This window comes from Chryseobacterium endophyticum (assembly GCF_056333165.1).
Map to the genome: position 1 here is coordinate 115,344 of NZ_JBWGXE010000001.1, position 57,671 is coordinate 173,014.

The 57,671-nt window shown below is 40.3% G+C and carries 55 protein-coding genes (2 of these 55 cut by a window edge); 25 read left to right on the top strand and 30 right to left on the bottom strand.

What is annotated here, in order from left to right:
- From AC0N32_RS00515 to AC0N32_RS00535, 5 genes are all read right to left on the bottom strand, one after another.
- Positions 1-356, bottom strand: the 5' end (the start) of a protein-coding gene (locus AC0N32_RS00515) for a hypothetical protein (RefSeq protein WP_476391929.1). The gene continues 487 nt to the left of window position 1, outside the view; 356 of the gene's 843 nt are visible here — the first part of the coding sequence; the start codon lies at positions 354-356; its stop codon lies beyond the left edge, outside the window.
- 8 nt (positions 357-364) lie between these two features.
- A complete protein-coding gene (locus AC0N32_RS00520) occupies positions 365-1,045 on the bottom strand; it encodes an RluA family pseudouridine synthase (protein WP_476392656.1) in 681 nt (226 codons plus the stop codon).
- Positions 1,046-1,372, bottom strand: a complete 327-nt coding sequence (locus AC0N32_RS00525) for a hypothetical protein (protein WP_476391930.1) — start codon at positions 1,370-1,372, stop codon at positions 1,046-1,048. It lies immediately after the preceding gene.
- A gap of 1 nt (position 1,373) precedes the next feature.
- The gene (panB, locus tag AC0N32_RS00530; protein ID WP_476391931.1) at positions 1,374-2,189 is read right to left on the bottom strand and encodes a 3-methyl-2-oxobutanoate hydroxymethyltransferase; all 816 of its coding nucleotides are present in this window, start codon (positions 2,187-2,189) and stop codon (positions 1,374-1,376) included.
- 62 nt (positions 2,190-2,251) lie between these two features.
- Positions 2,252-2,965 (bottom strand): Crp/Fnr family transcriptional regulator, encoded by a 714-nt coding sequence (locus AC0N32_RS00535; RefSeq protein WP_476391932.1) that lies wholly within the window; start codon positions 2,963-2,965, stop codon positions 2,252-2,254.
- 89 nt (positions 2,966-3,054) lie between these two features.
- Here AC0N32_RS00535 and AC0N32_RS00540 point away from each other — a divergent pair, with 89 nt between their 5' ends.
- The 8 genes from AC0N32_RS00540 (at position 3,055) to AC0N32_RS00575 (ending at position 11,976) form a co-directional block, all read left to right on the top strand.
- Positions 3,055-5,430 (top strand): heavy metal translocating P-type ATPase, encoded by a 2,376-nt coding sequence (locus tag AC0N32_RS00540; RefSeq protein WP_476391933.1) that lies wholly within the window; start codon positions 3,055-3,057, stop codon positions 5,428-5,430.
- A 109-nt stretch (positions 5,431-5,539) separates the two neighbouring features.
- Positions 5,540-5,764: a cbb3-type cytochrome oxidase assembly protein CcoS gene (gene ccoS, locus AC0N32_RS00545; RefSeq protein ID WP_476391934.1), complete on the top strand. Its 225-nt coding sequence runs from the start codon at positions 5,540-5,542 to the stop codon at positions 5,762-5,764.
- A gap of 5 nt (positions 5,765-5,769) precedes the next feature.
- A complete protein-coding gene (gene ccoN, locus AC0N32_RS00550) occupies positions 5,770-8,028 on the top strand; it encodes a cytochrome-c oxidase, cbb3-type subunit I (RefSeq protein ID WP_476391935.1) in 2,259 nt (752 codons plus the stop codon).
- Positions 8,029-8,046: 18 nt separating this feature from the next.
- Positions 8,047-8,247, top strand: coding sequence for a CcoQ/FixQ family Cbb3-type cytochrome c oxidase assembly chaperone (locus AC0N32_RS00555; protein ID WP_476391936.1), 201 nt, complete (start codon positions 8,047-8,049; stop codon positions 8,245-8,247).
- Positions 8,248-8,257: 10 nt separating this feature from the next.
- Positions 8,258-9,139: a cbb3-type cytochrome c oxidase N-terminal domain-containing protein gene (locus tag AC0N32_RS00560; RefSeq protein ID WP_476391937.1), complete on the top strand. Its 882-nt coding sequence runs from the start codon at positions 8,258-8,260 to the stop codon at positions 9,137-9,139.
- A gap of 100 nt (positions 9,140-9,239) precedes the next feature.
- Positions 9,240-10,694 (top strand): cytochrome c oxidase accessory protein CcoG, encoded by a 1,455-nt coding sequence (ccoG, locus tag AC0N32_RS00565; RefSeq protein ID WP_476391938.1) that lies wholly within the window; start codon positions 9,240-9,242, stop codon positions 10,692-10,694.
- Positions 10,695-10,765: 71 nt separating this feature from the next.
- Complete coding sequence (locus tag AC0N32_RS00570) at positions 10,766-11,218, top strand: FixH family protein (RefSeq protein ID WP_476391939.1); 453 nt, start codon at positions 10,766-10,768, stop codon at positions 11,216-11,218.
- Positions 11,209-11,976 (top strand): sulfite exporter TauE/SafE family protein, encoded by a 768-nt coding sequence (locus AC0N32_RS00575; RefSeq protein WP_476391940.1) that lies wholly within the window; start codon positions 11,209-11,211, stop codon positions 11,974-11,976. The genes AC0N32_RS00570 and AC0N32_RS00575 overlap by 10 nt, the downstream gene beginning before the upstream one ends.
- A 304-nt stretch (positions 11,977-12,280) precedes the next feature.
- Here the strand turns inward: AC0N32_RS00575 and serS are convergent, their stop codons facing one another.
- The 9 genes from serS to AC0N32_RS00620 form a co-directional block, all read right to left on the bottom strand.
- Complete coding sequence (serS, locus tag AC0N32_RS00580; RefSeq protein ID WP_476391941.1) at positions 12,281-13,549, bottom strand: serine--tRNA ligase; 1,269 nt, start codon at positions 13,547-13,549, stop codon at positions 12,281-12,283.
- Between the two features lie 67 nt (positions 13,550-13,616).
- Positions 13,617-14,120 carry a hypothetical protein gene (locus AC0N32_RS00585; protein ID WP_476391942.1) on the bottom strand — a complete coding sequence of 168 codons (504 nt, stop codon included), beginning with the start codon at positions 14,118-14,120 and terminating at the stop codon, positions 13,617-13,619.
- A 101-nt stretch (positions 14,121-14,221) separates the two neighbouring features.
- Entirely contained in the window at positions 14,222-15,475 is a 1,254-nt protein-coding gene (locus tag AC0N32_RS00590; RefSeq protein WP_476391943.1) for an MATE family efflux transporter, read from the bottom strand.
- A 2-nt stretch (positions 15,476-15,477) separates the two neighbouring features.
- Positions 15,478-16,614: a glycosyltransferase family 4 protein gene (locus tag AC0N32_RS00595; protein ID WP_476391944.1), complete on the bottom strand. Its 1,137-nt coding sequence runs from the start codon at positions 16,612-16,614 to the stop codon at positions 15,478-15,480.
- 101 nt (positions 16,615-16,715) lie between these two features.
- A complete protein-coding gene (locus tag AC0N32_RS00600; protein ID WP_476391945.1) occupies positions 16,716-17,204 on the bottom strand; it encodes a hypothetical protein in 489 nt (162 codons plus the stop codon).
- Positions 17,205-17,420: 216 nt separating this feature from the next.
- On the bottom strand, positions 17,421-18,206 hold the full coding sequence (locus tag AC0N32_RS00605; RefSeq protein WP_476391946.1) for a (Fe-S)-binding protein: 786 nt from the start codon (positions 18,204-18,206) through the stop codon (positions 17,421-17,423).
- 85 nt (positions 18,207-18,291) lie between these two features.
- Entirely contained in the window at positions 18,292-19,629 is a 1,338-nt protein-coding gene (locus AC0N32_RS00610) for a 4Fe-4S dicluster domain-containing protein (RefSeq protein WP_476391947.1), read from the bottom strand.
- A 10-nt stretch (positions 19,630-19,639) separates the two neighbouring features.
- The gene (locus tag AC0N32_RS00615; protein WP_476391948.1) at positions 19,640-20,590 is read right to left on the bottom strand and encodes an MlaD family protein; all 951 of its coding nucleotides are present in this window, start codon (positions 20,588-20,590) and stop codon (positions 19,640-19,642) included.
- A 125-nt stretch (positions 20,591-20,715) separates the two neighbouring features.
- Positions 20,716-22,863 (bottom strand): peptidylprolyl isomerase, encoded by a 2,148-nt coding sequence (locus AC0N32_RS00620; RefSeq protein WP_476391949.1) that lies wholly within the window; start codon positions 22,861-22,863, stop codon positions 20,716-20,718.
- Between the two features lie 260 nt (positions 22,864-23,123).
- Here AC0N32_RS00620 and lon point away from each other — a divergent pair, with 260 nt between their 5' ends.
- Positions 23,124-25,529 carry an endopeptidase La gene (gene lon / locus AC0N32_RS00625; RefSeq protein WP_476391950.1) on the top strand — a complete coding sequence of 802 codons (2,406 nt, stop codon included), beginning with the start codon at positions 23,124-23,126 and terminating at the stop codon, positions 25,527-25,529.
- A gap of 172 nt (positions 25,530-25,701) precedes the next feature.
- On the top strand, positions 25,702-26,814 hold the full coding sequence (locus AC0N32_RS00630) for an AI-2E family transporter (protein WP_476391951.1): 1,113 nt from the start codon (positions 25,702-25,704) through the stop codon (positions 26,812-26,814).
- A 67-nt stretch (positions 26,815-26,881) separates the two neighbouring features.
- Here the strand turns inward: AC0N32_RS00630 and AC0N32_RS00635 are convergent, their stop codons facing one another.
- Positions 26,882-27,037 (bottom strand): bacteriocin-like protein, encoded by a 156-nt coding sequence (locus tag AC0N32_RS00635; RefSeq protein ID WP_476391952.1) that lies wholly within the window; start codon positions 27,035-27,037, stop codon positions 26,882-26,884.
- Positions 27,038-27,187: 150 nt separating this feature from the next.
- On the opposite strand from AC0N32_RS00635, the gene AC0N32_RS00640 reads away from it, so the two are divergent.
- Both AC0N32_RS00640 and AC0N32_RS00645 read left to right on the top strand, forming a co-directional pair.
- Entirely contained in the window at positions 27,188-27,565 is a 378-nt protein-coding gene (locus AC0N32_RS00640; protein ID WP_476391953.1) for a DoxX family protein, read from the top strand.
- Positions 27,566-27,711: 146 nt separating this feature from the next.
- On the top strand, positions 27,712-27,846 hold the full coding sequence (locus tag AC0N32_RS00645) for a hypothetical protein (RefSeq protein ID WP_476391954.1): 135 nt from the start codon (positions 27,712-27,714) through the stop codon (positions 27,844-27,846).
- A gap of 93 nt (positions 27,847-27,939) precedes the next feature.
- On the opposite strand, the gene AC0N32_RS00650 is transcribed toward AC0N32_RS00645, so the two are convergent.
- Entirely contained in the window at positions 27,940-29,298 is a 1,359-nt protein-coding gene (locus AC0N32_RS00650; RefSeq protein WP_476391955.1) for an acyl-CoA dehydrogenase family protein, read from the bottom strand.
- A gap of 209 nt (positions 29,299-29,507) precedes the next feature.
- Here AC0N32_RS00650 and AC0N32_RS00655 point away from each other — a divergent pair, with 209 nt between their 5' ends.
- Positions 29,508-30,422, top strand: coding sequence for a DUF4349 domain-containing protein (locus AC0N32_RS00655; protein ID WP_476391956.1), 915 nt, complete (start codon positions 29,508-29,510; stop codon positions 30,420-30,422).
- A gap of 70 nt (positions 30,423-30,492) precedes the next feature.
- Here the strand turns inward: AC0N32_RS00655 and AC0N32_RS00660 are convergent, their stop codons facing one another.
- A complete protein-coding gene (locus tag AC0N32_RS00660) occupies positions 30,493-31,917 on the bottom strand; it encodes a glycoside hydrolase family 125 protein (protein ID WP_476392657.1) in 1,425 nt (474 codons plus the stop codon).
- A 182-nt stretch (positions 31,918-32,099) separates the two neighbouring features.
- Between AC0N32_RS00660 and pgi the strand changes: the two genes are divergently transcribed.
- From pgi to AC0N32_RS00705, 9 genes are all read left to right on the top strand, one after another.
- Positions 32,100-33,740 carry a glucose-6-phosphate isomerase gene (pgi, locus tag AC0N32_RS00665; protein WP_476391957.1) on the top strand — a complete coding sequence of 547 codons (1,641 nt, stop codon included), beginning with the start codon at positions 32,100-32,102 and terminating at the stop codon, positions 33,738-33,740.
- Between the two features lie 40 nt (positions 33,741-33,780).
- Positions 33,781-33,999, top strand: coding sequence for a hypothetical protein (locus AC0N32_RS00670; protein WP_476391958.1), 219 nt, complete (start codon positions 33,781-33,783; stop codon positions 33,997-33,999).
- Positions 33,989-34,225: a type II toxin-antitoxin system RelE/ParE family toxin gene (locus tag AC0N32_RS00675; RefSeq protein WP_476391959.1), complete on the top strand. Its 237-nt coding sequence runs from the start codon at positions 33,989-33,991 to the stop codon at positions 34,223-34,225. Before AC0N32_RS00670 ends, AC0N32_RS00675 begins: the two co-directional genes overlap by 11 nt.
- A gap of 81 nt (positions 34,226-34,306) precedes the next feature.
- Complete coding sequence (locus AC0N32_RS00680; protein ID WP_089856500.1) at positions 34,307-35,191, top strand: bifunctional 5,10-methylenetetrahydrofolate dehydrogenase/5,10-methenyltetrahydrofolate cyclohydrolase; 885 nt, start codon at positions 34,307-34,309, stop codon at positions 35,189-35,191.
- Positions 35,192-35,197: 6 nt separating this feature from the next.
- On the top strand, positions 35,198-35,827 hold the full coding sequence (locus tag AC0N32_RS00685; RefSeq protein WP_476391960.1) for a 7-carboxy-7-deazaguanine synthase QueE: 630 nt from the start codon (positions 35,198-35,200) through the stop codon (positions 35,825-35,827).
- A gap of 40 nt (positions 35,828-35,867) precedes the next feature.
- Positions 35,868-37,238 carry an exopolysaccharide biosynthesis polyprenyl glycosylphosphotransferase gene (locus AC0N32_RS00690; RefSeq protein ID WP_476391961.1) on the top strand — a complete coding sequence of 457 codons (1,371 nt, stop codon included), beginning with the start codon at positions 35,868-35,870 and terminating at the stop codon, positions 37,236-37,238.
- Positions 37,239-37,343: 105 nt separating this feature from the next.
- Positions 37,344-38,096 carry an MlaE family ABC transporter permease gene (locus AC0N32_RS00695; RefSeq protein WP_476391962.1) on the top strand — a complete coding sequence of 251 codons (753 nt, stop codon included), beginning with the start codon at positions 37,344-37,346 and terminating at the stop codon, positions 38,094-38,096.
- Positions 38,097-38,912, top strand: coding sequence for an ABC transporter ATP-binding protein (locus AC0N32_RS00700; RefSeq protein WP_476391963.1), 816 nt, complete (start codon positions 38,097-38,099; stop codon positions 38,910-38,912).
- Positions 38,896-39,507, top strand: coding sequence for an outer membrane beta-barrel protein (locus AC0N32_RS00705; RefSeq protein ID WP_476391964.1), 612 nt, complete (start codon positions 38,896-38,898; stop codon positions 39,505-39,507). Before AC0N32_RS00700 ends, AC0N32_RS00705 begins: the two co-directional genes overlap by 17 nt.
- Positions 39,508-39,545: 38 nt before the next feature.
- Here AC0N32_RS00705 and AC0N32_RS00710 read toward each other — a convergent pair whose 3' ends face one another.
- Both AC0N32_RS00710 and AC0N32_RS00715 read right to left on the bottom strand, forming a co-directional pair.
- Complete coding sequence (locus tag AC0N32_RS00710) at positions 39,546-39,860, bottom strand: hypothetical protein (RefSeq protein WP_476391965.1); 315 nt, start codon at positions 39,858-39,860, stop codon at positions 39,546-39,548.
- Between the two features lie 91 nt (positions 39,861-39,951).
- Positions 39,952-40,758, bottom strand: coding sequence for a M48 family metallopeptidase (locus tag AC0N32_RS00715; protein WP_476391966.1), 807 nt, complete (start codon positions 40,756-40,758; stop codon positions 39,952-39,954).
- A gap of 105 nt (positions 40,759-40,863) precedes the next feature.
- Between AC0N32_RS00715 and AC0N32_RS00720 the strand changes: the two genes are divergently transcribed.
- Entirely contained in the window at positions 40,864-41,415 is a 552-nt protein-coding gene (locus AC0N32_RS00720; RefSeq protein WP_476391967.1) for a DUF4251 domain-containing protein, read from the top strand.
- Positions 41,416-41,418: 3 nt separating this feature from the next.
- Here AC0N32_RS00720 and meaB read toward each other — a convergent pair whose 3' ends face one another.
- Positions 41,419-42,402, bottom strand: coding sequence for a methylmalonyl Co-A mutase-associated GTPase MeaB (gene meaB, locus AC0N32_RS00725; protein ID WP_476391968.1), 984 nt, complete (start codon positions 42,400-42,402; stop codon positions 41,419-41,421).
- Between the two features lie 432 nt (positions 42,403-42,834).
- On the opposite strand from meaB, the gene AC0N32_RS00730 reads away from it, so the two are divergent.
- Together AC0N32_RS00730 and AC0N32_RS00735 are read left to right on the top strand one after the other, a co-directional pair.
- A complete protein-coding gene (locus tag AC0N32_RS00730; RefSeq protein WP_476391969.1) occupies positions 42,835-43,125 on the top strand; it encodes a c-type cytochrome in 291 nt (96 codons plus the stop codon).
- A 20-nt stretch (positions 43,126-43,145) separates the two neighbouring features.
- Positions 43,146-43,436: a cytochrome C gene (locus AC0N32_RS00735; RefSeq protein WP_476391970.1), complete on the top strand. Its 291-nt coding sequence runs from the start codon at positions 43,146-43,148 to the stop codon at positions 43,434-43,436.
- A 307-nt stretch (positions 43,437-43,743) separates the two neighbouring features.
- Here the strand turns inward: AC0N32_RS00735 and AC0N32_RS00740 are convergent, their stop codons facing one another.
- The 10 genes from AC0N32_RS00740 to AC0N32_RS00785 form a co-directional block, all read right to left on the bottom strand.
- Positions 43,744-44,253, bottom strand: coding sequence for a tetratricopeptide repeat protein (locus AC0N32_RS00740; protein ID WP_476391971.1), 510 nt, complete (start codon positions 44,251-44,253; stop codon positions 43,744-43,746).
- A complete protein-coding gene (gene prfH / locus AC0N32_RS00745) occupies positions 44,240-44,938 on the bottom strand; it encodes a peptide chain release factor H (RefSeq protein WP_476391972.1) in 699 nt (232 codons plus the stop codon). Before prfH ends, AC0N32_RS00740 begins: the two co-directional genes overlap by 14 nt.
- A gap of 83 nt (positions 44,939-45,021) precedes the next feature.
- On the bottom strand, positions 45,022-46,413 hold the full coding sequence (locus tag AC0N32_RS00750; RefSeq protein ID WP_476391973.1) for an RtcB family protein: 1,392 nt from the start codon (positions 46,411-46,413) through the stop codon (positions 45,022-45,024).
- Positions 46,414-46,954: 541 nt separating this feature from the next.
- Complete coding sequence (locus AC0N32_RS00755) at positions 46,955-47,455, bottom strand: hypothetical protein (protein WP_476391974.1); 501 nt, start codon at positions 47,453-47,455, stop codon at positions 46,955-46,957.
- Positions 47,456-47,515: 60 nt separating this feature from the next.
- Positions 47,516-49,633 (bottom strand): methylmalonyl-CoA mutase, encoded by a 2,118-nt coding sequence (gene scpA / locus AC0N32_RS00760; RefSeq protein ID WP_476391975.1) that lies wholly within the window; start codon positions 49,631-49,633, stop codon positions 47,516-47,518.
- Positions 49,634-49,862: 229 nt separating this feature from the next.
- A complete protein-coding gene (locus tag AC0N32_RS00765; protein ID WP_476391976.1) occupies positions 49,863-52,880 on the bottom strand; it encodes a reprolysin-like metallopeptidase in 3,018 nt (1,005 codons plus the stop codon).
- A gap of 105 nt (positions 52,881-52,985) precedes the next feature.
- On the bottom strand, positions 52,986-55,094 hold the full coding sequence (locus AC0N32_RS00770; RefSeq protein ID WP_476391977.1) for a prolyl oligopeptidase family serine peptidase: 2,109 nt from the start codon (positions 55,092-55,094) through the stop codon (positions 52,986-52,988).
- 91 nt (positions 55,095-55,185) lie between these two features.
- A complete protein-coding gene (locus tag AC0N32_RS00775; protein WP_476391978.1) occupies positions 55,186-55,356 on the bottom strand; it encodes a T9SS type A sorting domain-containing protein in 171 nt (56 codons plus the stop codon).
- 54 nt (positions 55,357-55,410) lie between these two features.
- On the bottom strand, positions 55,411-56,496 hold the full coding sequence (gene prfA / locus AC0N32_RS00780; protein ID WP_089858019.1) for a peptide chain release factor 1: 1,086 nt from the start codon (positions 56,494-56,496) through the stop codon (positions 55,411-55,413).
- Positions 56,497-56,618: 122 nt separating this feature from the next.
- Positions 56,619-57,671, bottom strand: partial view of an alpha-amylase family glycosyl hydrolase gene (locus AC0N32_RS00785; protein ID WP_476391979.1) — the 3' portion only. 1,788 nt of this gene lie beyond the right edge of the window; only the last 1,053 of its 2,841 coding nucleotides appear in the window; its start codon lies off the right edge, out of view; it ends in the stop codon at positions 56,619-56,621.

Consider the following 57,671-nt stretch of genomic DNA (forward strand, 5'->3'; position numbering starts at 1 on the left):
TTATTTACCTGAGGATTAAAAGTTGAATTTGAGCTGTAGGTATTCATTTCCGCCGAATTTCCACTATACGTAACTGTGGTATATATCCAGTTTGAGAAAAAATTTGGAATTCCTGCCGCACTGCTCATCTGTACTATTCCCCCTATTTTTTTGGTTACCTGTCCTTGTGAGTTGTATACAAAATAACAGTTTGGGTCATTTTCTTCCGATGTCTGTAATAATATTGGAAATTGTGATGATATCTTATCAGGATTTACCACTATAGTTTCTGAAACTTCATCAAGCACCTCATTTTCAGAGGTAGAACATGAAGTTATGATTAATAAAAAAGCTAAAAAATAAAAGTTTAATTTCATTCGTAGTTCTAATTTTCACAAGCCTTCCAGATCGCATCATTCTGCGGAACCGTTGCTATAATTTCGATATTTTCTTTGGTCACCGGATGAATAAATTCCAGCTTTCTGGCGTGGAGATTAATTCCGCCGTCCGGATTGGAGCGGGGTGAGCCATACTTCAGATCCCCTTTAATCGGAACTCCGGCTTTCGAAAGCTGCGCCCTGATCTGGTGATGTCTTCCTGTTTCAAGATCGATTTCCAACAACAGATAGTTGTCTAGCGTTTTAATGACATGATAGGTAAGAATGGCTTCTTTGGCACCCTCGGTCACTTTTGGGAAAACAATAGCCTTGTTATTTTTCTCGTTTTTCTTTAAATAATGAACGAGCCTTTGGGTTTCAGGAATCATTTCTTTTGCCACTACGGCCCAGTAGGTTTTTGTGATCTCCCGGTTTTTAACCATCTGCGTCAAACGGGTCAGCGCTTTGGATGTTTTGGCATAAATCACCAGACCTGAAGTCGGCCTGTCGATACGGTGAACGAGGCCCAGAAATACATTTCCGGGTTTATTGTCCCGTTTTTTGATGAAATTTTTAATGGAATCCAGTAAAGATTCGTCGCCGGTTTTATCACCCTGAACGAGCTGTCCGACTTTCTTATTGATCACCAATAGATGGTTGTCTTCATACACGATCTGCTCTTCCATGATCTACTGACGGTACGTGGGCCTGTTTACAAATGAAAGAATAATTCCTCCTAAAAGCCCTATCGTTTTAAGAGATTCCAGTTTGGAACCGATCGGGATCAGAAGTCCGCCAAGCACGCATATTACCGCTGCGGCATACATTGCGTAGGAAAAATTTTTATTGGACAGTAACGGTGCCTGTAAAAAAAAGCTTGCGCCGATGAGAATGTAGAAAATTCTTCTTGACAGTAAAGTATTGATTTCAGGAGAAAACAGATTAAACCATCCTGCCACGAGGCAAACCAATGCCGCGATCGATAAAATTCCCTGAATAGATTGTTGATTCCCCATATTAGTAGCTTTCATTTTCGTTGGGAAAATCCTGGCTTTTTACATCTTTTACGTATTGTGCCACGGCTTCGGTGATTTCCGTATAGAGATCAAGGTATCTTCTTAAAAATTTAGGACTGAAACCTTTGTTCATTCCTACCATATCGTGATACACCAGAACCTGCCCGTCGCAATGCGCCCCTGCCCCGATTCCGATCGTCGGGATGGAAATGGCTTCCGTTACTTTTTTGGCAAGATCTGCCGGAATTTTCTCTAAAACCACGGCAAAACAGCCCAGTTCTTCCAAAAGTTGCGCATCCGCGATCAGCTTTTCTGCTTCGGCTTCTTCTTTTGCCCGTACTTTATAGGTCCCGAATTTATAAATCGACTGCGGTGTCAATCCCAAATGTCCCATCACAGGAATTCCGGCATTGATGATCTTTTTAATAGATTTTGAAATTTCTTTGCCACCCTCAATTTTCACGGCATGAGCCCCACCTTCCTTCATCATTCTTACCGCAGATTCCAGAGCTTTTTCAGGATTACTCTGGTACGTTCCGAAAGGGAGATCGGCTACGACCAAAGCTCTGTCGGTTCCTCTGACCACACTTTGAGAATGGTAAATCATCTGATCTAAAGTAATCGGCAATGTGGTTTCAAAACCCGCCATTACGTTTGCTGCAGAATCACCGATGAGAACCGCATCAATTCCTCCTGCATCCACCATTTTCGCAGTGGTAAAATCGTATGCCGTAAGCATGGTTATTTTTTCCTTGTCAAATTTCATTTTGCGCAAGGTTTCAGTGGTAACTTTTTTAATTTCAGAATGAACAGACATAATGTATCTATTTTTGTAAAGTTAAAAAGTCGGCGCTGGGCCGACTTGAAGTTTGTATGATTTTATAAAACTACGTGACCGAGTTTCATTAATTTGTCGTGGTTGAGAATTTTGATATTTCTTCCGTCTACTTCGATGAGATTGTCTCCCTTGAATTCTGAAATAAGACGGATGGCACTTTCTGTAGCCGTGCCGATGATGTTGGCGATCTCTTCTCTGGTCAAAGAAATTTTAATAAATCCTTCCGGATCGACGCCTAATTTCTGTTCCAGAAGCAATAAAATCTCTGCAAGCCTTTCTCTTACGGTCTTTTGTGCAAGGAAAGTAATGGTGTTGGAAGATTCTCCCAATTCGTAAGCAATTTTCTGAAGCATGATGAAAGAAAGCTTAGGATCTACTTCCAAAAGATACATGAAAACATCCGCCGGCAGAAAAGTGGCTTCAATGTCGGTCATGGCTTCAGCTTTAGCCTGAAAATTTTCTCCGCAAAGTAAAGAACGGTAACCGATGATATCGCCTTCTTTAATAAATCTTAAAATCTGGTCTTTCCCGAATGCCCCGGATTTCGAGAGTTTGGCAGCTCCTTTTTCCAAAACAAACACTCCTTTCGGCGCTTCTCCGTCTTCGAAAATCGTATCATGCTTCTGAAAAGTCAGTTTCTTTTTAGCATTGATATATTTCTCAAAATCAGCACTGGAAAGCCTATCCCTGAATGATTTATCATTAAAAACTCTGGCGAACCTGTCTTCGATTGCAATCTGTTGTTCCTGCGACATTTTATATGACATTTATCACAAAAATAGAACTTTTTAACTCGATAAACAAAAAAATTTGTTATAATTTTGTAGTTCAATAATTTATGGAGGTGAGCGAGAACTGTTTTCATTGTGGTCAAGGTATAGAAAAAGAAAGAATTTTATTTGATGAGAAGACTTTCTGTTGCAACGGTTGCAAATCGGTCTACGAAATACTGAATACCAATAATCTAAGTAACTTTTACGAACTAAACAAACGCGCCGGAATCCGTCCTGATGAAAGCTCATCGCAATTCGACTATCTGGACACTCCGGAAATCTTTGAGAAAGTAACGGATTTTTCTGAAGGAAACACCAGCCTGGTCACTTTCAAAATCCCTGTCATCCACTGTTCTTCATGTATCTGGTTACTGGAAAGCCTTCACACTTTAAACCATCACATCAACTACTCTCAGGTCAATTTTACGAGGAAAACGTTGCAGATTTCGTTTAATCATCATGATTTAAAGCTGAGCGAACTCGCCAATTTCCTGATGAACCTAGGTTACAAACCGGTGATCAGCCTGGAAACCGCAGATAAAAATGTGGAACACCTGGACAAATCGCTGCTTGTAAAATTTGCTATTGCCGCATTTGCCTTCGGAAACGGAATGTTTCTCGCCTTCCCGGAATATATCGGCGGGGAGGATTACTGGATGGAACACTACAAAGGCCTTTTCCGTGCTCTGATGTGCCTGCTTGCCATCCCTGTGGTTGTTTATTCTGCTTCGGATTATTATAAATCAGCCTGGTATGGCCTTAAAAACAAAATCGTTAACATCGATGTACCGATCGTTCTGGGAATTATTGTTCTTTTCGGACGCAGCCTGTACGAGGTTGCCACCGATTACGGACCCGGATATTTCGATACGCTTTGCGGCTTATTGTTCTTCATGCTTCTCGGTAAGATTTTCCAGAAAAGAACCTACAATGCGCTTTCCTATGACAGAGATTACAAATCTTTTTATCCGATTGCGGTTACAAAGGTTGATTTTGAAGGCAAACAGGACAATATTCTTCTTTCGGAAGTTAAAATCGGCGACCGTATCATGGTCAGAAACCAGGAAATCATTCCGGTTGATGCCATCCTGATCAACGGTGAGGGGAATATAGACAACAGCTTCATTACCGGAGAGAGTGCCACCATCAGCAAACAGCCCGGTGACAAGATCTTTGCCGGCGGAAAACAGATCGGATCTTCTCTTGAACTGGAAGTTATCAAAAACGTTGACCAGAGTTACCTTACCCAGCTTTGGAATAAAGAAGCATTTAAAAAACATGAAACCGGGCTCGATACCTTAACCAATAATGTGAGTAAATATTTCACATTCATTATTTTAGGTATTGCTTTGGTCTCCGGGATTTATTGGTATTTTATTGATCTTGATAAAATGTTCCAGGTCATTTCCGCTATCCTGATTATTGCCTGCCCATGTGCGCTTGCGTTGTCAGCTCCGTTTACTTTCGGCCACATTATGAGGATTTTAGGAAGAAATAAGTTCTATGTTAAAGATACTTTAACCATAGAAAAAATCGCCAAGCTGGATACGATTGTTTTTGACAAAACCGGAACTATCACGCACAGAAAAAAATCCAATATCAAATACGATGGATCAGAGATCAAAGAGTTTGATTTACTTAATATTAAAACTTTATTAAAGAACTCGAACCACCCGCTTTCAAAATCCCTTTATGATTTTCTTGAAGTCAATGACGATTATTATCTTGTTGAAAATTTCCGGGAAATTTCAGGAAAAGGATACGAGGCGAGCATCAGAGGAAATACATACAAGATCGGTTCTGCAAGGTATAACAATCAGGAATCAAAGAATCTTGAGACCGCGGTGTACATCAGCAAAAATGATGAATTTTTAGGTAAATTCATTTTCAAAAACGAATACCGCGAGAATCTTAAAAATCTGTTTAAAAAACTCGCAGGATACCATGTTTTTATATTGAGCGGCGACAATTCTTCTGAGGAAAACCAGTTGAAAGAATTAATTCCGGCTTACAAAGGAATGGCTTTCAATCAAAATCCCGAAGACAAACTGAACTACATCAAAAACCTTCAGGATCAAAACTTTAAAGTGGCCATGCTGGGAGACGGATTAAATGATGCAGGAGCTTTGAAGCAAAGTAACGTGGGAATTGCAATAGCCGACGACACCAACAGCTTCACGCCCTCTTCAGATGTGATCATGAATGGCGAAAAAGTAGTACAGCTCGACAAATACCTGAATCTCTGCAAAGGCTCGATGACGATTGTGAAAATAACATTCATAATCAGTTTTCTTTATAATGTTGTCGGATTGAGCTATGCGGTGACGGGACATATGCATCCTCTTTTTGCAGCTTTGATCATGCCGGCAAGTTCCATTACAGTGGTTTCATTCACTACACTTTCGACCTGGATTCTGGGTAGGAAATATTTCAGAAGAGGCTCGTAAACGCCCTTATTTAGACTGATTTTAAATTAGCCGAAACCCATATTTCGTGACGAATGTCATTATTTTTCACTAAATTTGAACCCCGAAAATAGGTTAATTTTGTTGTCTAATGGATATTCTATATTTAATGATCCTTTGCAGTGTTTCTTTAGCTGCAGTTTTTCTGGTCGTGTTTATAGTGTACGCCAGAAAAGGGCAGTTTGAGGACGACGAATCCCCGGCTGTCAGAATTCTTTTCGACTCTGATGAAATCAAGGAAAAAGAAGACACTGGCAACAAAGAAAACGATGATGAAAAGGGAGAAGTAAAAAAAATTGAAGAAAAAAGTGAATAGTTGATATGGAAACACAAAAGTTTAGTTATGACAACAGTATTGTCCGGGCATTCCTTTATGCGACCGTAGTTTTCGGGATCATAGGGTTTTTGTTTGGGCTTACAGCTGCATTAATGCTTTTCTACCCTGAGCTTCCGGAATTTTTATTTGGAACGGATGACACCACCATTAGCAGTATGGGAGGTAGTATACAAGGCTTAATAAACACACATGGCGCATTTGGGTTCGGAAGAATCAGAATGCTGCACACCTCTACTGTTATTTTTGCATTCGTAATGAATGTTGTATATGTGGGAGTATATTACTCTCTACAGCGACTTCTGAAAACAAGAATGTACAGTGACACCCTGTCCTGGATCCATTTCTGGACCTGGCAGATTATGATCGTAGTGACTTACATTACGTTCTTCATGGGAATTAACACTTCTAAAGAATACGCGGAGCACGAATGGCCGATCGATATTTTAATTACCATTTCGTGGGTAATCTTCGGTGCCAATATGTTCTTAACAATCGCTAAGAGAAGGGTAAGACACTTATATGTAGCCATCTGGTTCTACATCGGAACCTGGATTGCAGTGGCCATGCTTCATATTTTCAATAATCTTGAGGTGCCTTTATCTTTCACAGGCTGGAAATCTTATTCAGCCTATGCAGGGGTAAAAGATGCCATCGTACAGTGGTGGTACGGTCACAATGCAGTTGCATTCGTACTGACAACGCCGGTGCTTGGTTTGATGTATTACTTCTTACCGAAAGCGGCTGACAGACCGGTATTCTCTTATAAATTATCTATTATTCACTTCTGGTCACTGATCTTCGTTTATATCTGGGCTGGTCCTCACCACCTTCAGTATACGGCGCTTCCGGCTTGGGCTCAGGCGGTGGGAACAGGGTTCTCCATCATGCTGATCGCTCCATCCTGGGGAGGAATGCTGAACGGATTACTGACTTTAAGAGGTGCCTGGGATAAAGTAAGAGAAAATCCTATTCTTAAATTCTTCGTTGTAGCCGTAACTTGTTACGGGATGGCAACATTCGAAGGACCGTTATTGGCAACTAAAAACATCAACAAAATCGGTCACTTTACAGACTGGGTAATCGGACACGTACACTTAGGTGCTCTTGGATGGAATGGTTTCATGGCATTCGGGGTAATCTACTATCTGATCCCAATTCTTTGGAGAACGAAATTATATTCCGTGAAATTGGCCAACTGGCATTTCTGGCTGGGAACATTGGGGATCATTTTCTATGCGGTACCGATGTATATCTCAGGATTTACCCAGGGATTAATGTGGAAACAGTTTAACCCGGATGGAACATTGGTTTGGAAAAACTGGCTGGACACCGTGACAGCGATCATTCCTTACTTCAAAATGAGATTCGTAGGAGGATTATTTTATCTTTCAGGAGCTCTTTTAATGGTGGTAAACCTTATTGCTACCGTGAGAAAAGGATCATTCCAGAAAGATGTACCTGCAGAAGCTCCTGCACTGGCAAACATCAACAAAAAACGTAAAGAAGGAGAAGGAACTCACCTTTGGCTGGAAAGAACTCCGGTATTGATGGGTATTTTATCTTTACTAACCATCTCCATCGGTAGTATGGTGGAAATCATTCCTACGTTATCACTTAAGAAAAGTGTACCTACCATTTCGGCAGTGAAGCCTTATTCTCCGCTTGAATTAGAAGGTAGAGATATTTATATCAGAGAAGGATGTAATGCATGTCACTCACAGATGGTAAGACCATTCAGAGATGAGATTGTAAGATTCAACGGTAAAAACGGACAGTATTCCAAAGCCGGAGAATTCGTATATGACAGACCGTTCCTTTGGGGATCAAAAAGAACCGGACCGGATTTGCACAGGGAAGGTGGTAAAAACCCAAGTTCATGGCATTATAAGCACATGTACAACCCGAGATCGACTTCCGCAGGTTCCATCATGCCTCGTTACCCTTGGCTAATCGCTACCAACCTGGACCGATCTAAAATGGTAGATAAAATGAAGCTGATGAAGAGTGCATTTGAAGTACCTTATACCAAAGCTGAAATCGATTCTGCCAATTCATGGGCAGACAACCAGGCTTCTAAAATTGTAAGAGATATCTTCTCGGAAGCAGCCGACCTTAAAGATGCCTATGCAAAAAAACCTAAAGGGGAACTGGAGAAGAAAGAAGTGGTAGCACTGATCTCTTATCTTCAGAGACTAGGAACGGATATCAAGACAACTGAAATTAAAACAGCAAGTAATAACTAACATTAAAAAGTTCCCATCATGATACCTCAGAACTTTAAAGACATATTATCCAATACCGACAATGCTGGTTTTTACCAGACCTTGGCTCTGATTTTCTTTTTGCTGTTCTTCGTAGCACTGGTAATTTACGTTTTTAGCAGGCCTAAAAAGTTTTACAAAGAAGAAGAGGAAGCTCCTCTGAGTGATGATCAGGATGATGATTTTAATTTAAAAAATTAATCTATTTATTATGAAACAAAGAACACCGGTTTTTATAAACATCTTAATCATAATCGGACTTTTAATAGTTTTTTATTATCTGTTTGTACAAAGTTATGAGTTCCTTGGGTCTCCGTATTTCTGGGGTACCGTAGTAATTGCTGGTATTTTGGCCTATATCCACAGTGCAATCGGGGATCTTATTGAAAACAATAAATTCAAGAAGCTGTCTGCTGAAGAGAAAGCAGCTTATCTGGCTGAGAAAAAAGTACCTTATTTTACAAGGCTATACCACGCAGCATTTAAAAAACAATCTGCTGCCGAGGAGAAAGATATCCTCATCGACCACGGTTTCGACGGAATTATGGAATTAGACAATCAATTACCGAAATGGTGGCTGGGTCTGTTCTATTTTGGGACCGCTTTTTGTATTGTTTACGTTGCAGCATTCTCGTTCACAGATTTTGCTCATCCAATAAATGAATATGAAAAAGAATACAAGGAGCAGATTGCAGCAATTGATATCTACAATAAAACTCAGCCTCCTGTAACGATTGAAACAGCGAAATATTCTGCGGATAATATTGCAGAAGGTAAAGAGCTTTTTAAAACAAACTGTGCATCTTGTCATAAAGAAGACGGTAGCGGTGGTATCGGTCCGAACCTTACGGACAACTTCTGGATCAACCAGCCGGAGAAAACATTATTCAAAAATGTATTCCATATGGACTGGAACGGATCGCCTACCAACCCGGCGATGAGACCATTCGGTAAAAACGGGGAAGTTTCCGGTGCTGAAATTGAAAAAATTGCAGCGTATGTATACCACATCAACCAGGAATTGCCTCCGGTGACACCAGCTCAGGGTGGTGCCGCCCCTCAGGGAACCGAAGCGCATTGGGAAAAAGAATAATTTTTAACAAAAAAAATTAGAAACATATGAAAAACATAATTCGTTATTACATTAAAAAATAGTAGCGAATTATGTTTTTCTTTTTTTAAATATATTACAAATGTCAGACATAGAAGAAATAGAAGCACGCGGCGGACAGGGACAGGTTCTGGACCCTGAAACTTACAGAGATTCTATAGGCACCATGGATCAGTCCGGTAAAAGGAAATGGGTGTATCCCAGAAAGCCTAAAGGTAAGTATACCAACTACAGGTATCTGGTAAGCATTGTTTTATTGCTAATTTATTTTTCAGTACCATTTATCAAGATCAATGGTAACCCTCTTATATTGTTTAATGTTATAGACCGGGAGTTCTTCATTTTCGGACAGCCTTTCTATCCACAGGACTTTTTCATCCTTACCCTTGGAGCAATTGCTTCCCTTATTTTCATTATTGTATTTACGATTGCTTTCGGCAGAATTTTCTGCGGGTGGATATGCCCTCAGACAATTTTCCTAGAAATGATTTTCCGTAAAATAGAATATGCTATCGAGGGAGACAGGAACAAGCAGATGAAACTTGACCGTCAGGAATGGAATACCGAGAAAATCTGGAAAAGAGGACTGAAATGGACGATCTACATTATTATTTCTCTTATCATCACACACTTTATGTTCATGTATATTGTGGGTTATGAAGAGGTCTTCAGAATTGTTTCGGAAGGGCCATTCGCCAACCCTACCAACTTCATTGTAATGATCCTGCTTACGGCAGCATTTTACTTTGTATTTGCATGGTTCAGGGAACAGGTTTGTACTTTGGTATGTCCTTACGGAAGATTGCAGGGCGTCTTGATCGATAAAGATACCGTGAATGTTTTCTACGATTTCAAAAGAGGGGAAAACAGAGCCAAATGGAGAAAAGGAGAAAACCGAAAAGCTGCCGGAAAAGGAGACTGTATCGACTGCCATCAGTGTGTGGTCGTATGCCCTACCGGAATCGATATCAGGGACGGTCAGCAGCTGGAATGTGTAAACTGTACCGCCTGTATTGATGCCTGCGATGAAGTAATGGAAAAAGTGGGTCTTCCGAAAGGTCTCATCCGATATGCGACGGAAAACGAAATTGAGAAGGAGACCAAATTTAAATTTACAGGAAGGATGAAAGGCTTTGCGGTAATTCTTGTACTTCTTACCGCATTTTTAGGTTATCTTCTTTATAACCGTGGTGAGATGGAAGCCAAATTCATTAAACCCGCAGGAAGTACCTTCTTTGTAAGAGACGGAAAAATTACCAATACCTATAATTACACGTTCCTGAATAAAACAAACGAGAAGAAAACTGTAACGATCAAGGTGATCGAACCAAAACACGGAGAAGTTATTTACAGTGCATCCAGCAAGATCACGGTAGATCGCGACAAGATCACCAAAGGAACGGTAAACATCAGTTTCCCCGAAAGCGAGATGAATCTCTCTAAGCAGAACATCACCATCGGAGTGTATGATATGAGCGGGAAGTTGGTAGATTCTTACCAGACTTATTTTGAAGGACCTTTTAAACTACAATTTTAATTTAATAAATCAGCCTCAATATCAGCAGAACATCTGATGATATTGAGGTTTTAAAATACAATTCCGAAGAAATGAAAAAATTCAGTTGGGGACACGGTGTTGTCATTGCATTAGCAGCGTTCATGATCTTTATTCTTTCCATGCTTTTCCTGTTTCCGAACGGACAGAAAAACTCTGAAATGGTAACCGATAATTATTATGAAGAAGAACTTAAATACCAGGACGTCATCGATGCAAAGAAGAGAGCCGATGAATTACAGGAAAAGCCGGTCTATAACCAGGATAAAGCCGGCATAAGGATTACCTTCCCGAAAGACTACGACAATTCGAACACGACGGTAAAATTTGTTTTAAACAGAACCGATGACCAGAATTTAGATGTGCACAGATCTGTACAGCTTGATGCCAACAAATCTTTTTTAATCCCTGCTCAGGTACTGAAGCTGGGAAATTATACCCTGAGATTGAGCTGGACCAAGGATAAAACAGACTATCGAATGGATTATGATGTAATATGGAAATAGCACTCATCCTGTCTGCCATAGGGTTGGGATTTGCTTCCGGCTTCCACTGTGTCGGAATGTGCGGCCCGATTGCCCTGTCGATGGGATTAACGAAAAAACAGGCAACCAATTTTTATCTTCAGAATCTTACCTACCAGTTCGGAAGAATCTTTACGTATTCTCTTTTAGGAGCTATCCTGGGGATCATCGGTGAAGGTTTCGAAATGGCAGGAATTCAGAAATACCTCACTATTTCGGTGGGAATTCTTCTCATCATTATGGCGGTATTTTCATTTGGAGGAAAAGATTTCGCTTCGAAAATACCATTCTTTTCAAAGTTTTTATTTAAAGTAAAATCAAATCTGGGAAGACTCCTGCAAAAAGCAGATTACCGTTCAAGATTCACGACCGGTGTTCTGAATGGTTTCCTGCCCTGCGGAATGGTGTATATGGCTTTAACGGCAAGTCTTGCCAGCGGCGGGATATGGCAGGGAGCTTCCTATATGGCTTTATTTGGTCTGGGAACCCTTCCGTTCATGTTTGCGGTAGTTTTGGCCGGAAACCTCATGAATCAGGCTTTCAGGATAAAAGTATTGAAAGTAATCCCTGTGGTGATGATCATCCTGGGAGGATTGTTCATTGTAAGAGGCCTTGAGCTGGGAATACCGTACATTTCTCCAAGAGCAGAATCCATGACCATATCCAAAGACCATCAGGGTGACTGTCATTTGCCGGGAGATCACAGTACGCACAGCCACAGCAATACAAACTGTCATTAAATTTTAAGCTAAATTTTTAAATTATACCAAGCCCTTCGGACGATGATTCGAAAGGTTTGCTGTTTGTTATTTTAAGCATGATATGATGCATTTTGATTAAAGCTAAATTCAATTTTTCCGGAAACCTTCCTGCAGGCTGCAGCAAACTTTCCGGGAAGCAAGAAACCTTCCTGCACCCTTGCAACAACTTTTCCGGTAACCGGGAAAGGCTGTTGCAACCTTGCGACAAACTTTCCCGGAAAAAATTAAAGCAAAGAAAAACCACCGGAGATTTCCGGTGGTCTGTTATATAACATTAAAATTCTTAATTAATCACATCAAATCTCGCATATTCGGCGATCTTCTTCGGAAGCTTAATTCCTTCTTCGGTCTGGTTGTTTTCAAGCAAAGCAGCCATAATTCTTGGCAATGCCATCGCAGAACCGTTCAGGGTATGTACCAGCTGGGATTTTCCGTCTGTTTTATAACGGCATTTCAACCGGTTAGCCTGGAATGTTTCAAAGTTGGATACGGAACTTACTTCGAGCCATTTTTCCTGTGCGGCACTCCATACTTCAAAGTCGTAAGTCATGGCAGATGCAAAACCGGTATCTCCTCCACAAAGCCTCAATACACGGTAAGGAAGTTCAAGATCACTCAAAATTTCTTTGATGTGTTCTACCATTTCTTCTAAAACCGCATAGGAGTTTTCCGGTTTTTCAATTCTTACGATTTCTACTTTTTCAAACTGGTGAAGACGGTTTAACCCTCTTACGTGAGCTCCGTAGCTTCCCGCTTCTCTTCTGTAGCACTGTGAGAAAGCTGTATTTTTAATCGGTAAATCTCTTTCTTCAAGTAAGACATCACGATAGAGATTGGTAACAGGGACTTCTGCGGTCGGGATCAGGTAAAGATTATCTTCATTAATAAAATACATCTGACCTTCTTTGTCCGGAAGCTGCCCGGTTCCATATCCTGAAGCTTCGTTTACCACGTGAGGAGGGTTCACTTCCATATAGCCTTTCTCCACGTTTTTATCTAAAAAATACTGTACCAGGGCTCTCTGCAGACGGGCTCCTTTTCCGAGATATACAGGAAAACCGGCTCCGGCAATCTTTACGCCAAGCTCAAAATCGATAAGGTTATATTTTTTTGCTAATTCCCAGTGAGGAATTGCCCCTTCGCCGAGGCCTTCCACGTCATGAGACTGATAAATGATTTCGTTGTCATCCGCAGAAGCACCATTTTTTACTTTCTCATGCGGAATATTCGGAAGCTGGTAAAGAATGTTGATCAGCTCTTTTTCTTTGACATCTAACTGGGATTTCAATTCCGACGTCGACTCTTTAAGCTGTGCTGTTTTAGATTTTGCAGATTCGGCTTCTTCTTTTTTCCCTTCTTTCATCAACAGGCCGATCTCTTTGGAAATTTTGTTGCTTTCGGAAAGCTGGGAATCCAGTTCAAACTGAATTCTTTTTCTTTCGTCGTCGGTAGCAATCGCCTCGTCTACCAACTCAAGATTCCTGAATTGTCTTTTCTTAAGACCTTCTAAAACGCGCTCTTTATTGTCGCGCAAAAAATTGACTTGTAACATTTTATTTAGATGTTAGTTATTAGAATGTTGAACATCAGAATGTCAACAGTTTTGCAAATGTATAAAATTATTTTACGATTGTAACTACGTTCGGCGACCCCTCCTGCTTTGTGAATCTTAGCGTATCATTATAATACACCCTGGAGACTTCGAACAGTGACGGTGTCATCCTGTATTCTATCCTGAGCTTTTCTTCAATCGTATCTAAAATTGTATTGTTAAGTCTCTTGATCAGAGAAACCGTAATGTTGGAACGGTAGATTTTATTATTGGGATCGATTGAGTCTACCCCTACTCTTTTTGCTCCGGCAATATATTCGATGAAAAGGGTGGAATCTGCGGTTGCCTTTAAGGTACTGTTTACAGGCGCAAGATCTGCCACTCCATTGTCATCATTAAAGGAATAGGTGAAATAGGTAGAATCTTTCTTATTGTGAAAAAGATCTCTTCCCGATTTGTTTTTCATATAAATATTTAGAATCTGGTCGATTCTCTGCAACTCGTCGTCACCGGTTCTGCAACTCAGAAACGCTCCAAAAACAACCAGAAGTCCGAAAAAAATATTCTTCATGTTCAGCAAAGATAAAAATTTTTCTTCTGATATATTTGGGGCTGGGATTATTTAACGCTGAATATTCCTGTGATGAAGAAGTTTGACAAAGTCTTCCGGCGTTACTTTCGTAAAAATTTCTTCCATAAAAGATTAATTTCCGTCTTGGAAAGAATAAAATCCTGTATACGGAATTCGGTAATCTGGTAAAATCGCCAGAAGAGTACCGCCGACGACAGGCAGTAGGAAACCGAGCTTACCATACAGGCTCCGACGATTCCCCATCTCGGAATAACATAAAAAGAACAAGCAATAGTGAATATAAGACCTATAAATGACTTTACATTTAAAATCCTCAGTTTATTGATGCCGGCAAAATAATAGCCGATGATATTGCTTACCGCAATAGCCAGGATACCGGGAGAAAGGAATAAAATAATCTCTTTGGTCTGGCTGAAATCTCTTCCGAAGATGAAAGCATACAATTTAGCCGGAACGAAAAGCATGATCAGGATAAAAAGTAAAGTAATGAGAAAGCTGATGCGCAGTGATATTTTGGTTTTTTCAATGGCATCATTGGAATTGGTGCTGTTTACCACATCTGCATAAAGCACTACGGAAAGGCTTCGGCTAACCGTCCACACAGCCTCTGAGAAAGCAACCCCCACGGAAAATATACCGACGCTCATGATTCCTTTAAAATATTCCAGAAAATAATATGACAATCTATAATTCAGAAACTGAAGAAAGGAACTCAACTGTATATTCCAGCCGTAAGTGAACAATTGTGACCCGATTCCTTTAGTTATGGACATTCTTCTAAAATTCGTATACTTTGTGATCTGAACGGTACTTGTTACGAATAACAGCAAAAAACATCCTATCTGCGCTATAAAATAGGCGCTAACAGATGTCATTTTGATCACATAAACAATAATTACGATAAATACAATATGAACCACCTGTTGAAGGACCGTGTATAGATTGAACATTTTGATGTTTTGCTGCCCTACAAACAGATTCACGTTCGCCGTTAATAACGAAGACATCACTGAAAGCCCCACAATATAATAGAAATAATTTACTGAATGATTGAAACTGAAAGCTACAGGAATAAGAATTCCTGTAAGAACCGCCCAGATATAAGCAATGGGTAATATCTGCTCTGTTCTGAATTTTGTGGCAAAATAGCTCATGCTGCTTCCCACAAAAATATTGGCAAAAAAACTGACGATGGTAAGGTCTGCAATGATGATCGATATTTCTCCTTTGCCAACGCTTCCCCACATATTGGTGGAATAGACTACCAGTCCGAAATTTAAGATCAGAATGAAAAATCTGGAAACAAAAGTCTTTAAAATGGTATTTTGCTTCATATTTATTTCAGTGATTTTCTGACAAAGTCCAGGAAGGTGTTGCTGATAAGACTCCAGCTGTATTTTGTTTCGTACTCTTTTCTCGCCGTCCGGGCATGTTTTGAATATAGCTCAGGATCGTCAATATACTTCAAAATAAGATCTGAAATTTGCTCAGAATCCCGGGGATTTACCAAAAACCCAAATTTTGAGACCTCCACATGTTGCCGGGTTGCTTTAAGGTTTGTATAAATGACCGGCTTTCCTGATGCGGCATAATAAAATACTTTAATCGGCAGACAGTGATCGTTCTCATAATTCAGGGTTCTGAGATCAAAGCAGATATCTGCATCTGCATACGACTGTGTAAAGGTTTCAAAGGAAGCAGGCTTCTCGATTCTTATATTTTCAAACTGATATTGATTGACCTGCTCTAAAAAATACTTCCCGTCTTTTTCTTTTCTAGAGCCTCCTATTAAAAGTAGTGAAACTTTCAGATCAGATCTTTTCTTCCTTAAACAGTCGGCCGCAGCAAAAAAATTGCCGATTCCTTTTTCCTCCGAAAACTGACCGGTATAACAAAGCGTAATTTCTCCGGGTTTTAAACTTTTTATATTCCGGTGAATGTACATATCATCCGGATAGTAGGGCAAAACAACAGACTTCTTTAAAGGAAAAAAATAAGCCAGCGGGAATTTTTTTGTGTTTTCTCCGAAGATATACTGTGTACTGATAAATCCTGCATATAACTGAATCAGGAAGAATTTTACTGCATGAATCATATTCATGGGAAAAGAAAACGGCTCCACCATTCTCATGGAAGGGTACCATTCCGTGATATCGTAAATGATATTGATCTTTTTCTTCCTCCTTATTTTTTTTGCGGAAATAACCGCCAGAGGTTCCGAACATATCACAACATCCGGTCCGAAAGCTTCACAGAGATCTTCAAGAATTCTCCGTTTTTCTGCGATACTCCTTTGCAATACATCGTAAGATTCTATCTCAATTCCCTCAACTTTTCCCTGAAATTCTGACGAAAGACTGCATATTTTCACCTGATAGCCGGCTTCTTTCAGCACTTTTGCCTGATGATAGAAGATCCTGTCATCATCATGCCGGTGTGCGGTCGTTAAAAAAAGAATTTTCGGTACTTTCATCCAATATTCAGCTCAATCGGTTTATGAATTTTCAGCAAATATAACCAAAGCAAAAAAAGTGGAAAACTCCACTTTTTATTTTTATGATTGCATTCTGAATTTTATTTAATGGAAGCGGCCCAGCTTCTCTCGAACGGTAAAAGGAAATTTCCCAAAAATTCCAGATAGGTATTCTTCGAAAAATCGAAAACCTGAACATCCCTGGAAATTTCACCGTTTCTTACTTTTGATTTAAAATCAATAAGCTTCAGGGTTTTCACTTCGCCATTTTCAATATAACTCGCTTTCATTCTATCGAAAAGCCCAAGCTGGTATTCTTCGTCTATCTCTCTCATTATTTTACCCAGCGCATCGATACTGCATCCGGAAGCCATTTCTTTTTCTTCATCTACACAAATGATGATAAACTGATTTTTCTCAATTTTAAAAGATGATGAAAGCGGTTTTCCATGTGCTGCCCATGTCGCCAGGAAATCGAAAAGCTTTTCGGTAATGGCTTTTGCCTCTTTTGTTTCAAAAGGTCTTGAGGCAGGATATATGATCACACGGTAATCGTTGGTTTCTACTATATTTGATTCTTCAATCTTCATTGTAATACAATTTAAAGTTCAAAATTACGCAATTTTTCCTGAGTTTGAAAGCATTGTACTTTTTGCTCATCACATACAAAGCTTTATGAAAAGTATTGCGATATAGAGAAAGAAAAAACTCAAATCTACTGTAAAAATTCCCGGCTTCCAGTTATTAAAAAGATGCCGATCATGGAAATTCCACAAGCTGGTTTTGAAAAAATTTAACTCAAAAAATTATAAATCTTCAGCTTCAGCAAGAAGTTCTACAATGTCTTTTACGGCGACTTCATGATTCTTATTGAAATGCTTTACCCCATCTGTCATCATGGTGTTGCAGAACGGACAGCCCGTTGCAATCACTTTAGGTTCGAAAGATAAGGCTTCTTCGGTTCGCTCGATATTGATGTCTTTATTCCCTTTTTCAGGCTCTTTGAACATCTGGGCACCACCGGCGCCACAACATAATCCGTTGGTTTTACAACGTTTCATTTCTACAAGCTCGGCATCGAGTTTTTCAAGCAACATTCTTGGTGCTTCATACTCGCCATTGGCACGTCCGAGATAGCACGGATCGTGGAATGTAATTTTTTTTCCTCTGAATGCTCCTCCCTCTATTTTGAGCCTGCCATCTTCCATGAGATTTCTGAGGAATTGGGTATGATGGATAACTTCATAATTTCCTCCCAGTTCAGGATATTCATTTTTAAGGGTATTAAAGCAGTGAGGGCAAGCAGTAACTATTTTTTTGACTTCATAGGCATTCAGCACTTCAATATTGGTCAAAGCCATCATCTGAAACACGAATTCGTTTCCCGCACGTTTTGCAGGATCTCCCGTACAGCTTTCTTCCTGACCGAGCACCGCGAATTCTACACCGATTTTATTTAAAATTTTACAAAATGCTTTCGTGATTTTTCTAGCGCGGTCGTCGAAACTTCCGGCACAGCCCACCCAAAACAGAACTTCGGGTGATTTTCCTTCGGCAGCATATTCTGCCATTGTTTTTATGTTGAAATCCATTTTTTTCAATTTGAAAATGTAACAATTTGGAAATTTGAAAGTGTATTAATCAATTTTCAAATTTTCAAATCATATAATTGATTAATTAATCTTTGGCCCAATTCAGACGGTCCGCCTGGTTATACTGCCAAGGGGCAGCATTATTTTCAACGTTGGTCATCATCAGGTTCAGTTCTTGTGGTGCTGCAGACTGTTCCATCACCAGGAATCTCCTCATTTCGAAAATAATGGATAACGGATCCAGTAATACAGGACAAGCTTCCGTACAGGCGTTACAGGTGGTACATGCCCAAAGCTCCTCTTTTGTGATATAGTCATTCAGCAATTTCTTACCGTCATCTTCAAATTTCCCGTTTTTATCGATATTCCGGCCTACTTCTTCAAGGCGGTCACGGGTTTTCATTAAGATCAGTCTTGGTGAAAGCTTTTTGCCGGTGATATTGGCCGGACAGACCGCAGTACAACGTCCACATTCAGTACAGGAGTAGGCATTCAGCAATTGTACCTGATTTAAATCAAAAATATCTTCTGCACCAAATTTCGCCGGAGTCTCTGCCTGTCCTTCAGCCGGAGCGGCATAGGGATCAGCATTAGGATCCATCATCAATTTAATTTCTTTGGTCACAGAATCCAGATTATTGAATTTTCCTTTTCTATCAAGGTTCGCATACCAGGTGCTCGGAAAAGCAAGGATAATATGTAAATGCTTTGAATAATAGAGGTAATTCATAAAGAAAAGAATCCCAATAAAGTGAAACCACCAGGCAGCTCGTTCTATCCCGAATAAAAATCCGTTGTCAAAACTGAAGATTTCCAGGAACGGCACAAAAGTTCTTTCACTGATCGGGAAAGAGCCAAGTTGGGCAAAATGATCATAGCCTCTGGTCTGTAAAATAAAATCTGAAGCATTCATGGTAAAGAATGCCATCATCAGGGCAAATTCAATGATAAGAATCCAGTTGGCATCTTCCTTGGGCCATCCGAAAAGTTCTTTCATCGTTAACCTTTTTACCCCATAAAAATTTCTTCGTACAAAAAATGCGACTACTCCGATTACCACAAGAAGCGCAAGCACTTCCAGCGTTGCCGTGAAATAACTGTAGAATGTATTTCCCAATACGGTCGCCAGAAATCTGTGCGTCCCGAAAATTCCGTCAACGATGATTTCAACAAGTTCGATATTGATAATGACGAAACCCACATATACGAAAAGGTGTAAGATTCCTGCCACGGGACGCTTCGTCATTTTACTCTGGCCCATGGCCACTCTGGCCATGGTTTCCCAGCGTTCGCCTTTTCTGTCGTTCCGTTTGATCTCGCGTCCTAATCTGATGTTCCTGTATATTTTTTGCAGACTTTTAGCAAAAAGGCCAAAACCTGCAATTAATAAAATAAGAAAAATAATATGAGCGATGTATTGCATGGATTATTTATTAGTCTTTACTGTTTTTTCCGAATACCGAGAAATTAACGTATCTCTTAGGATTTGCTTTTACGTCTTCGATTAAAGAATTTAGGTTTGTAGATGCTGAGTTCAGGTTATTGTACAGTTCTTCATCCTTCATCAGTTTCCCTAAGCTTCCCTGTCCGTTATTAATTCCTGCAACCACTTCATTAAGTTTCCCTACGGTAGCATCAAGATTGGCAATTGTCGCATTCAGCTTTTGGGTATCGATGCTTTCTGCCAGATTTCCATACTTATCTAAAGTTACTTTACCCGTTTGCATGGTAAGACTTGCATCATCAAGAACCTTCTGAAGTTTCGGATCATTATGACCGACAAGGCTGTTTACGCTTCCTGCGGTAGTTTGCAGGGCAGAAACCGTTTTATTAAGATTCGCCAACAGCAATCTTATTTCTTCCCTGTTCTGTGCATTAACAACTTGGTTTGCACTTGACATTAAAGAGTCTACTCTGTACAAAACGGTCTGCAACTGGTCTTTTACAGGACCTACCTGAGAAGAAAGACTTCCTAGCGTACCCAGTTTAAAAGCACCCTTTAAAGTGTCACCGTCTTTTGCCGTTGGCCCTCCATACATGAGATTGATTCTCATTTCTTTTCCGGACATAAGGCCTGGCTCAAAGATCTCAAGGGTAGAATTTTTTGAAAACTCAAAGTTGTTGTCCACAGTGATTTTTACAAGAAAATCAATTTTTCCATCTTTGGATGTATGAGGGATGATTTTATCCACCTGGCCTACTTTCAATCCATTAATGGAAACGGGAGCAGACTGCGCCAATCCCTCTACATTGTCATATTTTGCGTAAAATATATTGTCGGTAGTAAAAAGGCTTCTGCCCTTCATAAATTGGAAAAGCACGACAAAGCCAATGATGGCTATCAGTGCGATTACACCAGCTTTTAATTCTTTACTGAACTTCACTTGCTAAATTTTTTCTAATGAGCAAATATAATACATTTAAATGAATGTTTTTCTGTATTGCTCCGCGTTAAACACAAAAGAAGCGGCAAAAACTTTGCCGCTTTTTATCTTTATGGAAAAATAATCTATTGTTGCTGAGAACCTACTTTATTCCAGATCTCAATTCTGTAGTCATCGATATCAGCATTGTCCTGCAAGCTCTTCAACCAAGCCTGTCCGAACATTCCTGCATTTCTCTGGGTAACAGATTCCGTAAACTGTTTAAGATCGCCAGGCTGTTTGTTGGTTGTTTCGTTTTTCTTGATTAAAACATAAACACCTGTTCCTCCTTCAATAGGATTAGAGATTTTACCTTTTGCCACTCCAAATGCTGCTCCTGCAACTTTTGGTTCCATAGAACCGGCTACTCCAGGATTTAATAAGTTAACCTGTGCCGATTGTTTTGTTGTACCAAACTGTTTTGCAATCTGATCTAAGCTTCCGGCTTTACCGATTTTCTCAGAAATCTGTTTTGCTGCAAGCTTGTTTTTCACGATCACTTCAATCTGATCTCTCACCGATTCAGGATCTGCAGTACCTTTTGCCTGCTTACCATTTAAATACACAACAATTTTATCACCGGTGCCGTCTACTGTAAACAATTCAGTATCTCCTTTCTCTCTCTTTTTATCAAAGGCCCAAGCAAGGATATCGGCATCTTTTTCTGTTCCTAAACCTTGAAGCTGTCCGTCAAATCTTTTGGCCTGCTTAGGATTTGAATACTGATAATTTCCTTTTTTAGCAATATTTACGAAATCGTTGAATGATTTCCCCTGAACCTGCTGAATGAATCTGCTGGCTTTTTTGTTTACCTCTGCTTCCGTGGCATCCGATGGCTTAACCGCCTTTACAAGGTTGGCCACTTTATAGCTCATTGCTCCCGGTTTTTTATCTTCAATATTGATGATGTGATACCCGAACTGAGTTTCCACTACACCGGTTGCCCCTTTAGGATTGTTCGCTAAATACGTTAAGAATTCAGGAACAAATGGCGTCTCAGGAGTCGTCCATCCTAAACTTCCGCCCTGAGCTGCAGAGCTCGGGTCATTGGAAAGCTTAAGGAATTCTGTGAATTTACCAGGATTTGCCTTTACAATAGCTCCGATAGAGTCGGCCAGTTTTTTAGCCTGTTCTTTAGATCTTGTAACGCCTTCTCCTGCAGGACTTCCTTTAAAAGCAATAAGAATATGTCTTGATAAAGTAGAATCTGAAGTCTTTTTATCTAAAAGTTTTGAAACGACATAGAAGTTTTGTTCTTTATAAGGACCGAATGTCTGGCCAATCGCTGCAGACGGAATCTGAGCCTGAATGGTTTGTGGCAACTGATTCGGCTTCAGGTACTGAGGATTGTAAGGCATATCAGAGTTGGCCATTACAAACATAGAATCGTTCTTCGTATTCTGGAAATTTTCCGTACCGCCGCTGGCATCTGTTCCTCCTGAGAACAGTTTATTGATTTCTTTCTGGGCCGCAGCATCATCCGCCGCACTTGGCTGAGAAGGGAAATAAACGATCCCAAGATTTCTGCTTTCATCCGCTTTGAACATCACAGGATGTTGCTTGATATAATTTGCAAGATCTTCTGTAGTAACTTTAATGTTATTTTTTTGAAGATACGTGGTATAATCAATTTTCACAAAGTCGATATCAGCCAGCTGATCTCTTTGCTTCATCAATTCTTCCGCCTCTTTTTTACCGGTCGTAATCCCCTGAGAAATGTTAGCAAACACCTGTCTTGCCATCAATCTGTATTCAACAGATTTTCTGGTTTTCAACCATTGGTTGTAACCTTCCGGCGATGTTGCCTTCATGTCTTCGATCTGTTTTTTAAGCTCCTGGGTTTTGAAATTGCCTTTCTCATCGAAAAACTGCTTCTGCTGAGCAAACATCTGATCATACTGAAGCTGATTCCAGAAATAATCTTCCGTCATTTCGAAGCCCATCTTTTCGAATTGCTGCTTGATCAGTTTAGACTGCACCAACAGTTGCCAGGCCTGCTCTTCAAGACCAGTTTTAGGCTGTCCCTGCTGTTCTGCCTGCTGCTGTAGCACGAAAAGCTGATCGTTAAACTCTTCACGGGTAATTTTCTCACCATTTACTTTTCCTAAAACATCAGGATTTTTACCGAAAACCTTATCAATACTATCGGGGTTTACAAGGAACGCCAAAAGCGCCAGTGCAATAACTCCCATCAAAAGCCAAGGTTTACTCCTAATTTGTCCTAAAATTGCCATTATATATATTATAGTTTTTTATCAGGTTGCGAAAATACACATTTTTAAGAAATTACGGAAATCCTAGTTCTTTATTTTAATTTTTAAAATTTAAATCTTTTAAAAAAGGAAATTTTGACCGTATTTTTTAGCAAAAAACAAATGGCATAGCTCTTGTGTCATAAAAGCACATATAATAAGTAGTGTGTTTTAGAACATCTAGTGCTTATTTTTACGCTAACGTATAAAAACGGCAATGACAATTTGTCATTCGATTTATTATGACAGAATTTGAAGATATAAGTTTAGAAGAAATGATAAGCGACGGATTTGATATTGTAACCCAAGAGATCAATCTTTCCGATCTTTCCGAAACAGAAAAAAATTCCGAACAGAAAATATTCCCTATTCTTCCGGTAAGAAATATGGTGATGTTCCCCAATGTGGTCATTCCTATTACCGCAGGAAGAAAGGCATCTATACAGCTTTTGGAAGAAGCGCAGAAAAACGGCGATTTCATTGGGATCGTAAGCCAGAAAAATTCTGATCTTGAGCAGCCCTCCGAAAAAGACATTTACCAGATCGGAACCCTGGCAAAAATTATTAAAATCATCAAATTACCCGAGGGAAATATCACAGCAATCACCAAGGGATTTTATCGTTTCAAGGTTAAAAAAATCATTGAAAAACAGCCTTATTTTAAAGCTGAAATTTCAAGATTAAAAGATTCGAAACCCAAGAATAAAGAAGAATATGAAGCATTGCTGGAGAACGTAAAAGATCTTGCCCTGAAAATCATCGAGCTTGATCCCAACATTCCCAATGCTGCCAATTTCGCTATAAAAAACATCAACAACAATGATGACCTGCTGAATTTCATCTGTACCAACGCCAACTTCCCTTCTTCTGAAAAGCAAAAGCTGCTTGAAGAAAAAAACCTCATGGAAAGGGCCAACAAGTGCTATGAAATGATGCATGAAGATTTCAGAAAACTTGAACTGAGAAATCAGATCCACCAGAAAACGTCCAAAGATCTGGACAAGCAACAGCGGGAATATTTCCTGAATCAGCAGATCAGAACGATCCAGGAAGAACTTGGCGGCGGCCCGGAAAGCGACGTTGAAGAACTCGTTGCCAAAGCAAGAAAGAAAACATGGAACGCAGATGTGGAAGAGCATTTCCAGAAAGAGATCAGCCGTCTGCAACGCCAGAATCCTAATTCTCCCGACTATAACGTACAGAGAAATTATCTTGATTTCTTTACAGACCTTCCGTGGGATACTTTTACCAAAGATACATTTGATATCGAAAAGGCACAGAAAATTTTAGATAAAGCGCATTTCGGACTGGAAGATATCAAAAAGAGAATCCTGGAGCACATGGCGGTTTTAAAGCTTAAAAACAACATGAAATCTCCGATTCTTCTGTTGGTAGGGCCTCCGGGAGTAGGAAAAACTTCATTGGGAAAATCTGTTGCTGATGCCTTAGGAAGAAAATATGTCCGCGTTTCTTTGGGTGGGCTTCACGATGAAAGTGAAATCCGCGGTCACCGAAAAACCTATATCGGGGCTATGGCAGGAAGGATTTTGCAATCCATTAAAAAATCGGGAACCTCAAACCCGGTTATTGTTCTTGATGAGATTGATAAAGTAGGAAAAGGCATGCATGGCGACCCGAGCTCAGCGCTACTGGAAGTACTTGACCCTGAACAAAATAAATCATTCTACGACAATTTCCTGGAAATGGGTTATGATTTGTCTAAAGTCATGTTTATTGCAACAGCCAACTCCCTTTCGACGATTCAGACTCCTTTGCTTGACAGAATGGAGATCATTCAGATTGCAGGCTATACCCTTGAAGAAAAAATCGAAATCGCCAAAAGGCATTTAATCAAAAAACAGCAGGACGAAAACGGCCTGGATTCCAAATCGTTTAAACTTGGAAATAATGAGCTGAAACATATCATCGAAGCCCACACTTCGGAAAGCGGAGTAAGAAGTCTAGAAAAGAGACTTGCCGCAATCGGCCGGTGGGTTGCCCTTCAAACGGCACTGGTGAAAGAATACGACCCTAAAATCTCTGTTGAAAAGATTGATGAGATCTTGGGAGTGCCGCGTCCTAAAAGCCTTTCAGAACTTACCGACGTACCCGGAGTGGTTACCGGACTTGCCTGGACCAGCGTGGGAGGAGATATTCTTTTTATCGAAAGTATCATCAGCAACGGAAAAGGATCACTTACCATGACCGGAAACCTGGGAACCGTTATGAAAGAATCGGCTACCATTGCTCTGGAATATATAAAAGCCAAACATGACGTGCTCGGTATTTCGCAGGATGATATTGAAAAGAAAAACATTCACGTTCACGTTCCTGAAGGAGCAACTCCTAAAGACGGCCCTTCCGCAGGTATTGCCATGCTTACGTCAATGGTTTCTTCGTTCAAAAATAAAAAGGTAAAACCTCATCTTGCCATGACCGGTGAAATCACCTTAAGAGGAAAAGTTCTGCCGGTGGGAGGAATCAAAGAAAAACTTTTGGCAGCAACCCGTGCGGGAATCAAAGAAGTTATCCTTTGTGAAGCCAACAGAAAAGATGTAGAGGAAATCAAAAAAGATTACCTTCAAAACCTGAAGGTTCATTATGTGAACTGGATGAATGAAGTTCTTGAACTCGCCCTTGAAAAGTAATAAAACATTCATTTAATAATAAAACACATCTCATACCGGGATGTGTTTTTTGATGGTTGCCCTCTAATAAAATTGCATATGTGGCACGGAATTTTCTCAACCCAGAAAGAATTCGGAATAAAACTCTTGTATTCGGAAGGGTTTTATTATTTTTATACAACAGTTTTGAATTATGAATTTCCTCAGACTTCCCTTCCTCGTAAAGCTCACATTGGTCGTTGTTTCCGTTATTGGCATAGGATATCTTCTGGCTCTTGGCCAAAGTATTTTAGCCCCTTTCTTTCTGGCATTTCTCATGGCTATGCTATTTTTGCCGTTTGCAAATTTTCTGGAACAAAAACTGAAATTTCCAAGATCGTTTTCTACCATTTTTTCAGTATTGATTTTAATGATCGTCATTACAGGACTGATCTTTTTCTTCGGATCGCAGATTTCCAGTTTCAGTAAGGATATCCCACAGCTCACAACGCAGGCTACCCGTGTTTTTCATGATCTTCAGAAATGGGTTTCCGAGACCTTTAATGTAAAAATCGATGAACAGTTTACCTATTTAGACGAAGGGTTAAAGAAACTTCTTTCCTCAACAGGAATTATTTTAGGATTTACTTTCGGTATTTTCTCAACCAGTCTTGGGTTTTTAGTATTTTTCCTTCTGTTTTTTATCTTTATTTTAAACTACAGACGTATTTTAAACAATTTTATCGTCAATGTCTTTACTGAAAAGCATAAAAGCAGCGTCCAGGAAGTTGTTTCAGAAGTAAGAATCATGACCAAAAGATACATTACCGGACTTTGCCTTCAGGTCATTATCGTCTCGGTTCTTACGACGACCGTTCTTACCATTCTGGGAGTAAAATATGCCATATTGCTGGGCGTTCTTACCGGCCTCCTGAATGTAATTCCATATATCGGCATTTTTATTTCGCTTCTGATCTCATGTTTCATTACGTTTGCCACAACGACTCCATTTACCTGTATTTATGTAGCGATAGGATATGTGGTCGTACATGCTATTGATGGCAATATCGTACTGCCTTTTGTGGTGGGATCGAAAGTGAAAATTAATGCCCTCTTCTCTTTTATCGGGATCCTGGTTGGGGAGCACCTTTGGGGAATTGCAGGAATGTTCCTGTGTATTCCGGCCATTGCCATTATTAAAATTATTTTTGAAAGAGTAGAAGGATTAAAGCCTTGGGGAAAATTACTCGGCGAAGAAGAAAAAATCAATAAAAAGAAAAAATCATACAAAATTTCCAAGAATATCACATTAAAGGAAATGGATTGATTTAATTTTGACTAAAATTTACTTTAAATAAAAAGAAAGCCTCCAAATTCATGAAGGCTTCTGTTTTTTAAGCCGGTAGTGCGCAAAGTGGATTTCTCCTGTTTGGGCACAGCTGATCGCAAGGAATATAAGTCTGCGAGTCCGGGCAGTATCCAATATTCGGATCATCTCCTCCCTGGATTGATTTTAAATTCTTACGGCTTAATTTCTTAAGATTTTTCATAGTAATTTTTTTAATTTGTCCTGTAAACAAATATATAAAATCCAACGATAAAAAAGGAAAATATTTCACAAAAAAGAGAATACGCTAAATTTATCTGATTTTGAATCAGCGGATTATAATTTTATTTACCTTTAATAAAAAATCAATTTTATGAAAGCTGTAAAATTTATCCTCTCGCTTCTTTTCGGATTGATGTTTATTAATGCCGGATTAAACAAATTCTTCAATTACATGCCTATGGAAAAACCAACGCCCGAACAAATGAAAATTTTCAGTGCTTTCGGGGAGATCGGTTGGCTTATGCCTTTGGTGGGAGCCGTTGAAATCATTGGCGGGCTACTCTTCATCTTTCCCAAAACACGGGCATTAGGCGCTATTGTCATTTTACCCGTAATGGTTGGAATCGTAGCTCATGTATTTACGCTGGACAAATCAGAAATGGGAATGGCCATTGCGGGCGTCATGTTCCTCATCAATTTATGGATGATCATCGACAACCGCGACAAATATAAACACCTGGTAAGCTGAGAAGGTGAATGGTCAATGTGAATGGTGAATGGTCAATTCGCTTTGCTTGTCAATTTAAAAAATTCACTGCAGAGCTAATTGACCATTGACCAGTGACTTTTAAACAAATGCGCTGAAGCCGGTAATTGATCTTCCTATTACCCGTAATGGTTGGAATCGTAGCTCATGTATTTACGCTGGACAAATCGGAAATGGGAATGGCCATTGCGGGCGTCATGTTCCTCATCAATTTATGGATGATCATCGACAACCGCGACAAATATAAGCACCTGGTAAGCTGAGAAGGTGAATGGTGAATGGTGAATGGTCAATTCGCTTTGCTTGTCAATTTAAAAAATTCACTGCAGAGCAAATTGACCATTGACCATTGACTTTTAAACAAATGCGCTGAAACCGGTAATTGATCTTCCTACGATCAGTGAATTGATCTCTTTTGTCCCTTCATAAGAATAAATGGCTTCTGCATCGGCGACAAATCTTGCCACATCATATTCGAGCAGGATTCCGTTTCCGCCCATGACTTCCCGTGCCCTTGAGACAATATCGCGGGTTCTCATGGTACAGAATACCTTAGCCAGCGATGCGTGTTCATCTTTTAATATGCCTTCATCCTGCATTTCCGACAGCCTGAAAACCATTGTCTGCATGGCCGTAAGATTGGAAAGCATTTCTACCAAATGCCCCTGGATCATCTGAAAAGAAGCGATCGGCTTACCGAACTGCTCTCTTTTTCGGGTATAGTCCAACGCACTTTCATACGCTCCCCTGGCACAGCCTGTGGCCATCCAGGCAACACCGGCCCTGGTCATCTGCAGAACTTTTGCGGTATCTTTGAAGGAATTGGCATTCTGCAAGCGGTTTTCTTCAGTGACAACACAGTCCTTGAGTGTTATCAATCCGTTTTGTACTATTCTCAACGCCATTTTTCCTTTGATCTTTTCAACCGAATAGCCGGGATTATCTTTTTCCACAATAAAACCTTTTACTTCGCCGTCATCAAGATCTCTCGCCCATATGATGATCACATCGGCAAATGTTGCATTTCCGATCCATTTTTTCTGTCCGTTTAAAACCCAGCCTTCGGGTGTTTTATTGCAGGTAACCGTTAAACCTCCTGCTGCTCCGGAGCCAACTTCAGGTTCTGTAAGGCCAAATGCTCCGATCTTTTCGAATTTCTGCATCTGGGGAAGCCATTTTTGTTTTTGCTCTTCGGAACCGCAGATATAAATCGAACCCATCGAGAGACCGGACTGTACTCCAAAAAAAGTAGCTATAGAAGCATCTACCCTCGCCATTTCCATCGCCAGAACACCTTCCATTAAAAATGGCAATCCCGGACAGCCGTACCCTTCGTAAGTTACGCCACAGATATTCAGTTTCTGGAATTTAGGAATCAGCTCATGGGGAAATTCGTCTCTGAGCCAGTAATGATTGACCAGCGGCCGTACTTCTTTTTCCATAAAATCCCTTACTTTAAGCTGAATTTCCCTTTGCTCGGGGCTTAACGTATGATAGATATCGTAAAAATCACCATTAATCGGAGGAAGATCTTTCTTTTTCCTGTTTGGATCCAGCATTTTCATCATGCCAGTAAGCTGCTTATCATCAAGCCTGGAAAAGTTTTCCATCAACTTCGGAAGATTTACTTTTTGAGAAATGGCACTCAGCTGATCAAAGTCAATGGATCTGAATAATTCTATAGCGTTTCTGATTTTGGAAAAAGTATTTGACATAGGTAATTCTTTGTGTGTTTGATTTGTAAAAGATAAGCAAAAATTAATCCGAAAACAATCCTTTGTCAGCCAGCTCATTTTACAAAGTACTGATTTTAAAATCATTAAAAAAGAAAATCTGTTTACAAGTTTTTTACGCCCGATTTCCAAATATTGCAAAAGATTCAGTTGGAAATTTGGAGTAAGCAAAACCATTAAAAATCAATATTATGAAAACAACGTACATCAGATTATCCATTGCAACCGCCCTGTTACTGGGAATATATTCCTGCAAAAAAGGAGAAGCTTCATCAAGAGATCTGGAAGCTTATGCGTCAACAGACTCTTCAGCCTCCGCAGTGTCAGACAGTATTTCTTCGGCAGCTACCATGAAAGTAAAAGATAAACAATTTGTAAAAACAGCCGGTGTAAAAATGGAAGTACATGATGTCTATGGCGCTACGATCTCCATTGAAAAATCGGTAGAGGAACTGGGAGGATTCGTGACTCATAGTGACCTTCAAACTAATGTCGTATCAGAAGAAACTTACAACACATCAGATGAAAATTCCGTGCTGGTAAAAAAATACCAGACCTACAATAAAATGCAGGTAAGAGTGCCCGCTGAAAAATTAGGAGTGCTTTTAACTTTGGTCAATAATAAAAAACTGTTCTTAAACTCTCGGTCTATCAATGCGGAAGATGTTACTTCCGGTATTAAATATGCCGAGCTGGAAGGAAAAAGAATTAAGAAGAACAGCGAAAACATTTCTCAATTGAAGGCCAACAAGGACAAAATACAGCTTGATAATGAAAATATGTCCGCCGGTAATCTTCAGGAACTTGCCAACATGGATACCACAGACAACGTAAAATACAGCACGGTCGACATTTACATCAACGAACCTAAACTCCGCGTTGCAGAAATTGCCATTACCAACACAAAAAGTATTGATGATAAATACAAATTTGATTTTCTGTACAGCTCAAAATCTGCTTTCGTGGAAGGCTATTATTTAATCCAAAGAATTCTGGTAGGTTTAATTACCATCTGGCCGATATGGCTCATCATTATTGCCATTCTTCTGTTCGTCAGAAAAAGAAATTCCGGTAAAAAATCAAAAGAAAAAACTTCTGAAATATAAGCTTTCCCAGCCTCGGCTATCTATATTTTTTTTGCATGAAACCTCCCCCCTATTTCCGGAGGTTTTATGTTTAGAATTTCTGGGTTAAAATTTCAGGCTTTGTTTGATGAAGATGAAGGATCAGCTCACCAAAGAGCGTATTGGCCCAGGCAAACCACGATCTTGTAAAATCTTTGGGATTGTCGACATCAAAAGATTCATGGATAAAGCCTGTTCCTGCGTGTGTAGACTTCAGCATTTTTAAACATAAAACAATTTCACGGTCATCGTCAGTCGTTAAAGCCTGCATAATCAGTCCCAGAGGCCAGATTTTATGCTCACCGATATGCGGTCCGCCAATCCCTCTGGCAAATTTCCCTTCACTGAACCAAGGATTCGCTTTGCTTAAAGAAAACTTTCTGGTATTCTGATATACTTCATCATCTTTTGACGCATATCCTAAATAAGGAATAGACAATAAGTTCGGCACATTAGCATCATCCATAAAAAGGGCATTTCCGAAACCGTCGATTTCCAGCGCATAAATCTTTCCGGCTTCCGGGTGGTCGAAAATGGCATATTTCCGAATGGCTGCATCTACTTCCTGTGCTAAATTTCTGAATTGGACAGAAGAATTTTCATCTTTAAAGACTTCTGAAAAAATCTCGGCCGTTTCCCGAAGAGAAACAACGGCAAACATATTGGAAGAAATCAAAAACGGATAAAACGTTGCATCATCAGAAGGCCTGAACATCGAATGAATCAACCCGATTTTATTCGTAGGGTTTCCGTAGCCGCCTGCAAACTGAGTATCCAAAGGGTTTCCGTTGGCTCGCTGAAATTTATAAGGACCTTTTGATTCTTTCCGCTGCTGCTCCTTAAAAGTCTGCAGGATCAGAATCATGGCCTTCTTCCATTCGCCATCAAAAACGGAAGCATCACCGGTTGTTTTCCAGTAATTAAAAGATAAACGCATGACATAACATAAAGAATCCGCCTCCCATTTCCGTTCATGAATTCCCGGTTTCATCTCCGTAAGATCGTTTTTCCATTCGCTGACTTTGGAAACATCATCAAAAAATGCGTTGGCATACGGATCCAGGAGAACACATTCCACCTGTTTATTGATAACGCCTTTAAGTAAGTTTTTCAGCTTTTCATCTTCTTTAGCAAGACTTAAATATGGGTAAACCTGCGCTGAAGAATCCCGGAGCCACATCGCATCAATATCTCCCGTAATGACATAGGTAAACGGCTTATGGTTTTTATGATAAAATTTCACCGTGGTGTCTAATGTATTCGGAAAACAATTTTCGAACATCCAGGCGAGTTCTTCATCCGCAAAAGAAGCTTTGATTTTTTTAATTGTTTTTTCAACCGCTTCGGAAGTAAACTTTCTTTCATTCAGCTTGGGACGTTTTGAAATATAATCCTTCCCCAAAAAACGTACAGGAACCGGCAGGCTCATAAAGCCTAAACCCAATGATGATTTTTTGATAAATTCGCGTCTGTTTATCATTTGATCTTTCAATTTGATTTAAAAATAATGATTTTCAACATAACAATTTCATCAATCGATTTTTAATCATCCATTAACATCATTGGATTAAAATTGCGTAAATTTGCAAATCAGCAATTGCCGGCGGTCCGGCATGGAATGATCTCTATCCAAAGTCACAAATTTAAACTTCTAAATATATGCTATCAAAAATAAATCCTACCGAAACCGGCAGCTGGAAGGCGCTTGATGATCAATTTGCCAATAATGATTTTGATTTAAGAACTCTTTTTAATGAGAATCCCAACCGTTTTAATGAATTTTCAATCAAAAGGACTAATTTTTTATTCGATTATTCTAAAAACCTTATTGATTCTACGGTAAAAAATCTTTTACTGAATCTTGCCGAAGAATGCCAGTTGAAAGATGCGATTTCCAAGATGTTTTCAGGTGACAAAATCAACGAAACGGAAGGAAGAGCAGTTTTACATACGGCTTTAAGGGATTTTTCCGATAAGGAAATTTTGGTAGACGGCGAAAACATAAAACCTCAGATCAAAAGAGTTCTGGATCACATGAAATCTTTTTCTGAAAGCATTGTATCAGGATCCCATAAAGGTTTCAGCGGGAAAGAAATTACTGACGTTGTCAACATCGGGATCGGAGGTTCAGATTTAGGCCCGGTGATGGTAGTCTCAGCTTTAAAGCATTTTAAAACCAGATTAAATGTTCATTTCGTTTCCAACGTAGACGGAAATCACATGGCAGAAACCGTAAAGAACCTCAATCCTGAAACGACTTTGTTTATCATCGCTTCCAAAACATTTACCACACAGGAAACGATGACGAATGCCCACTCTGCCAAAGACTGGTTTTTAAAAGCCGGGACACAGGAGGATGTCGCTAAACATTTTGTCGCTTTATCGACTAATGTTCAAGCGGTTAAAGACTTCGGAATTGCAGAAGAAAACATCTTCGAATTCTGGGATTGGGTCGGCGGAAGATACTCATTATGGAGTGCCATCGGCCTGAGTATTGTTCTGGCAGTAGGATATGAAAATTTTGAACAGCTTTTAAGAGGCGCGTATGATACAGACCAGCACTTCCAGACGGCAGACTTCGCTGAGAACATTCCCGTATTAATGGGGGTTATCGGAATATGGTACCGTAATTTTTATGCGGCAACGACCCATGCGATCCTTCCCTATTCACAATACTTAGACCGTTTTCCTGCATATTTTCAGCAGGGAGATATGGAAAGCAACGGAAAATGTGTTGACAGAAACGGAGAATTCGTAGAGTACGAAACAGGGCCGGTGATCTGGGGAGAGCCCGGAACAAACGGACAGCATGCTTTCTACCAACTGATCCACCAGGGAACAGAATTGATTCCGGCTGATTTTATTGCCTATGCGAAAAGCCCGAATAAAGTTTCTGATCACCAGGATAAATTACTGGCTAATTTCTTCGCTCAGACGGAAGCACTTGCCTTCGGGAAAACAGAGGAAGAAGTGGAGGCCGAATTAAAAGCTTCCGGCAAATCTGATGAAGAAATTGAGTTTTTATTAAACTACAAAGTCTTCCAGGGAAACACACCTACCAACTCCATATTATTCAATGAATTAACGCCTTTTTCACTGGGACAGTTAATTGCATTGTATGAGCATAAGATTTTTGTTCAGGGAGTGATCTGGAATATTTTCAGCTTTGATCAGTTCGGAGTAGAATTAGGGAAAGTTTTAGCCAACAAAATCTTACCGGAACTTGATAGTAATGAGACGGTTAGCTCTCATGACAGTTCGACAAACGGTTTGATCAATTATTATAAATCAAACAAATAAGTATTGCAGATTTTCATTAATTTTGATTAAAAATAAAGATATGAGTACCATTACGATACATCTCAAAGATAAAGAAGAGGAAACTTTAATGGAGAATCTTTTAAAAAGAATGAAAATCAGTTTTGAAAAAAATGAGGATGATTTTGAGCTGACGGATGAAATGAAAAGAGTGATTGATGAGGCTTTGAAACAGGATAGATCTACGGCTGTAGATGGTTGGGAATCATTAAAAAGAATTAGAGCCAAATATGAACTTTGATTTTAAATTTTTGCCTATTGCTGAAGAGAATATTGAAGAAGCAACAGACTATTATGCTAAAATTTCACTGAAAGTTCTGAAGAATTTTAACAAACAGCTGGATCTTTCTATAAGCAGGATTAACACCAATCCCTATTTTCAGAAAAGGTTTAAATCTGTACGAGCTTTCCCCGTTAAAAAATTCCCTTATATCATTTTCTACGAAGTAATGAAAACGAAAAAATGATATACATCCTCTCCGTTTTCTACACCCATCAGAATCCGGAAAAATATCCATAAAATCTAATAATAAAAGTAATAAGTAAAAATGGCAGAAATTCTTGACGGATTAAAAATATCCAAAGAAATAAAACAGGAAATCAAGGCTGAAGTTGAAAAAATCGTTGCCGGAAAAAGAAGAGCGCCACATTTGGTTGCTATCCTTGTAGGAAATAACGGAGCAAGCAAAGCTTACGTAAACTCAAAGGTAAAAGACTGCGAAGAAGTGGGCTTTCAATCAAGTTTAATTAAATTTCCAAGTACTGTTTCAGAATCCGAATTATTGGAAAAAATCGATGAATTAAATAAATCCAAAGCCGTAGACGGATTCATTGTACAGCTACCATTACCGGATCAGATTGATCAGGAGAAAATCATCAATGCAATCGATCCTAGAAAAGATGTTGACGGCTTCCACCCGGAAAATTTCGGAAGAATGGCCCTGGAAATGGATACTTTCCTGCCGGCAACTCCATTCGGAATCTTAACGTTACTGGAAAGATATAATATTGAAACAAAAGGTAAAGATTGTGTCATCATCGGAAGAAGTAAAATCGTAGGAAGGCCGATGAGCATCCTGATGGGAAGAAAAGATTTCCCGGGAAATTCAACTGTAACGCTTACGCATTCTTACACTAAAGATATTGAAGAATATACCAAAAAAGCCGATATCGTTATCACCGCATTGGGCGATCCTCATTTCCTGAAAGGAGATATGATCAAAGAAGGAGCGGTAATCGTAGACGTAGGGATTACCCGTGTTGACGACGACTCTCCGAAAGGATATTATCTTGCCGGTGACGTAGATTTCGACAGCTGTGCCGCAAAAGCGAGCTGGATCACGCCTGTTCCGGGAGGTGTAGGCCCTATGACAAGAGCAATGCTGATGAAAAACACCATCATTGCCTACAAGACTTCGGTCTATAATGATTAATTTAAAATGAAAATAGAAGAAGATATTTTATTAAAAGAAGGTAAAATGCTCCCTGTGATGGAGCATTTTTACACTCTTCAGGGAGAAGGGGCACACACCGGAAAAGCAGCTTATTTCATCAGATTGGGCGGATGCGTGGTCGGGTGCCATTGGTGCGACGTGAAGGAAAGCTGGGATCCGAATCTGCACCCTTTAATGAATGCAGAAGAAATAGCTGAAACCGCAGCACAACATTGTAAAACTATCGTCCTGACCGGAGGCGAACCTCTGATGTGGAATCTCGATATCTTAACCTCAAAATTAAAAGAGCTTGGGTGCACCGTTCATATTGAAACTTCCGGAGCCTATCCGATGAGCGGACAGATCGACTGGATCACGCTTTCTCCTAAAAAGACAGGCTTGCCCAAAGAAGAGATTTATCAAAAAGCTCACGAGCTTAAAATGATCATTTTCAATAACAACGACTTTAAATTCGCCCAGGAACAGGCCTCGAAAGTTTCGCCGGACTGTAGCCTGTATTTGCAGAGCGAATGGAGTAAACGTGATGAAATGTATCCTAAAATCACAGACTTTATTTTGGAACATCCGGAATGGAGAGCATCAGTTCAGACGCATAAATATCTCAATATCCCATAAATTTATGTAAATTAGCTTTCGTATCCGTTAATTCCGATAGATGCAGAGAATACGCTATTCCAGATACCTTAAATCGATCATCATTTTGCTTGACCTTTTGGTTATTGCATCTATCTTCATATTCTTTTTTTTAACAAGGAATCAAAATTTAAAATATAATCAGGAAACCTGGTACCAGAATTCATTTTCTCTGATGTTGCTGTTCTTGTTCTGGATGCTTTTGAGCGGCAGAACAAGAATCTACAATATTCCGAGAAATCTTACCTACACGCTTTTTCTGGAAAGAATCCTTATTCATTTTTTATTATTCATTCTTGGTGTTTTACTGATCAGCAAGGTAAGCTACAATGTCTTTTTCAATTCAGATATTTACTGGCTTTCCTTTTATCTTTTCTTTTTTATTTTCCTGGTCAGATCCCTGATATTCTTTGGGATAAAATACCTCCGAAGTCTCGGGATCAATCACCGGAATGTCATGTTCCTGCATGAGAACAGCTCTACTGCTGTTTTAAAGAATATCTTAAAGGACAGAAAAGATTATGGTTACAAAATTTTCGAATATGGCCGGGATGAAATAAAAATAGAAGAACTTATTGAATTCTGGAAAAAAAACGGAATCCACACTTTATTTATTCCGCTTGAAAATTCTTACGCTCCCAATACGGAAAAAGAGATCTTTAAGCTCGCAGAAGCCAACAAGGTGCATATCTCTCTGATTCCCAGCATCACGCAAAGTGATTTCTTTCTGTACGACATGGGATATATTCAAACACAGCCGGTGCTTAATCAGGCTAAGTATCCGCTTGAGTTTTATTCTAATTTTTTACTGAAGAAAACTTTCGACATTGCGTTTTCTTTACTTATTGTCGTGGGAATATGCTCATGGCTGTTTCCCATTATTGCGATTCTGATCAAAATGACCTCGAAAGGTCCCGTCTTCTTTATTCAGGAGCGTTATGGATTTCACGAAGAAGTTTTCAGATGCATCAAATTCCGGACAATGGTCGTAAATAATGAATCTTCAACAAAAACGACTGAAGAGAATGATGCCAGGATTACTCCGTTCGGAAGGTTTCTCAGAAAAACAAGTCTGGATGAAATGCCGCAGTTTATAAACGTTTTAAAAGGAGATATGTCAATCGTTGGGCCAAGGCCGCACATGCTTGCGGTAGATGATTATTATAAACCGAAGATAGGACGATACAGCCTCAGAAGTATGGTGAACCCGGGAATTACGGGACTCGCCCAGGTAAATGGCCTCCGCGGGGATGCCGGAAATGTAGAAGTGGAAATGAACAAAAGAGTACTGGCAGACGCTTTCTATGTAAGGAACTGGAGTTTTATGCTTGATCTGGTTATCGTACTGAAGACTATTCTACTCGTAATCGGCGGAGATAAAAATGCAAAATAAGCTGTTTTGGTCTACATTATGATATACTAGTAAGAATATTGATCAGAGCCTGTATCTGCTTTCAATCTTTAATTAATTAAATAAAAAAAAGTCTAATTTAGCAGAATGTTAAAAAAGTTTTTTACAGCAGTAGGAGAATACATCATCCTTCTCGGTAAATCTATGCAGAAGCCACAGAAAATGAATGTTTTCTGGAAGCTCCTCATGAGAGAGATCAATGATCTCGGGGTGAATTCTTTTGGCCTTGTGATCTTCACTTCTATATTCGTAGGAGCGGTTGTGGCCATTCAGATGTTCAATAATTTTGATGCATCTTCATTCCCTATTCCTCCTTCATTCGTAGGATATGCTACAAAAGCGGTTTTGGTACTGGAATTTTCCCCTACCATCATCAGCCTTATCCTGGCAGGCAAAGTAGGATCTTATATTGCCTCAAGTATAGGAACGATGAGGGTTTCCGAGCAAATTGACGCTTTGGATATTATGGGGGTCAACTCTCCCAATTTTCTTATTTTTCCGAAGATTGTGGCATGCGTAATATTTAACCCTCTTTTGATTGCGATAAGTATTGTTTTTGGGATTGGCGGAGGCTACGTCGCCGGTGTCCTTACCGGAAACTGGACCACCAATGACTATATTGTGGGAATTCAGATGTATATGCCCAATCTCTTTATTTATTATGCCTTTTCAAAGACCATTGTTTTTGCTTTTATCATAGCCACTGTTCCTTCTTATTTCGGATACAATGTTAAAGGCGGCTCATTGGAAGTTGGTCGGGCAAGTACACAGGCGGTGGTTTGGACGATGGTATTCATTATCCTTTCAGAATTACTATTAACCCAATTAATATTAAGCTAAATGATTGAGGTAAAAGATCTTAAAAAAAGTTTTGACCAGGTTGAGGTGCTTAAAGGGATTTCAACATGTTTTGATAAAGGGAAAGTAAATCTGATCATCGGGCAAAGTGGTTCCGGAAAAACGGTATTCCTTAAAAGTCTGCTTAATGTTTATCAGCCTACTTCGGGAGAAATTCTTTTTGACGGCAAAGACATCAATGTGATGTCAAGAGAAGAAAAGCAGCACCTCCGTTCCGAGATTGGAACCGTATTTCAGGGAAGTGCGCTGTTTGATTCTTTAACCGTGGAAGAAAACATCATGTTCCCGCTGGATATGTTTACGAATTTAACATTCAGGGAAAAGAAAAGACGGGTTTTCGAGGTGATCGGAAGAGTACATCTTGATAAAGCCAACAAAAAATTCCCGTCGGAGATCTCAGGTGGTATGCAGAAACGTGTGGCGATTGCCAGAGCGATTGTCAACAACCCGAAATATCTTTTCTGCGATGAACCGAACTCCGGGCTGGATCCTTATACATCCAATGTAATCGATGATCTCCTGCTGGAAATCACCAAAGAATACAACACAACGACGATCATCAATACCCATGATATGAATTCGGTAATGACGATTGGCGAGAAAATTGTATACCTGAGACTGGGAATCAAAGAATGGGAAGGCAACAAAGACATTCTAATTACCGCAGGCAATAAAAATCTTATCGATTTCGTTTATTCATCAGAATTATTTAAAGAACTGAGAGAATATTTGCTTGAAAACAACAAGACCATTGATAATACCATTACAAAAATTGAAGACAATGAAAAAGATTCTTAGTATAGCATTAATCGGTTTTTCTATGCTGGCTACTGCACAAATTTCTCTTGCCGGAAAAGCAAACATCATATTTCCTACCGGATCCCCTTCTTGGCAGAATATCAAAGGAACGGTAAACCAGGCCGTTGAAGGAGAAGGAAAGAACAATGCCGGTTTTAATGTGGGATTGTCTTTAAAGGTGGGATTGCCTACATCATTTTATCTGATGCCGGAATTGTATTATACCAACTTCAAAAATGAATTCACTACAGCCAATACAACTTTTGATATCAAAAGCAGCAGAATAGATCTGCCTGTTCTTTTAGGATACAATATTTTAGGAAACACGCTGGGTGTTTTCGTTGGTCCGGTGGCGAGCTATAATTTAGCGAAAGAAGACACTTTTAATGACTTTAAAGAAAACGCAAGAGATAATTTTACGGTAGGTTACCAATTTGGTGCCCAGGTAGAAATCTCCAAGCTGATCCTGAATGCAAGATATGAAGGCGCATTCAGTAAAGACTCGAGAAACTTCATCAACAGGGTTTCAGGAGAAGAAATCCGTTATGACAACAGGCCTAATCTCTTTATGGTAGGGGTAGGTTATAAGTTTTAAATGAAATCTTAAAAAATAAACAAATCCTCAGTTCTTTTTCAGAGCTGAGGATTTTGGTTTCTTAGATCAAGCTCGGCTTCGCGTCTTGCGATCTCTGCAGCTCTTTTTTCAAGTTCTTCTTTTTCCTGCTGAAGCTTTTGAAATTCTTTTCTTTTCTGTTCGGCCTTGATGGCACTTCCCTTACTGACATACCCTACCATACCTCCGATGATGAGCCCGATGCCGATACCACCTAAGATACCCATAATGTGTGGCATACCTAAATCATTTAAGGTGAAATTGTTGGCCGTAAGATAGAATAACAGGATGGACAAAGCCAGAAGGATAAGACCTGTAATCGTTAAATTTTTCATAGTGTGGTGCTTAATAGTTAACATTAAAATGGCCTTACCAAATTTAATAAAAATTCAATAAGGCCTCACTCAAGATTAAATTTCTTTGATATTATATTTTTCCACCTGCTGCTTTATAATATTCTAAAGCTTTAGGCAGGTCTTTATTAATGTCGGCAATTCTTGTTTCAGGATTCGGGTGTGTAGAAAGGAACTCGGGTTGTTTTGCTCCTTTGGATGCGGCTTCCATTCTTCCCCAGAAAGGGATGGCTTCTCTGGGATCGTATCCTGCCATTCCCATCAGGTAAAGCCCCATCTGGTCTGCTTCAGATTCCTGGTTTCTTCCGTATTTCAATAAGGCAACCTGGGAGCCGATCGGATATACCGCCTCGAATACATTCGCCCACTGCGCATTGGATATTGTTCCACCTAAAATGGCGCCGCCGTACTGTGCGACCATTGCCTGGGAGATTCTTTCGTTGCCGTGTCCTGCCAGTGCGTGAGAAACCTCATGCCCCATTACAACAGCCAGTCCGTTTTCGTTTTTGGTAATCGGAAGAATTCCTGTATAGACGGCCACCTTTCCGCCAGGCATACACCATGCGTTCAGTTCATTGCTCTGGATCAGGTTAAATTCCCATTTGTAATTGGCAAGGTCCGCGGAACGACCGATAGACTGATAATACCTTTCAGCCGCAGATTTTATTCTCGATCCTACATTTACCACTCTTTTTGCATCTGTTGTTCCTGTAATTACTTTTGATTTGTTTAACGTTGATCTGTATTCCTGAGCAGACATCGTCAGGATTTCCGAATTGTTGGCCAGCTGTAGAGAAGATCTCCCCGTAATCGGGTTGGTCGTACAGGCTGCCACCGTAAGAGCCATGGCTCCCATTCCTAATAAATGTGTAAATTTCATAGTTCGAGTGTTATTATTCATCCTTAACAATTTTTATTCCAAATTAAATTCCAGATGATATATTTGCACATAATTTGATGGTTAGTTTATTATATATTTAAAGTTATGAAAAAGTTGATTTCAATCATATTCATGTTCAGTTTTCTGATGTTCTTTGAAAACTGTTCTTCACAGACCGGCATGGACCCTCAGGCAGTTACGGCGATGATCAATTCCAGGGACTTCTCATTCCACGCAGAGCGGGCAAACCCGACCAATTACGATGTCATCAATGTGATGACCTCAATGCCGAATGCACCCGCATCCAGAATCCTTGATCTTACGGGAAGCAATTACAGCATCGATCTGAGACCCGGAAAACTGGAAGTCACATTGCCTTATTTCGGTAGGGTTTTCAATCCATCGTATGGCGGCAACCCTTCAGACAACAGCTACAGGTTTACTTCCAAAGATTTTACGGTGACTGAAAGCCAGAATAAAAAAGGAAAATGGATCGTAAGAATTAAACTTAATGATACCGACAAAGCGGATGAGATTATTATTGAAGTTTCAAAATTCGGCAAGGCATTTGCCTCGATACGAAGCAACAACAGGCAGCCTATTGCCTATGATGGCTATATTACGAAAAACGAAGAGCCACAGGTAAAGCCTGAGTAAAAGCTAATCTTCAGATAAAAACTTTTCAACGAATAATTTTGCTTCGGTGCTTGGATTGGAAACCAGTGCCGAAGCATTTTTTTTGTGCTGAATATAAGCTTCTTCCAAAGCATTATTCTTCTTCATGGCAGAGAGAATATATTCCCGGACCCAGTATTCAAAACGTTTTTCAGCCTGCTGGTTCCTTACTTCGGAAAACCGTTGGGCCTTCTTTTTGAGGGAGATAAATTCATCTATTTTTTCAAACACCTCATCGAGTCCGTCATTGGTGAGGGCCGAACCCAGCAAAACCGGAACCTTCCAGCCTTTTTCTTTAGGAGGAATAAAATCTAAAGCCCTTTTCAGCTCCAGCCTTGTATTCTTGGCTTTCTGAAGATTGTCTTTTTCGACTTTATTAATGAAGATCACATCCACCATTTCCATAATTCCGCGCTTGATTCCCTGGAGTTCGTCGCCGCCCCCGATAATTTTTAAAAACAGAAAAACGTCGGTAATATCGGCGACCAGGACTTCAGACTGCCCTACTCCCACAGTTTCGATCAGAATATAATCATATCCGGCTGCTTCACAGATCATCATCGTTTCAAAAGTCGTATTGGCGACCCCTCCCAGGAATCCGGAACTCGGAGAAGGCCTGATGAAAGCATTTTCTTCTTTAGCCAGCTCTTCCATCCTGGTTTTATCCCCGAGAATACTGCCTTTATTAATGGCAGAACTTGGGTCGATCGCGAGAACGGCTACCTTTTTACCGTTGGCAATCGCCAGCCTTCCGAAATTTTCAATAAAAGTCGATTTCCCCGCACCCGGAACACCCGTCACTCCCACTCTGGTGGAATTTCCCGTAAAAGGCATAATCTTTTTCAGCAGATCTTCAGCCTGCTGGCGATGTTCGGCCTTTTTACTCTCCACCAGGGTAATGGCTTTTGCAATCAGGCGTTTGTTGCCCGACTGTATCCCACCGATCAGCTCTTCTGTAGAAAATTTCATTGATTCAAAAATAAGGATTAAAGCGCGAACGGTCAATAGACAATGTATTTTGTTCACTTATTTTATGAATAATCTTATTTAAAAGAGAATTAAATGAATACTATCTTTCTCATTTAAATCAAATCCTGCGGTCAAAATTCCTGCCGGATAAAATACCTTTTCCTGCCGGCCTGTTTTGTCCCGGAAAAAACGTCCCGAGGTTTTAGATAAAACGTTTCGACGTTTTAGTAAAAAGGTCCCGTCGTTTTAGGAAAAACCTTTCGACGTTTTGGCATATACTGTGAAGCCTTTATCCATAACGGTTTGAGATGAATGAAAAAAGCATTTCCGGGTTATTTCAGACCCCTAATTTTTATTATTTCTAAATTATCCGCGGGATCATTAATAAGAAAGGGAATTTGCTACATTTGTTTTAATCAAATAATGTAAAACATGAAAAAAATAATCGCTGTAGCATCCTTTACTGCTATTCTACTGGCATCTTGTACACCAAAAGCTTCTACGGCAACAGCACCTGCCGCTGCCACTTCCACCGCCGAACAGATCGCCCAGGGAAAAACCATCTTCGAAAACTCCTGCGGAAGATGCCACAAGCTGCCGGACCCCACTTCGCATACAGCCGTTGATTGGGTAGGAATCATGAACAGAATGGCGCCTAAGGCAAAGCTTACCGATGAACAGCATCAGTGGGTGTACGATTATATTGTTTCTGTGAAAAAATAATCACTTCTAAAAATAATAGTATGAAAAAATTGATTTTGGGTATGATCCTGGGTTCTGCATCATTAGTAGTATCATGCGGACCCAAAAGTGTAGCGGTAACAGGACCGAAGTACACCTCATCTGAGCAGCTGGCCCAGGGGAAAACGATTTTTGAAAACTCCTGCAACAAATGCCATAAGCTCCCGGATCCCGCGAAACACGACGATCAGGGATGGCTGAAAACATTAAGCAGAATGGCACCTAAAGCCAAACTGAGTGAAGACCAGCACCAAATGGTCTATGACTATCTGATTTCTGCCAATAAAAAATAATTTTCTCAGAAATATTCTTTAAAACAAAAGAGAGGCTGTCCTGAAAGTTTGGGCAGCCTCTTTTTTACGCCTTAAAATTGAACAAGTAATTTTTATGCTCCGTAGGAGCAACATCTTTGTAGAAGAAAAACAGTAGAATATCGCAAGTACGACGTAGGTGTGCTATGATAAGATAGAACTCCTACGGAGTTCCGGTACAGGATCCTGATATTGATCTACACAGATATTGCTCCGCTGGAGCAAATCCGATGCTGTGCTGTAAAAATCAGATAAAATCGCGGTGATTACAAAAGGACTATCCAGACTTTTAGGACACTTTCTTTTTCATTTTGCTTTTCTTCGGCATTTTTGATTTAATGAATTTCCTGCGTTCTTTTACCTGATTCAGACTGTATTCAGTAAAGCAGTATTTTTCGGCTTCATTCAGAAACCTGATGGCATTGGCGAAACTTCCTCTCTTCTCGGAAAGCAAAGATCTGTGCAGCCATAAGGTCACCTTATCGATTCCTTTGATCTTTAAAGAATAAGCAATCAGCTTATCGGCTTCATGAAGATCTTCATTATCCAAAAGACATTTGATGTAGTATTGCGGTGTATTGAGATTGGTGACATCGCACTGCATGGCTTCTTCAAAATACAGTTTTGCCTTTTCATAGTCATTCAGCATCTCGCTGTAGATCCTTCCCATCAGGCATAGGCTGTCCGCATCTTCGGGATCGTAGGATAAAGCGTAGTTCAGTGCTTCAAGGCAATCCGGCAAACTATACGGGTAATTGTCTAGGGCCTCTAAATAGTATTTATTTTTAGTTAAGGTCATTGTTGTAATTTTTTAATTCATTCTTCAGTTGATTTCTTTGCTTTTTAAAAGATCTTTCCTGATAATTCTTTTTAAAATCCGTCCCGGAAAATGTACGAACCGGGTTTCCCCTCTGCACCTGCAGGTGGTTGTTCCAGGTGTCCTGCATTCTCTTCTGAAGCTGAATGATGTTCTGCTCCAGTACTTTCTCCTTAAGCCGGGCAACGGAAAGCTTTTTATTTTCCAGCTGCGACCGGGAATCCTGCACGAAGACACTTTGCCCGGTCGGAATATGAGTGGCGCGAACAGCCGTGTTTACTTTATTGACGTTCTGTCCGCCGCTTCCCTGACTTCTGGTCGTTTGAAACTGAATATCTTTTTCATGAAAGCTGATTTTCTCCAGACCTTCGAGTTCAAAAACCCCGATAAACCAGTTGCTTCTTTTGTGCAGTTTCCGGAAAGTGCTCTTCCCGGTCCAGCAGATGCTGCCCAGCCAGCTTTCCAGGAAATCTTTCTGTTCTTTTGATTTTAAAAGAAGCGTGACCGATTTCAGCGTAAGGTTTTCATCCCCGCTTTCCCGGTGGATGATCTCATAATCGATGTTGTTATCTTTTGCTTCCTCGAGGAAGACCTTCAGTACTTTTGCGACTACCCACTGGCATTCCAAAGGCCCCCGTCCCGAGGTGATTTGTATGATTGTGTCCATTGTTGTTTGATTTGTTGCCAGTTAAAGGTTTTTAGTTGATGGTGCTAAAAATTCAGACAACCATCAACCAAAACCTAATAACCTTATTTATCCATTCTTACGATTCTCGGCTGAAAAGTTCCCAGGATATCGACCAGATCGCTCTGTGCATGCATCACTTCATTGATGTCTTTGTAGGCCATGGGAGCTTCTTCTGCATTTCCGCCGATCAAGGTGACATTTTTAAGCTTCAGCTCTTTCTTAATGTCATTCTGCGTGAAAAGGCTTCTGCATGCTCCCCGCGAATGTTCTCTTCCTGCGCCGTGTGATGCAGACTGAAGAGAATCCGGGTTTCCTTTCCCGCGTACGATAAAACCTTTGGCGGTCATAGAACCGGGAATCATTCCCAGCTCGTTTTCATGAGCAGGCGTCGCCCCTTTCCTGTGAACGATCACTTCTTTTCCGTTGTGGATTTCTTTCCACGCGAAATTGTGATGGTTTTCAATCCGGGCTTTTACCCTTCCTCCGACCGCTTTCACCAGCCGCCGGTGAATATCATCATGGCAGGCAGAAGCATAATCTCCGGCAAGATTCATGGCTGTCCAGTATTCCAGGCCGAGATGCGTGCTCAGATCCAGCCAGGCGAAGTTCTGCGCTTCTTTCGGCAGCGGACATTGTTCCGTAGCGACTCTCGAATAGTACTGGGCAATCTCCGCCCCTAATCCGCGGGAGCCGCTGTGGGAGAGAATTCCGAGATACTTCCCTTTCGGAAGGCCGATCTGCGGGTCTTCTTCCGTGATCTCCACCTCCCCGAATTCTACAAAGTGATTTCCGCCACCGGAAGTTCCCATCTGTTTGATGGCTTTTCCTTTTAATCTTCGTAAGATCGGGATCATATCGAACGTGTCCCGGTCGAAAATTTCATGATCGACGTGAGATTTGTGCGTTTCGTACATCCCGAATTTTGTATGTTCTACGAGCGCTTTTTCATATTTATCCTTTGCGCCGTCAAGATATGAAACGGGGGTATCCAGAATACTCAGGCACATTCTGCAGCCGATGTCCATGCCTACTCCATAAGGAATCACGGCATTTTCTACGGCGAGAACGCCACCGATCGGAAGCCCGTAACCGCTGTGCGCATCAGGCATTAAAGCTCCTTGCGTGGAAACCGGAAGCTTCAGTGCAGTGTACAGCTGGTTTTTTGCTTCGTCGGAAATATGAGTTCCGAAGATCTGAAAAGAGGCACGGCTGGTATTCAGCATTCTTTTTTCCGTTTTCTTTGAAGAGAGTAACGCTTCTGCGATTTGCCCGAAGGTTAAATCTTTCTCAAACTGTTCCGGATTTTGCAGAATATCTTTTAAAAGAGATTTCACATGATGAATATTCTTCGTTGCAAAGTTTCTTTTCATGACTTCCAAAGCGATGTTAACACTCTGATTATTCGGATATCCGATTTTTAATATATCTTTTCCTTTTAGTTTTAAATTTCCCATTGTTGTATAATTAAAGATGCTGGTTCAAACCTCATAGGTTTTTGAAACCTATGAGGTTTAAGACGGAACCTTATCCTAGCCCAGATTGCAGCGGCTACCCCACAGCGCGCCTGAAGGGCGAGCGAGGAGTAATAGCGGAAAGCTGGAAATAGCTTCAAATAAAAATGATGCTACCTGGAAAGCTCCGGAATTTTATAAAAAGGATTTCGGGAAAACTGTTTTGAGTTTGAAATATTGCGCAATAAAAAACCCGAAATCTTTCGACTTCGGGTTCTGATATTTCAAATACTTTTATTCTAAGAATGTACCAAACCACGAAGCCTTACCACTAAAAGCGGCAATCCAACGGTAGAATTCTGATTAAATCTGAACATTGTACTTCGGGTATTAATTGGGTTAAACTTGATTTTCAGGTGCAAAGATAAAATAATTTTCTTTAGAGACAATCTAAATTAAGATGTGTATAAAGAATTTCAGGATAAACAAACATAGTAAAGCCTGTCGAGAAACTCTGACAGGCTTATGATTATTGAAATTTTTATTAATCTTCTGATCCCAAATCGTCCATCGGATCATCCATTCCTTTGATAACATTTGAATGATAAACCCTTTCCGAACCGAGGAAATAAATGTTGTGTCTCGCTTTGGCGATGATTCCGTTGTATTCTTCTTCGGTCATTCCTTCAGGGATATCGGTTTTATCTTCCGTTGGTTTTCTATACACCTCAAGAGCTCCTTTTTTGTTTAAAATGGAATTGGCAGTCATTGCCTGCTCAATATTGTCGGCATACACAACGACATTATTCCTGCCGATGCTGTGTTTACGGTAAGCATCAAGCATCTCTCCATCATGAGCAAAGGTATATTCGAAAAACCCTTTCGTCTGCTCATCTTCCTGATAATGATCGGTCGACAAACCGCTTTCCACACTTGATTTTGAAACAATAATATTGGCTTCACTGAAACCGTTTTCTGTTAAATCTTTTTTAATTTCCTCTGTATCTACAGTCACCGGAAATACTGAAACTACTGTATAAGCCATAATGAAAATTTTCATTAACCCATACAAAAGCTGTGCAACTTATTGTTTTTTAATTTTAATTTAACTTAAAAATTTTTCAAGAATATCTACCGCGCACTTGGGAAGATTGGTCCCCGGCCCGAAAATAAAGTCGGCTCCGTTGGCATATAAAAACTCGTAGTCCTGCTGCGGAATAACGCCTCCTACCACGATCGTGATATCATCGGAACCGAGTTTTTTCAATTCTTCCACCACTTGCGGAACCAATGTTTTATGCCCTGCGGCTAGAGAAGACACTCCCAGAATATGAATATCATTTTCCACGGCCTGTTTGGCAACCTCTTCCGGAGTCTGAAACAACGGCGCCACATCTACATCGAATCCCATATCGGCAAATGCGGTAGCTACTACTTTTGCGCCTCTGTCGTGTCCGTCCTGTCCCATTTTGGCGACCATTATTCTTGGGCGGCGGCCTTCTTCCTCCTCAAATTTCTGAGTCAGGTGTAAGGCTTTTTCAAAATATTCGTTCTTTCCTGCATTCATGGCGTATACTCCTGAAATGGTTCTGATGTTGGCTTTGTATCTTCCGAAACTTTCTTCCATGGCATCGCTCATTTCACCAAGTGTCACCCTTCTTCGTGCTGCTTCGATACACAATGCGAGAAGATTTCCTTTTCCTATTTTGGCAGATTCGCGGATTTCATTTAGAATTTCCTCAACGGCTTCCGGATTTCTTTCGGATTTTATTTGATTTAATCTTTCAATTTGCTTTCTGCGAACTTCTGTATTGTCGATATCCAGGATTTCTATGGCCTCCTGTTTCAATGCTGATTTAAATGAATTGACTCCGATAATGAATTCTTCTCCACTGTCAATTTTCGCCTGCTTTCTCGCTGCAGCTTCTTCAATTCTCATTTTCGGGATTCCGGCTTCGATGGCTTTCGTCATTCCTCCTTCCTGTTCTACCTCATCGATATATTTCATGGCTTCTTCAATCATCTGCTGGGTAAGGCTTTCTACCAGATTACTGCCTCCCATCGGGTCGACCACGTCACAAATTCCGCTTTCCTGCTGAAGGATAATCTGGGTATTCCTTGCAATTTTCGCAGAATAATCCGTTGGAAGCGCTATAGCCTCGTCTAACGCATTGGTATGGAGAGATTGAGTTCCTCCCAGCGCAGAAGACAGTGCTTCGATGGCCGTTCTTGTGATATTATTGAAAGGTTCCTGTTCAGTTAATGACCAGCCTGAAGTTTGTGAGTGTGTTCTTAAGGCTAAAGATTTAGGATTTTGTGGATTAAACTGTTTTAAAAGGGTTGCCCAAATGTATCTTGCTGCGCGCATTTTAGCAATTTCCATAAAATGATTCATGCCGATCGCCCAGAAAAAGGATAATCTGGGGGCAAAGTCGTCGACATTCATTCCGGCTTTTATTCCGGTCCTAACGTATTCCAATCCGTCGGCGAGCGTATAAGCCATTTCCAGGACAGGTGTTGCGCCGGCTTCCTGCATGTGATATCCTGAGATTGAAATCGAATTGAATTTCGGAATATTCTGCGAAGTATATTCAAAAATATCTGCAATAATTTTCATGGACGGGGCAGGCGGATAGATATAGGTATTCCTCACCATAAATTCCTTCAAAATATCATTCTGAATGGTTCCTGACAACAATTCCTGGGAAACGCCCTGTTCTTCTGCAGCCACAATATAGAAAGAAAGGATCGGCAAAACCGCTCCGTTCATCGTCATGGAAACCGAAATCTGATCCAAGGGAATTTCATTGAATAAGATTTTCATGTCTTCCACCGAATCTATGGCTACCCCGGCTTTTCCGACGTCGCCCACCACTCTTGCATGGTCCGAATCGTATCCTCTGTGTGTCGCGAGGTCGAAAGCTACGGAAAGTCCTTTTTGCCCGGCCGCCAGATTTCTCCTGTAAAAAGCATTGGATTCTTCAGCCGTCGAAAACCCTGCGTACTGACGGATCGTCCAGGGTTTCTGAACATACATCGTGGAATAGGGCCCTCTTAAATAGGGTGCTATTCCGGGAGTGGTATGTGTTAAATCCTTGTCCTTAACGTCTTCTCTCTTATAAGAAGATTTTAATTGTAATCCGTCTTTTTCGAATGGATATATTTCGGTCTGCTTTTCAGCTATGTTAAATTGAGGGGTTTTATTCTGAACTTCCCGTCTCATAATCTCAGATTTATTATAGCGCTAAAATTAAGCATTTTTGAGATAACAAATCGCCCCTGATAACTTTATGATTACTCACGGTTTACATAATTATATTCATCATATGGAATGTTAAATAAATAAAAACAGCCCTAAAGAAAATATGAATATAATTTTCTCTGGGCCTATGGTTTCAGTAAAAAAAATCCGGATGATTTGTTCATCCGGACTTGAAATTTCATGTGAATTTCTATTTCTTGATAAGTTTTGTACTGATTGTACCTGAATCTGTTTTCAGCGTTACAACATATACTCCTTTTATCAATCCTGATACATCAATTCGCTGACCGTCTACATTTCCGGACTGTGCTAATCTTCCGTCTGCCGCATAAATTTTATACTCTCCTTTCCCTTTAAGATTTTTGAATTCTATGAAAATATCTGCCGGGTTCGGATAGATAGAAATTTCGGATTTTGTGTCTTTTATTTCATCTACTGCAAGGTTTGATTCCGAAATTTTCACAGAGAAATCCTTAAAGGATCCCATCGAAAGCACTCCTCCACCGCCGGTCGGAACAGAAGGACTGCCGCAAGGCCCTGAAGCAGTATTAAAGAATGTATTGGCGACTCTCATTCGCAGAAGTTTATCTCCTGAATAAGCTGTGGTAGGAACCGTAAATGTAAACGATCCCGTATATTGTCCGTTAGATGGCGGATCCGTACTTACGGAGCCCACTTTTTCAGAAGTTTCAAAAACACCATTTCTGTTAAAGTCAATCCATACTTCCATTTTATCATTATATGTTGAAGCTGTGGTTCCCACATTAAAATAAGAAAAAGTGTACTGAGTACCTTTCGTTAAGTTGATTAATTTACTGGTGTCCTCAGTAAAATCCCTGTAAGTACTAAAAATTGTACTATAATATAATTCCGAATAGGTAAGATTACTTAAAATAAACTGCGCCAATCCACTATTATAAGCAAAACTTGCAAAACTATTTCCTCCGGTTGTCATTAAACAATAATCGTCTCCTGTTTTTAAGCCTTTTGTTTTAAAAGTATAGTTTGAAGAGAATGTTCCGACAACAGTATTGACGACAGCGGCTACCTGAGCCTCATAATTGGACTCATCCTCAAGTCCTGTCAGCAAAACAGAGTTTACAGCACTCGTTGCAGTAGACCAGTTGGTCTGTCCCACTTTTCTGTACTGTATTGAATAGGTCGCTCCGGGCACACTGTTCCATGACAGCCTGGCGGTTGTCTTCATTATTTCCGTGCTTAATGCAGCTACTCCCGTAGGTGCTGCGGTGGTGGATGTTGGAGCCGTACCAATAGCTACCTGAGGAGAAACTGCATAGAAAATATTTCCGATAGCCGATATTTTAAGTTTCACGTTACCCGTTACGCTGGAAGGCATTTGCAAAGTATAGCTTCCTGTATTTGGGGCCGACGGTACCAGCTCGGTCCATGTCGTTCCGTTTACAAGGTCGGTCGTATATTCAATCTTTACATTGGCAACATTATATGGAGCTGCAGTGGTATTCGCTACATCCCAGGTTATTGTATTGGTTGCATTATTATACAAAACGGTGGAAGGAGTGAGGCCAGAGAATTTAAATGGTCCATCGCCACCCACAGTGACGGTCGTTTCAGATGAAATAAGCAATGGTCTGACAGCATTTTCATCTCTCACCGTAACGGCATAATTGAGGGTTCTAGGAATATACGAAACCGTTTCCCATTTTACTTTATCTGTCAGATTACCTGCCATGACACTGGGAAGGCTTGGGAAATATCTTCTGCCGCTGGTTGTTCCGAAATAGGATCTTGCTATAGCGCCCTGAGCATTGTATCCCCATCCGCTATCACCTGAAATAGAATTAAAGGAATCAACACTGTCGTACTGTTCCCAAGCATACTTAATCGGATCAGCATCCGTAGCAGAAGCTTCCAAATAGTAAGCCGTGCCTTTAGGAATAGTATAAGCCGTAAGAGGAGAAATTACCGGAGGAACATTTGTTGTAATCGTTTCCGATGTTCCACAAGAGGTCTTGCTATCCAAACTGTTTAATATCTGATTTATTGACGCATAATGAAAATAAGCATCAGAATGCTCCTGTACATTATCCCCGGTAATTCCTGCGTACCCCATGATCGTTGTTCCGCCTCCCGGTTCCACATTTACCCCCGATCCTTCAGAGACATGAGAAAAAGTGTGATTGGCTCCCAGCTGATGTCCCATTTCGTGGGCTACATAATCAATGTCAAAAAGATCCCCTGTCGGATCTGTATTTTGAGTAAAGGCAGAACCTTTAGCCAGCGAGGTTGATGTTGTCGGGTTTACGCATGTAGAACCGATAGATCCCGCATTCCCATTACCTCCTGAAGCATTGAACACATGTCCCATGTCATAATTTCCATTCCCAACCTGGGCTGTTAATGTTTGCTGTAATTGCAAATTCAAACTGTTCGTATAAGGATCCGAAGCAGGATCTGTATAAATAATGCCAGGCAAGTCCTGGATAATCAATTTAATAGCAAATTCTTTTTCAAAAACGCCATTTACACGGGTCATTGTTGCATTCATTTGTATTACCGTGTTTGTGATACCTCCTGACGGATCAAATTTCTTCGTGTATTCACCGGTAGTTGATAATGCAAGTCTGTAGGTTCTATATTTTGTCGCAGCGGGTCTGCTGGTAATTCCTACATTAGAAAGATTATTCCTTCCATGGTTTTCCAATACTTTGATGTCTTTGATATTTTTTTCAGTGGTAGTACATTCAAAGCCGTTATCACTTGCCGTTCTCTTGGTTTTATAAAATACGCCATACGTTTTTTTATCTTTCGATATAGGTTCAATGAACTGGAAGACGCCATCTTTAATAATCATGGATTGAATTTCAGTCGGGGCTGTACTGAACCTCACATATTTTGAAGGATCATCAACGCCTACCCCTACGTAAGAGCCCAGCTGATATCTGTCTGCCATAGACTTTTCCACCACAGGATCGCTGTACACTGCAAATTTTTCAATTCTTCCTTCTGCCGTAGGCAGGGAAACAATGACCGGTTTAGCTCCATTTCCTGTTTCCACGGCATTTGCAAGTATATTCCTTAATGCCGATATATCAAATGTGTAAGAGTACCGTACCTCCACTCCTTTTCTTATTTCTGAAAATTTCTGTGATGCAGGCTCCCATTTTTGTGCTAAAACACAAGTACCAAAACTTATGAATGAGCAAATAAGTAAAGCTTTAGATTTCATATTCGTAAATATTAATATTCCAAATTAAATGTTTACAAAAGTTTTAAGCAAAAAAAAACGGGCACTTTTAAAATAAGTACCCGTTTTTATGATTTTAAGCAATTTTTACTTTAAATTTTTAACTCCCATCTCAAATAAAGCGAAAGAAATTAAGTCCGCATTTTCCCCGATCACCTGATCCGTTGATCTTCCGGCTCCGTGACCTGCATTTTTTTCAATCCTTAGAAGAATAGGATGATCGCAGGCCTGTTTTTCCTGAAGCTCCGCCCCGAATTTGAAAGAATGTGCCGGAACTACCCTGTCGTCATGATCACTGGTGATGATCATCGTGGATGGATAGCATGTTCCGGCCTTTACGTTATGAACAGGAGAATAGGATTTTAAATATTCAAACATTTCCTTGCTGTCTTCCGCGGTTCCGTAATCGTAGGACCAGCCTGCTCCGGCAGTAAATTTATTATACCTCAACATATCCAGAACCCCAACTCCCGGGAAAGCCACTCTCGCCAGGTCGGGACGCATGGTCATGGTAGCACCAACCAGCAATCCGCCGTTTGATCTTCCGGAGAGAGCCATAAACTGTTTGGAAGTGTATCCTTTCTGCTGCAAATATTCTCCGGCAGCGATAAAATCGTTGAATACATTTTTCTTATTCATTTTTGTCCCGGCATCGTGCCATTTTTTCCCGTATTCGCCACCTCCGCGAATGTTCGGAACGGCGTAGATCCCGCCATTTTCCATCCAGATGGCATTGACTACAGAGAAAGCGGGCTGCAAGCTGATATTAAAACCTCCGTAAGAATATAGGATCGTCGGATTTTTACCGTCGAGCTTTGTTCCTTTTTTATAATTGATCATCATCGGAATTTTTGTGCCGTCTTTTGAGGTATAAAATACCTGCTCTGAAACATAATCTTCAGGATTAAATTTCACTTTCGGCTTCTGATACACCTCTGACTTTCCGGAATCCGCATTGAATTTATAGGTCGTTCCGGGCGTAATATAATTGGTAAAAGAAAAATACAGTTCTTTCTCATCTTCTTTCCCTCCGAAACCTGAAACATTTCCTTTTCCAGGAAGAGCAATTTCACGGATGAGTTTTCCGGCTCTGTCGTATTGTTTCACCTTATCGATCGCATCCACCATGTAGGTCGCAAAGAAATACCCGCCGCCGGTTGTGATTCCCAGCACGTTATCCGTTTGCGGAATGACATCTTTCCATGTCTCCGGGGTAGGATTTTTAATGCTTGTTTTTACAAGGCGCATATTCGGGGCGTCCTTATCGGTGAAAATGTACAGATCGTCTCCTTGAGTATCCACGATATTGGCATTGATATCAAAGCCTTTATTAATCTGAACAAAGTCGCCTCCGTTTTTCAGGTCTTTGATGTACAGTTCATTTCCGTTGGTGGCATTGGCGGCAGAAATAATCAGGTATCGCTGATCTTCGGACACCCCGGCACCAAGATATCTTCTCGGTGTTTTATCGCCTCCGAAAATCAATTGGTCTTCCGATTGTTTGGTTCCTAACTTATGGAAATAGACTTTATGCTTATCGGTCATTCCGGATAATACAGTTCCCTCTTTCGGTTTGTCGTAGCTTGAATAATAGAAGCCTTCATCGCCCTGCCAGGAAATTCCGCTGAACTTAACGTCTACCAGCGTTTCATCGATCTGTTTTTTGGATAAAGCATCAATGATGATGATCTTGTTCCAGTCGCTTCCTCCTTCTGAAATAGAATAAGCGGCCAGGTTTCCTTTTTTATTGAAAGATAACTGAGAAAGGGAAGTTGTTCCTTTTTCAGAAAATTTGTTAGGGTCTAAAAAGACTTCTGTCGCCTTTGTTTTATTGTTGGTTCTGTAAAGTACAGATTGTGCCTGTAGTCCGTTATTTTTGTAATAATAGGTATAATCGCCTTCCTTGAAAGGCGCCGAAATTTTTTCGTAGTTCCAGATATCGGTCAGCTGTTTTCTGATTTCTTCTCTGAAAGGAATTTTAGAAAGGTAATCCTGGCTGTGGGCAACTTCTTCATCTACCCATCTTTTGGTGGCTTCAGAATCATTTTCAAGATCTCTGAACGGATCTGCCACTGCAGTTCCAAAATAATTATCGGTTTGATTTCCTTTTAAAGCTTTAGGATAAGTCATTTTTTGAGAATACAATGTTGCCGAAAATAAGACTCCGGCGGTTAGTAATATTGGTCTGAATTTCATATTAAGCTATTTTTCCAAAAATAAGGAAACTGTTTAAATAAAAAAAGCCATCAGACCAAACTGACAGCTTTTGCATTTTTTCTCAGGAAAATTAGTTTTTAATAAACTTTAACAATTGCCGATCACCATTTGCTTCAATCTGAATGACATAGCTGCCTTTCTGCAATTCCTGAATATTTCTTTCTGTATTAAAAGCAGAACTTCCATTTTGCACCATTCTTCCTAAAACATCAAAAAGACGGTATTGGAAATTAATATCCATAAATAAAAAAGCCTCTGCTAACAGAGGCTTTACAAAGATTTTATGATAAAGATTTTATAAATTTTCTTCTTCGCCTTTCATTTTTTCGGCATTTTCTGCCATGATTACCGCATCGATCATCTCGGAAATGTCACCGTTCATATAGGCATCCAGGTTGTACATGGATTTGTTGATTCGGTGATCCGTAACCCTTCCCTGAGGATAGTTATAGGTTTTGATCTTTGCCGAACGGTCCCCGGTGGAAACCATCGATTTACGCTGGGCGGCAATATCGCCCTGAACTTTCTGAAGCTCAATATCGTAGAGTTTGGTTCTCAGCATTTCCATCGCCAGTTCACGGTTGGCCAGCTGGGAACGCGCCTGCTGACAAACCACTACCAATCCCGATGGTTTGTGGGTCAGCTGCACTTTCGTTTCAACTTTGTTTACGTTCTGACCTCCCGCTCCTCCTGATCTGGAAGTCTGCATTTCGATATCCGCGGGATTCAGTTCAAAATCCACCTCTTCGGCTTCCGGAAGAACTGCCACTGTAATAGCGGAAGTATGAACCCTGCCCTGTGATTCTGTTTCCGGGACACGCTGCACCCGGTGGACACCGGATTCAAATTTCATGATTCCGTAAACACCTTCTCCTTCCACTTTCATGATGAGTTCTTTGTAGCCTTTCGCCGCTTCATTGGAATCGGTCACCTCATGTCTCCAGCCTTTTGTTTTAAAGTACATGGAATACATTCTATAGATGTCTTCTACGAAAATTGCCGCTTCATCGCCACCTGTACCCGCACGAAGTTCCACAATAACGTTTTTATCATCAGCGGGATCTTTAGGAATCAACAATACTTTTAATTCTTCTTCCAGGCCGGGAATTTTTTCCAAAGCTTCGTTTTTCTCGATTTTTGCCAATTCTACAAAATCTTTGTCGGATCCATCTGCAATGATCTCGTCGGATTCTTCAATCGTATCCAAAGCACCTTTATATTGATCGTAAACTCTTACAATTTTACCCAAATCACTATATTCTTTGTTCAGAGAAGAATATCTTTTCTGGTCTGAAATCACATCAGGCTGGATAATAAGGTCTGCCACCTCATTATATCTCTGTTTTATAGCTTCTAATTTTGGAATTAAACTCTTAGACATAGTAAAAATTTAGTTGGCAAAGATACGGATTGATTTGTAGATGTGCTAATTTCGAATGAAATGAATATTCCATTGCCGCTCTTTAAAAAGAAAAGACCGCAAAGATGCGGTCTTTAGAAATTTTATCTGACAATCATTTTCTGGATAGCGACTCCTGAATCGGATTTCAAATGAACAAGATAAGTTCCCGGAGGATAATTTATTTTTAATTCATAGGTTCCGTCTTCATCTTTAAGTATAAAGCTATCAAGCTTTTTACCGCTCATTTCATAGATGGTGATTTCTCCGTTTTTCGCTTTATGATAGACTAGTTTTGCCATATTGTTTTTTACCGGATTTTCTGCAACCTGTAAAGATAATCTGGATGCTGCATTTTCATCAATTGTTGACAAACTTCCCGTGTAATTTCCAAAAATTCTGAATTCTCCGGGCTGCAAGGTGATGGCGGCGGTTGTGGAAGTAATGTTTGAGACCGTAGTATCCATAAGGTTTTCCCATTGTCCTATATACGGGAAATAAGGAACCACATTTTGTGCAGCGGTGGTATAATTTGCCAGTACTACAATGTTTTTCACTCCGTTTGTAAGGGTATTATCATACACGTAAATCCTTGTAATCAATCCGTCCGGATCATTGGTAAGGTTATTAGATTCTATAGTGTAAGTTTTTGATCCGAAAACCGGATATGTATTTCTGATATTGATAATTTTCGCCCATGTATCGTACACTGCTTTTCTGTTTAGATCTGTATCATATCCAAGAGTAAAAGCGATCGGCTTCTGATCCGTTCTGCACCCGTTGTTGATGGTACCGTCCTGGCATCGGTTGATGCTGAATTCATACCCCAGCTCTCCGAACTGCCAGATCATTTTCGGACCGGGAATCGTAAAGAAGGTTGCCCCGAAGGTTTTCATTCTTTCAAGCGCCGTATTCAGGTTTTTCACATCGTAGCTTCCGTTCACCGCACCGTATGCCAGGTTTTTGAACATCAATCTTTCTTCATCATGGCTTTCTCCATAGCCTACTGCAGACATATTGGTAAAGCCGTGAAGCGAATGATTCATCCTGTCGTAGTTGCTGTTTTCCTTATAGCCCATGGTGTTCTGGTTGTAAGGATCTGTCTGTTTATTCCATAGCAACACTCCTTTTCCTTCAGCGATTCTATAGTTCGCCCA

Excerpts from the sequence above, each read along its gene's own strand:
- AC0N32_RS00630 (WP_476391951.1), top strand. The coding sequence starts at position 25,702 with ATGAATTTCCTCAGACTTCCCTTCCTCGTAAAGCTCACATTGGTCGTT.
- AC0N32_RS00715 (WP_476391966.1), bottom strand. The coding sequence starts at position 40,758 with ATGAAATTTACACATTTATTAGGAATGGGAGCCATGGCTCTTACGGTG.
- AC0N32_RS00690 (WP_476391961.1), top strand. The coding sequence starts at position 35,868 with ATGCAGAGAATACGCTATTCCAGATACCTTAAATCGATCATCATTTTG.
- scpA (WP_476391975.1), bottom strand. The coding sequence starts at position 49,633 with ATGAGACGGGAAGTTCAGAATAAAACCCCTCAATTTAACATAGCTGAA.
- AC0N32_RS00525 (WP_476391930.1), bottom strand. The coding sequence starts at position 1,372 with ATGGGGAATCAACAATCTATTCAGGGAATTTTATCGATCGCGGCATTG.
- AC0N32_RS00535 (WP_476391932.1), bottom strand. The coding sequence starts at position 2,965 with ATGTCGCAGGAACAACAGATTGCAATCGAAGACAGGTTCGCCAGAGTT.
- pgi (WP_476391957.1), top strand. The coding sequence starts at position 32,100 with ATGCTATCAAAAATAAATCCTACCGAAACCGGCAGCTGGAAGGCGCTT.
- AC0N32_RS00600 (WP_476391945.1), bottom strand. The coding sequence starts at position 17,204 with ATGAAGATTGAAGAATCAAATATAGTAGAAACCAACGATTACCGTGTG.
- AC0N32_RS00595 (WP_476391944.1), bottom strand. The coding sequence starts at position 16,614 with ATGAAAGTACCGAAAATTCTTTTTTTAACGACCGCACACCGGCATGAT.
- AC0N32_RS00650 (WP_476391955.1), bottom strand. The coding sequence starts at position 29,298 with ATGTCAAATACTTTTTCCAAAATCAGAAACGCTATAGAATTATTCAGA.
- AC0N32_RS00610 (WP_476391947.1), bottom strand. The coding sequence starts at position 19,629 with ATGCAATACATCGCTCATATTATTTTTCTTATTTTATTAATTGCAGGT.
- AC0N32_RS00640 (WP_476391953.1), top strand. The coding sequence starts at position 27,188 with ATGAAAGCTGTAAAATTTATCCTCTCGCTTCTTTTCGGATTGATGTTT.
- panB (WP_476391931.1), bottom strand. The coding sequence starts at position 2,189 with ATGTCTGTTCATTCTGAAATTAAAAAAGTTACCACTGAAACCTTGCGC.
- serS (WP_476391941.1), bottom strand. The coding sequence starts at position 13,549 with ATGTTACAAGTCAATTTTTTGCGCGACAATAAAGAGCGCGTTTTAGAA.
- AC0N32_RS00590 (WP_476391943.1), bottom strand. The coding sequence starts at position 15,475 with ATGAAGCAAAATACCATTTTAAAGACTTTTGTTTCCAGATTTTTCATT.
- AC0N32_RS00655 (WP_476391956.1), top strand. The coding sequence starts at position 29,508 with ATGAAAACAACGTACATCAGATTATCCATTGCAACCGCCCTGTTACTG.
- AC0N32_RS00605 (WP_476391946.1), bottom strand. The coding sequence starts at position 18,206 with ATGGATTTCAACATAAAAACAATGGCAGAATATGCTGCCGAAGGAAAA.
- AC0N32_RS00570 (WP_476391939.1), top strand. The coding sequence starts at position 10,766 with ATGAAAAAATTCAGTTGGGGACACGGTGTTGTCATTGCATTAGCAGCG.
- AC0N32_RS00700 (WP_476391963.1), top strand. The coding sequence starts at position 38,097 with ATGATTGAGGTAAAAGATCTTAAAAAAAGTTTTGACCAGGTTGAGGTG.
- AC0N32_RS00635 (WP_476391952.1), bottom strand. The coding sequence starts at position 27,037 with ATGAAAAATCTTAAGAAATTAAGCCGTAAGAATTTAAAATCAATCCAG.
- AC0N32_RS00685 (WP_476391960.1), top strand. The coding sequence starts at position 35,198 with ATGAAAATAGAAGAAGATATTTTATTAAAAGAAGGTAAAATGCTCCCT.
- AC0N32_RS00755 (WP_476391974.1), bottom strand. The coding sequence starts at position 47,455 with ATGGCTTATACAGTAGTTTCAGTATTTCCGGTGACTGTAGATACAGAG.
- AC0N32_RS00770 (WP_476391977.1), bottom strand. The coding sequence starts at position 55,094 with ATGAAATTCAGACCAATATTACTAACCGCCGGAGTCTTATTTTCGGCA.
- AC0N32_RS00720 (WP_476391967.1), top strand. The coding sequence starts at position 40,864 with ATGAAAAAGTTGATTTCAATCATATTCATGTTCAGTTTTCTGATGTTC.
- prfA (WP_089858019.1), bottom strand. The coding sequence starts at position 56,496 with ATGTCTAAGAGTTTAATTCCAAAATTAGAAGCTATAAAACAGAGATAT.
- AC0N32_RS00740 (WP_476391971.1), bottom strand. The coding sequence starts at position 44,253 with ATGACCTTAACTAAAAATAAATACTATTTAGAGGCCCTAGACAATTAC.
- ccoG (WP_476391938.1), top strand. The coding sequence starts at position 9,240 with ATGTCAGACATAGAAGAAATAGAAGCACGCGGCGGACAGGGACAGGTT.
- AC0N32_RS00620 (WP_476391949.1), bottom strand. The coding sequence starts at position 22,863 with ATGGCAATTTTAGGACAAATTAGGAGTAAACCTTGGCTTTTGATGGGA.
- AC0N32_RS00675 (WP_476391959.1), top strand. The coding sequence starts at position 33,989 with ATGAACTTTGATTTTAAATTTTTGCCTATTGCTGAAGAGAATATTGAA.
- AC0N32_RS00735 (WP_476391970.1), top strand. The coding sequence starts at position 43,146 with ATGAAAAAATTGATTTTGGGTATGATCCTGGGTTCTGCATCATTAGTA.
- AC0N32_RS00555 (WP_476391936.1), top strand. The coding sequence starts at position 8,047 with ATGATACCTCAGAACTTTAAAGACATATTATCCAATACCGACAATGCT.
- AC0N32_RS00705 (WP_476391964.1), top strand. The coding sequence starts at position 38,896 with ATGAAAAAGATTCTTAGTATAGCATTAATCGGTTTTTCTATGCTGGCT.
- AC0N32_RS00730 (WP_476391969.1), top strand. The coding sequence starts at position 42,835 with ATGAAAAAAATAATCGCTGTAGCATCCTTTACTGCTATTCTACTGGCA.
- AC0N32_RS00670 (WP_476391958.1), top strand. The coding sequence starts at position 33,781 with ATGAGTACCATTACGATACATCTCAAAGATAAAGAAGAGGAAACTTTA.
- prfH (WP_476391972.1), bottom strand. The coding sequence starts at position 44,938 with ATGGACACAATCATACAAATCACCTCGGGACGGGGGCCTTTGGAATGC.
- AC0N32_RS00695 (WP_476391962.1), top strand. The coding sequence starts at position 37,344 with ATGTTAAAAAAGTTTTTTACAGCAGTAGGAGAATACATCATCCTTCTC.
- AC0N32_RS00585 (WP_476391942.1), bottom strand. The coding sequence starts at position 14,120 with ATGAAGAATATTTTTTTCGGACTTCTGGTTGTTTTTGGAGCGTTTCTG.
- AC0N32_RS00560 (WP_476391937.1), top strand. The coding sequence starts at position 8,258 with ATGAAACAAAGAACACCGGTTTTTATAAACATCTTAATCATAATCGGA.
- ccoN (WP_476391935.1), top strand. The coding sequence starts at position 5,770 with ATGGAAACACAAAAGTTTAGTTATGACAACAGTATTGTCCGGGCATTC.
- AC0N32_RS00710 (WP_476391965.1), bottom strand. The coding sequence starts at position 39,860 with ATGAAAAATTTAACGATTACAGGTCTTATCCTTCTGGCTTTGTCCATC.
- AC0N32_RS00775 (WP_476391978.1), bottom strand. The coding sequence starts at position 55,356 with ATGGATATTAATTTCCAATACCGTCTTTTTGATGTTTTAGGAAGAATG.
- AC0N32_RS00680 (WP_089856500.1), top strand. The coding sequence starts at position 34,307 with ATGGCAGAAATTCTTGACGGATTAAAAATATCCAAAGAAATAAAACAG.
- ccoS (WP_476391934.1), top strand. The coding sequence starts at position 5,540 with ATGGATATTCTATATTTAATGATCCTTTGCAGTGTTTCTTTAGCTGCA.
- meaB (WP_476391968.1), bottom strand. The coding sequence starts at position 42,402 with ATGAAATTTTCTACAGAAGAGCTGATCGGTGGGATACAGTCGGGCAAC.
- AC0N32_RS00750 (WP_476391973.1), bottom strand. The coding sequence starts at position 46,413 with ATGGGAAATTTAAAACTAAAAGGAAAAGATATATTAAAAATCGGATAT.
- AC0N32_RS00575 (WP_476391940.1), top strand. The coding sequence starts at position 11,209 with ATGGAAATAGCACTCATCCTGTCTGCCATAGGGTTGGGATTTGCTTCC.
- AC0N32_RS00765 (WP_476391976.1), bottom strand. The coding sequence starts at position 52,880 with ATGAAATCTAAAGCTTTACTTATTTGCTCATTCATAAGTTTTGGTACT.
- lon (WP_476391950.1), top strand. The coding sequence starts at position 23,124 with ATGACAGAATTTGAAGATATAAGTTTAGAAGAAATGATAAGCGACGGA.
- AC0N32_RS00645 (WP_476391954.1), top strand. The coding sequence starts at position 27,712 with ATGGTTGGAATCGTAGCTCATGTATTTACGCTGGACAAATCGGAAATG.